Consider the following 57,671-nt stretch of genomic DNA (forward strand, 5'->3'; position numbering starts at 1 on the left):
TGCGATTAAGCTTTTGTTGGCGGAGAGCGAGGGAGTGGTTTAGCCACACAGACCCCAAACGCAACCCTAAACCTTCATGAATCGAACCCACCCAACCCTTCTGGCTCGAATCTTATCGTGATTTCTAGGAAAATAACAGTGCTAGATAGGCAGGAAATGCATATAAAACAAAAAAGCTTAATCTTGCGATTAAGCTTTTTTTGGCGGAGAGCGAGGGATTCGAACCCCCGAACCTGTGACAGTTAACAGTTTTCAAGACTGCCGCATTCGACCACTCTGCCAGCTCTCCGGCACAAAGGTAGAAATTCAACCCTTATTTCCAAAATATATTTCAAAAAAAATGCTCTAATAATAGTATTAAGGCATATTATTGGATTTAACCGTTCTCAAAACAAATATATAACCAAAAGGAAAACAAGCCTTTAAATAGTAATTAATGCTATACGAGGTTTACCCTATAGATCTGAAAAATAAATAAAACGCTAAAAAGAAATCCTTTTATAGCGCTACCCGATAAAATAAAAAATATTGACCAAAACCGCCCCTATTTTCACGTAATAATTAACGCCATATTCTTAAATAAATCTTCAGAATACTCTTTTCATAATTTACAGCTGTAAATATATTTCTTCATAACTACCTCCCCTTTTAAGTTGCAATTCTAGTAAAAGAGGTATCTAAAATATAGAGAATGCCAATGAGAAATTGGGATTGACAATACTACAACTATACATTGAAATTAGAGATAGAATAAAAGCCTTCGTAAGCTCTAATTTATGGTTGGTCCTAAAGAATACCAAACATAAATTAGAGATCAGTAATACAGCTTATTACCAATAAGCATTTAAACTTCTTTATTAGCTATTTTTTACTCATTGAAAATGGCAAATCACTGGCTTTAGTTCCCCTTATTTTATTAGGTTGATTGTCCATTACAAAATCAAGTACACCACCTTTAATCAATTCACTATGTTTCAAATAGTTTTTGGAATATACCTTACCATTCCATGAGAGTGATTTTATATATCTATTATCCAAATTATTATTAGACGAATTAATCTGCAATGTATTACCATTTTCTAAATGAAGAACTACTTTATCAAATAATGGTGATCCAATAATATATTCATCCGTTGCTGGAGTAACTGGATAAAAACCTAAAGCAGAAAAAACATACCATGCAGAAGTTTGACCATTATCTTCATCCCCGCAATATCCATCTGGATTTGGGGTATACATTTTATCCATTGTTTCACGAACCCAATACTGTGATTTCCATGGAGCACCAACAAAATTATACAAGTAAGTCATATGCTGGATAGGTTGATTACCATGTGCATATTGTCCCATATTCACAATTTGCATTTCACGGATTTCATGGATAGGAAATCCATAATAACTATCGTCAAATATTGGTGGCAACATAAATACAGAATCTAACTTAATTTCCATAGCCTTATGCCCGCCTAAAAGATTTGCTAATCCCTCAAAATCTTGAAAAACAGACCAACTGTAATGCCAGCTATTACCTTCTGTAAAAGCATCCCCCCATTTGAAAGGATTGAATGGTGATTGGAAACTACCATCTTCATTTTTACCGCGCATTAAACCTGTACTTTTATCAAATAATTTCTCATAATTATAAGCTCTATTTTTATAAAAGTCTTGATCAGCTTTGGATTTATTTAAGCCTTTGGCTAACTGATAAATAGCAAAATCATCATATGCATACTCTAAACTACGGGCTGCATTTTCATGAATTTTTACATCATATGGTACATAACCTAATTTGTTGTAATATTCAGCGCCATCTCTTCCTACAGCAGGAATAGGTCCAGCATTCATAGATCCTTTTTTTACTGCTTCATATAGTATTTCAATCTCTGGGCTACGAATTCCTTTGACCCAAGCATCAGCAACAACAGAGGCAGAATTATTACCGACCATTATACTACGATAGCCAGGGCTTGCCCACTCAGGTAACCAACCACCTTCTTTATATGCATTAGCAAGACCTTCTTGCATTTTAAGACTCATTTCTGGGTACATAAGATTTAGGAATGGAAACAAACTACGGAAAGTATCCCAAAATCCCGTATCCGTAAACATATAACCTGGCAATACTTGTCCATTATACGGAGAGTAGTGAATAGCTTTTCCTTCAGCATCATATTCATAAAAGATCCTAGGGAATAATAAAGAACGGTATAAACAAGAGTAAAAAGTACGTAACTGATCAATAGTTCCACCACTTACTTCGATTTTTCCCAATTCTTTGTTCCATACCTCTTCTCCTTTTTTCATAACTTGATCAAAGCTCTGATTTCCCACTTCCTTCAAATTTATTTCTGCTTGTTCAGCGGATATAAAAGAAGATGCTATTTTTACTAGTACCTGATCAGATTTATCTTTAATAGAAAAACCTACTATAGCTCCAACATGGTCTGCTTTAATCAAAAGGCGATCATCAGACAAAACGGAATCGGCGAATGTGGCTACATTTTTGAAATCTCTGTCAAAATGTAACACAAAATAATTTTTAAAATTTGCAGGCACGCCGCCTGAGTTTTTCGTTGAATAACCAATAATTTTTCGCTGACTAGGGATTACTTCTACATAGGACCCTTTATCAAAAGCATCAATAAGAACATAAGCATTATCCGTTTTAGGGAAAGTAAATCTAAAATATGCGGCTCTCTCTGTTGGAGTAACTTCTATTTTAGTGTCATAATCTGCTAGATATACAGCATAATAATTAGGTTTTGCAATTTCTGCCTTATGCGAAAAATAACTTGCACGCTTATCTTGGTCAAATGTGCGTTGGTCGACCATGGCCATCACACTGAACTGACCATAATCATTCATCCATGGTGATGGTTGATGAGTTTGCTTAATTCCTCTAATTTTTTCTGCGGTGTATGTATACATCCAACCGTCGCCCATTTTTCCTGTTTGTGGACTCCAAAAATTCATACCCCATGGTCTAGCGATAGCTGGATAAGTATTTCCACTGGACAAAAAATAAGTAGATTGTGTACCTACTAATGTACTTACATATTCTAAAGGTTTACCAACATCCGTAATACGCTGTGCTTGTAAATACGTAGTAATAAATAATAGTAGAGATGTAAAAAATATTTGTGGTCTCATAATTGGTTGTTTTATTGATGAATAAATATCAACAATAAAAATCAAAATACCAAAGCTAAATTATTTTAGCACATTAAAAAACCAATATTATTTTTCCTATAAAGTTTCTACTTTCCATTAAATGGTGAGCTTTGACAACATCCTCTATCGGTAATACTTGTTCTATATAAGTCCTATAAGAACCATCAGCTACCAAGGGCATTACATATTCTTTTATCTCATTAGCTACATTGGTTTTAAATGATTTCGATCTATTGCGCAATGTACTACCCGTAAGAAAAATACGTTTTTGCATTAATTTAAACAAATTCAGATTTACTTTAGCTCCATCCATGGCATTAATTTGAACCAATCGTCCTTCCTCTTGCAAAACATTTATATTTTTATTGAAGTATTCGCCACCAATACTATCCAAAACAACATGTATACCTTTGGATTTAAATACTTCTTCAAAGTCATCAGTATGGTAATTCACTGCCATCGTTGCACCAATATTCTCGACAAATTGTTTCTTTTTATCAGAGCCAACAGTCGTAAAAACCTCACACCCTAGCAAATTGGCCAATTGTATTGCTGTGATACCTATACCTCCAGCCCCACCATGCACTAAGAGTTTTTCATCTTTTTTCAATCCTCCCCTTTGGAAAACATTATGCCATACTGTAAATAATGTTTCAGGCATTCCTGCTGCTTCTTCAAAACTCAGATTATCCGGTATTGGGATACAACTACCTTCATCTACAGCGACGTACTCAGCATATCCTGCTCCTGCTACTAAAGCCATCACCGGCTGGCCAATCCGCAAGGTATTCACCCTATCGCCGACAGCATATACTATACCAGCGACTTCTAATCCTGGGATATCAGCATCTACTCCAGCTGGCGCGGGATAATTTCCTTTACGTTGAAAAATATCTGGACGATTGACACCTGCTGCTTTAACTTGTATCAATACTTCAGCATCACATATTGATGGTATATCTCTTTCTTGTATTTCTAATACTTCTGGTGCTCCAAAAGAGCTTATTACAACAGCTTTCATTAATCTTTCTTTGGTAATTTTTGTAATCTAATATTAAGAGATAGCATAAAATAACGGCCTAATCTATTATTTCGTGCTTCATAGACATCATTTCCAATATATTCAGAAATAATACCTGAATTTTTATTTTGGTCAAATAAATCATAACATTGAAGTTTAAGTAATGCCGCCTTATTTGGTAAGAATGAAAATTCAACAAAGCTATTCATTAATGTTTGGTTAACATTCAAAATATTATTTTTATAACCATCGTTGAACCGTTGCGACATTTCTAATCCAATGGAAAAATTATCATTTATATATCCTTTTGCCCCCCATCCCAAGAGTAAAGTTTTGATATCGATTGTTGTTTTATAAGGAATATCATATCGTGCTTGGTTCCATATATAGTTTGCATTGATAATAGTTTCTACATAATCACTCCAAGTATATTTCACTTGCATAGACTGATTAACGAGTAGCTGATTTGTCGTCCGTTTGCGGCCATCAATAAATGATAAATTATTATAATAATCTGTGGTACCCGTAAGGTCCAACTGAATATCTTCCGTGATGAATGGCGTATTGTATAAATAATACCATTTTACATCATAATATCCGGAAGTATTTTTAAAAGTAGTTTCTTGAATGATGCTATTTTCCAAGGTTCGTTTATCACTTACGATTTTGTTGAGGACAAAACTATAAGCAATATTTGTTTCAAAATATTGCATTCTAGAAGATTTAGATTTTCTAAAAGTTGAAGACAAACGATGTGCATATTCGGCTTTTAATGCAGGATTACCAATGATGATATATCTAGAACTCGTATTATCAATTACTGGAGCTATTTGATTAAAATAAGGCTGATTATTTTTCCCTCTATAATTCAATTGCCAATCTGATTCCTTAGAGAATTTATATATAACATTTGCCGAAGGAATAAGATTGACATTATCATAATTATAACTTATATCTTTTAGCGCTAAGTAACCACTCATAACGAGAGGCTGAATAGCAAAGCCAAAATTCATCTTAAACTTTTTATTAGGTTCATATTGATACGTCATACTACCCTTATGACTAGTATACCAATAATCATAATCAACAGATAATGAATCTATATAATTGTATTGATCTTTCCGTAATAAATCTTCTACCAAACGTAATGACTTGATGGAAGTAGTTTCAAATTCATAAGCAATTTCTAAAAGCGTATGATCACTAAATGGCTCAATATATGTTAAAGATGTCCTACTATTATTACTGTGATTACGTTGAAGAATATATTGATCTTGATTAAATTGATTATTCAACACAGAAGGGTTCGCTATATTATACTCTAAGTATTGTTCTTTAACAAAATCAGAACGATTATTATTCTTAGCGCTTAGCGTTAAATTTCCAATAAGTTTTCTTCCTTTTTTATTAAAAAACTTAGAATAAAAAAGGTCTAAATCACCATTAGGATTATTTTTACGCGTAGAATCCTGATAATTTCCTTCAGAAATACTATTGAAACTATTTAAAGAAAGGTCCTTATTCTGACCAGATATTTGATGATTTAAGGCAAGATTTCCATCAATACGAAATAGATCTTTATTTTTAAAATTCATATCGAATCCAAAACGAAGTTTATGGTTACGGTCCAACGTATTGAGGATATATTCTTCTTTTCTAAAAATTGTATTTCCTATATAACTAGAAGTAAGTTGAGAATTACCATCAGTAATATTATTTTGATACAAATAATTATAGGATACATTAGCATAAATCACTTTCGACAATTGATCAGAAATAGTTATTCCTATCGAACCTATATCATTTAATCCATCTATAGGGTCAGAAAGATTGCCTAATTCCATTGCACTTTTACTTCTATCTCCCCCAAAAGCAGTGCCTAAAGAAAATAAGTTAGCATTTGTATTATTAAAAGATCCTATAATAGATATTTCCTGCCCCTTATTAAACTTATTGAGACCAAAGCTTCCCAAATATCTATCATTGGTACCTGCCCCAGCGGTTAATTGGCCAAAATATATTTTTTTCTTATCCTCTTTTAGATTTATATTTAATATTTTTTCTTCATCTTCCATCAAAATACCAGTTTCTCCATTCTTTACCGTACTAGCATTCAATAATTGTATATTCTTTATAAAATCAGCAGGTAAATTTCGAGTAGCCGTAATTAAATCTCCACCAAAAAAATCCTTATTATCTACTCTGACTCTTTTTATCTGCCTTCCATTGTAGGTTACAGAACCATCTCTATAAACCTGAAAACCAGGCAACCCTTTTAATGCTTCTTCCAATAATGATCGTTTAGTAAAATCAAATGCTCCAAAATTAAATTGTACAGTATCCCCATTTATCACCATGGGCAATACACGAACAACGAGAGCACTAGGAAGTATTGTAGAGAATGATTTAAGGGTTATACTAGGCACTTTTAATTCTTTCTGCCCTTCAATAAGGTAATGCGAACTACTAGCTGTTCTGTAGCCCAGCATACTATATACTAAAAGGATATGATTACCTTTCACTTCCTTAAATGTGTACTCCCCATCGGCATTAGTGAATACACTAGAAGTGTCAGTATTAGCGATTAAACGGACATTTACGGATTTGATTGGTGCACCTAGACTATCTTGTAGGTAGCCAACAATTGTGCTTTGCGCATAGAGTTCTACACAAATCAATTGGCACAATATGGTTAAGAATATGATATATGCTTTTTGCACAAAAAAATAATTCTATTAATAAAATCACCCATGTTCAAGATACTAAATTTATAGTAACTAAGCAGTATCCGTATGAATCTTAAATATAACGGATAAAAAAAATATTTCGTATAAAAAAAGGGCTATTGCATAACAATAACCCTTTTTTTATATAATTTCTTTAACGACTATTCGCCATCAAATACAACTTTTACTAAGTGCTTATCAATTTCCCAACGACCTGTTCCGTCTTCACCAATAACGTCAAATAATTCTAAGATACGTCTAATCACAAATTCTTCTTCAACTTGCTCCGCTAAGAACCATTGTAAGAAATTGAATGTTACATAATCTTTAGCTTTCACACATTTGTCAGCGATATTATTAAACTGCTCTGTAACGAACATCTCTTGCTCTAAAGCTTGCTCAAATACACCACGGAATGATTCGAAATCATTAGGGATATTTGTTACCTCAGGAGAAATAGGCTTACCACCACGATTAGAGATATAATTGAATATTTTCAACATATGCTCTCTTTCTTCATCCGATTGTTTAGCGAAAAATTTTGAAGCATTATCTAAACCTTGATCATCACACCATGCAGACATAGCTAAATAAATAGCCGATGAATGTGCTTCTACTTTTACTTGCGTATTTAATATATTTTCAATCTCTTCTACTAAAGATGATTTTAATTTCAATAAATCTTTCATATCTACTTAATTTTAAGTTTAAAAAGTCAAAAGACATTAATATAATATCCCTTTCTCTTATACAAAGATAACACGAAAGAAAATAAATTGGTAAAAAAAGTGCAATACGAATTCAGTCTAAATTAGACTTTAAAACCTTAAGTTATTTAGAATCAGTACAATTAAAATCTAGAAGACCAATACTGCGCCGCGGCGGAGAAAAGATTTAATTTGACCATTTAACTCTAGCATAAATTTAGCTCCTGCTAATATTTCGCGAAGATTAAGGATATCTTCAATGGTCAACAGAAAACAACGATCTGTTCGAAAAGGCATTACAATTTCATAGTCCGAAGAACGAGAAGCATCGATTAGCATTTTTTCTACATCAATAGCATCAATATTCTTCTTGAAACTAAAAAAGTCACTTACACTAAAAGAGGTGGTTGAATCATTAAATTCCAACCAATAGCAGTTTTTTCTACTACATTGATAAACAGCGCCATTATCTGTTTTAAATACTTCTTCTACGTGTGCTAGTGGACAAATCATAATACCAAAAAAACTCGTTTATTTCTATTTGATAGTCAAAAGTAACAACTATTAAGAATTAATCCAAATAAAAAGCAGCTTATTTTATAAGCTGCTCATTTATTTGATATTATATTTTTACGTTAAAATTCATCATCTGTTGGTATCACTTCTTTATGATTACTCAAGGTGGCACGAACCTTAGTTTTGTACTTATTAATTTGTCTTCTTAAAGATTCTACAGATAAATCTGTCGCTTCTTCAAAAGTCTTCGCTTGCGACTTTGCAAACAACTGGCTCCCGGGGATATTTATTTTCAACTCAACAATCTTATTTGCTTCATCTTCTACATTTTCTAACCGTAAATAGCAAACACCTTCAATAATATTATCCAAAAATTGATCAAGTTTGGAAGTTTTCCTTTTGATAAAATCTACTAATTTTTGATCAGCATCGAACTTAATTGATTGCACAGTAATGTTCATTTTGTCCTCCTTTTTTAAGCTTTTGGATGAGCTTGTTTATAAATTGTTTTTAATCGCTCCGCTGAATTATGCGTATATACTTGCGTAGCAGCCAATCCAGCGTGGCCTAATAATTCCTTTATAGCGTTCAAATCAGCACCATTATCTAATAATATAGTCGCAAAGCTATGTCTCAGTATGTGTGGACTACGTTTTTTCTGTGTAGTAATCATAGTAAGATATTTATTCACTACTCTATATATTAATTTTGGATACGCTGCCTTTCCCTCTTTAGTAACGACTAAAGTATCGGAAATGTTTTGCCAGTCTTGCTTTTTTTTATTTTCTAAATATTTTTTCAGTTCTTCAATTAACGATTGATGTAAAGGCACAAATCTCATCTTGTTCCTTTTACCTAAGATAAGAAGTTTTTGATTATAAAAATCAATATCTCGCTCTTTTATTTGTAATAATTCTGCTAAACGTATTCCTGTACCAAAAAGTAATTCCATGATTAAAAAATCACGTAGATTTTCAAAACTCTCTTCTTGTTGATCCATATCATCAAGGAGTTTTTCTAACTTCAGTTTCTCTACGACCACGGGCAATTTCTTACCGACTTTCATAGACTGAATTAATCGCATAGGATTACTCGTAACATAATTTTCGCGAACCAAAAATTTGTAAAAAGACTTTAATGCTGATATCGCTCTATTTACAGAAGCAGGCTCTTTCCCCTTTTCGCGTAGGGTAGAAAAATAATAACGCATCAATTTATGGTCCACCTCTTCAAAGGGTACATTTTCTGCGGCAAGGAAGTTTTCAAAGCTTTGGATTTCCATGCTATATGCTTGAATAGTATGTGTCGAATACCTCTTTTCAAACTGCACAAAATTTAGAAAACTTGATTTAAACATAAGCCTTACCTTTATTTAATCAATTAACTGAAAAAACAGCATAGTTCCTAATTTTTAACAAATATTTAAGTATAAAAAAGGCTTGATTTTATGGATAAAATCAAGCCTTAAAGATTAAATATCTAATTATTAAAAAGATAGACCTACTCTAATATAAGGCAATATAGCTTCCTTACTGGCGCCAATTACCGCTTGGATAACAAAAAGGTCAGCCGGCATCACAAAGATACCACCACCAGTACCATTGTGCCATACATTAGATTTTTCGTTGGTCATCCATACACGGCCTACATCATAAAAACCAATTAGCCCTAGGCTTCCAGGAAATACATAAGACAAAGATTCAAACAGCTTAATACGTACATCAAAATTATTGTAAACTCCGGTCTTTCCTGTAAATCGACGAGAATTAAATCCCCTTAAACTATTTTCACCACCCAATTGCACATCTTGAAAAAAGTACGTACTACCAAACACCGCATCGACCCCAACCCTATTGGCAACCGTAATTCTATCTCCAAAGAAAGTCTTATAACCGCTGATTGAATTAGTAGCTTTTAGATACCCTTGACCGCGTCCACCGATTTCTTTACGCCATCCCCAATCCGTATTCAAATAAATACCCGATTGTGGCAGATCTTTTCTATTGCGACTATCATAGGTGACACCTACAGTTGCACCCGTAAAAAACTTTGTACCAAAGATAAACTCATTGGGATATTCCTGATGAAAATCTTCGGAAAAACGATCCTCATTAAAAGCTTCAGAACTGGTATAAAAATCTGTAGAAGAACCATAATAATATCTTAAGGATTTATTAACCTGCTTTTGCAAATAGATATCCGCTGAAGCCATATCGTATCTATTACGATAATATTCAATACCATATTCCTTATCATTGATGTCATCATCTTCCTTAATGAACTTAGTTTCATTACCATAACCAAAGAAATTACTCTGATTGCGGGGACCCAAAGAGTTAACATGTATCAATAGATCATTTTTGCCCCACAGCTGTCTATAAATCCCTTCATAATCAAACATAAATGACCTACGCCCAGTCAAGTAATAGCCCATAAATGAATGACTATATGCATAAGGTGATTTCCGGAAGCCTTGATTTTGGATTAAATAACCTACTCCTAATATTAATCCTCTGTCGATACCATAATTAACATCTACCAGAACCCCTTTTCTATCATATTCAAATTGATTATAATTATAGCTATTAACAGTAGAGTCATTACTTAGTCGGTACCGTACACCTTTCCCCAATTCTATATTATTACTATCAGGGCTTTTTTGATCATAGACATATAATTTATTATTACGATTAAAATCCGAAGATGCTAAATAAGTATCATATGCACTACCACCTATTAAACGGACTTTAATGGCAGATTTACCACTTCCGCTAACCTTATATTCATCCTCTCCGGAAATACCATAAATCCTTACTTCATTAGTTTCATTAGGGAAAAATTTTCTTTTATAGAGATTACGTCCTTTAGTACCATCTTTCTTTTTATTATGCACTTCCACCACGATAGTACCATCATCCTTATACGCAACATGGATAAACTCACGCTTTGCAGACAACGGCATATCGACATCCTTTGCTAGATATTTATAATACTCCTTTATCGTAGATTGTAAACTATCACGACGTATTTTTATATTTCGCTCTAAAACCGCAGCACTTAATTTTACGATAGTATCCGGCATTTGCAACATCGCTTGATGAATCAATGAATCGGTTAATGTATTTTGAAACTCCTGAGCTGTACGCTGCCAATCCTCGAGATTCAAATCATTAAGAAAAAAACGATCAAAGTGACGCGCATTAAAGTTCCATTGATCTACATTTCTTATTTTTGGCCCAAAAGGCTGTAAGTTAGCTTTTAGCCATTGATAAGATAATAAAATAGGTAATAAACCTGATGTTTTGTAATATACTTTATCCCTATCTCGCGGAATAGGCTCATATAATGTTTCTCCTTTATCCTTTATAGGATTCCAACGCCAATTGTCCTCGTGCCGATCCCAATCGCCAAGAACAAAATCCAATAATCGTGCTTTTAACGTGACTACTTGATCCAAATCGTCATCATTATCTTCCAAAGTTTTACGAATTACTTTGGCCGTATTGTCTGAATCTATACCAATGGGCATCCGAGGCTCCAACATGTATGCTCGATTATTAAATACGGGGCCAAATTCGCCAAAAACAGAATCTTCACCTACATAAACCAATCGTGGAGAAACATGTGGAATACCCAATGCTTCATTGAATGGAGGGACAGTAAGTGCACCAAAAGGATGTGCTATAGAAATTTGGTCTTGGACGATATCTTTAGCAAAAGTATTACGCAAACTTGGGGGTAAACTTCTTTCGGGAAATTTCTGAATAGATCGTAGTACCCATTCTCTACCACTAGCATCTTCTAAACGCAAGGATTGTGTTTGCATACCACCACCAAGCTTTATAACCTTGAAGCCACCCTGTTCTTTACTAAGATCTATAAGAGGCATCTTCACTGGAGTATTATATAATACACGGTAACTATCCCCAAAAAAGAAACGATGTAGCGGCCCTACTTGATCATAAGCTGGTGCAATCTTAGCCATAATACTGTCAGGTACAACCTGTGCATTAACCATGCTAAAGGAGTAACATAGAAAAATAATATATAGAAATCTCATTAGCTTCATTTTGGTTTTTAATAATAGTATTCTGCACGCATAGTATTATATACTCACTGTAACCCTAAAGGCCTTTAATTGTTCTACTCCCTGTAACTCTTCTAACAAAACTTCTTCAATTTCGTTTTGAATATAGTGCTCATTGGCTATTTCTTTTAGTATAGTACGTATATCTTCTTCTACACGATGAGATGAATAGACGATTGCAATTTTATTGGGTTGCACTAATCGTTCATTAGTATCTCTAATATGGGCCTTATCTATCCTTTTCTTGATGACCTCATACCTAATATTATAACCACCTTCCACATCAAAGCGTCTTTCATCCTGTCTAAAGCTAATATCTATGGGATTGGGGTGAATAAATACCAATTGTGTTGTAACCAGAGAAATGGGTAAATCATCCATCGCTTCATACGTTTTTTTTGCAATAGTGGCCATAGATATGATTTGCGCTTTGCGGATATAATGAAGGATAGAAGGATCAAATAACTTTGTCGGCGTGATCGACTGACCAATATACATATCATATTCTATACCATCGGTTCTAAATTTTTCGTAATAAGATGGGAATAAATCTTGGACAAAAGTATTTAGCAGATCTAATTCATTACTAATAATAGAATTTAACAGTGCTAGTGATTCTTCAAACTGCTGAGAAGTCCCATTAAAATCAGAACTATCACGAAGGTAATTTTGCTTATACTTTACGAGGATTAAATCATTTTCATCCAAACTATCTAAAAATGGGGCTACCTCCTCTTGAAAAAAAGATAATATATCTAACAGATAATGGTCCAATTTGCCCTCATCCAACCAGCTTTTGACCAAATTGAAACGTTTTGAAAAATTATGATCTACCTCTGACATTCCCGTGCTTTCCAATTGATCAACGATCAATTGAAGAATAGCCAAGCGTTGATAGCTATCCTTTTTATAGGCCATATTTCGCAATTTGGTGGAATTACGCACATCGATAGCACCATAAACAGGATATACTTTTTCAAACTTTATCGCCTTCAAGGTTATATCCTCATTCTTTAGAGAAACCTCTCTCAAATAATTAGCTGCTTCTTGATTAAATTTCCATTGTACGGCTTCCTGCAAAGAAGTATATTTATCTAAAATCACCTTATCCATTGAGCTCTTGAACGTAGTGACAAGGTCAATCGCAAGATTTACTATCAGCGGCAAAAAAGAGGCTACATTCATCACACTCTGCTTGTCTAAAACATTAGCCTCTGTAGTAAATAACTCCAAAAAACCGACCAACTTAGTTTTATTCTTTAAAGGAAAACAGACATATGATTTTATTCCCAATTGCAATAGATGATCAACAAATAATTCATCTGAAGAGTTAAAACTCTCTTCTAATCCAAAAGTTATAGTATGTGGCGACTGTAAATAATTATATATTTCATTGGTACATGAATCAGAATTACGATTTATAAGGTCGCCAAAGAATATGCTTTCCTTTGATAAATCTGACGCCAATATCGGAACGCCATTCAATTCTAACAAAGGGAAAAAAGAAGATTCTACCTTTGCAGAATTTGTTAATGTTTTTACAATATCTTTCAACTCCCCCCATATCATTTCCCTATTGAAGGAAGAAGCAGCAGATAATACATCAACATTAGTGAGCCTCGATATTATATTTTGAATTTTCACCGCGACATGTTCTGTCGTATTATCTATCAATTTTAAAATAGTAAATCCTTTGAACACAAAATTCTTTAAATCTACAGAGGCTAATAAGGGTACTATATCCTCAAAAGAATCTATTTCCTTCTCATGCAAGCAGGCAATATCAATCGGTGGCAATTGCCCAGATATGGGCTTGACTTCAATAAAAGAATAATCAATCTTTAATTGATAATATTTATGGACTTCACGATCTACAAGCTTATATAATTGTTTAAAATTCAAAACTGGCAGCTTATATAAGCGCTCTAATACCAAAAGATATAATAACTTATTAGAGAAATTGAAATCATGATAAAAAGAAGTATTTAAGGATTCATCGAACAACTCTAAATTAGCATCCAATAAGTTAAAAAATTTCTTTTGCCCATAGAAGACTTTACTCGGAATCGGAAAACCCATCCCCCAAACAATTTCATCTTTAATCAATACATTACTCGTCAAATAATATATATAACTGAATATTTCCTCATATTTACAAAGATTGTCTAAGGTAATATCACCTTCCATATCTTGAAGTGCAATAATTCGATCTAAGATTAACTTAGGAAATGTTTGTTCATAAGAATCTAAAGCCCCTATCTTTTGTTTCAAAAAAGATATTAGCCTGTCAAAAGACAATTCTTGAATAATACCTTCTTCGTTTATATTATTATTTACTTCAGCTGTTCGTAAAATCATATCATTCTGTATATAATACCTTTATCGTATTATTATTTCTTCTCTATCAACGTCTCATATGCTTTGACGGTATTGAGGCCATCAAATGTATAGTACGCTAATAAGATATTGCCATTGTCTAAATAGTCAAAAACACAAAATCCTTGCTTTTGATACTTAAATTTTAAGTTTTTATTGTTCACAATAAATGATGTCTTCGACCCCGAACCACTTACGATCTGTACCAAATCATCCTTGCTGATAAATTGTAAACCATGATCGTGACCAGCAGCATAGATTACATTCGGTTGATTGCCCCTAGCTTCAGATATATCGTGTACGAGCTCCTGATACTTTTTACTTGGATAGTCTTCCGCTGAACTATAGAATGTACTTCTTGCTAGAGGATATAAAGAGCCGACTACTGGCAATGGAATATATAATTTACTATTTAATTTACGCAAAGGGAATATATGTTGTCGCCAATCAAAAGCTAAACTATGCTCACCATAAGTAATCATCGGATGATGTGACAATACCAACACTGTTTTATCTTTATTATTTTCAAATAACTGTTTCAATTGAGCCACAAAAAGTGTTCTTTGATTCTGCAAATCTATATCTGACGAATGATACGGATACAGCCAATATTCGGAATCATATGCTATAATCACCAACGCGTCATTGACAGGTATACTTACGGGCCCAGGTTGACCAGCGGAGGGTATCAGCTTTAGATATTGATCATTTTGAGACTTCAAATAATCCCCCTGCGCAATTAATTTCGCTAATCCTCCAGGACGTGACACATTCCAATCATGATTTCCAGCAAGAAAATATACCGGTACATTTTCTTTACGAAAAGGCTCAAATTGAGCATTCAAACTGTTAATACCTTTCTCTTTTTCTATTCCTTCTAATCCCATCCCCGAAGGATAAATATTATCCCCAAGAAAAAACATCAATGTACTATCTTTTATTATGAGTTCAGCAGCTTTATGAATTACTGACGATTGCTTAGTATTTATTTCTCCTGCATCACCTATCAATATAATACGCTTAGCAATAGATTGTGCATTTGCTTCCCAAAAAAGGAAGCAAAATAGCAAATAGAAAAGATGTTTCATATTGTTTTATTTGACTTTATAAAGCATTCCAGCAGACTCTTTACCTTTTTCACTACTGATATAAAGGTTTTCTTTACTATCAAAAGCTATTCCCTCCGGTTGTTCATACATCTTTCGTGAAAAAGGAATTACCCCTTTAGGGTTAAAATCAGCATCCGTAACTAATACTAACTTATCAATTGATGATAATATGTACCATTCACCAGAAGAATTTCTTTTAGTAATAGCGGATGGGTTAAATACTTTAGGAAAATTTGGATATATTTCACGAACCTTTTCGGAATTAATAACAAACGAAGATCCTAAAGTTACAGTGCCTTTAGTATCATAATCCATAAAATAACCAGTAGATTGATTTTGCTTACGGTCTCCTTTACAACTTTTACAAAGGATAGCAAGGCGATGATTTACGGTATCGATCCCCAATGATTCATATTCACCCTTGTCTACCAAATTATTAAACACTTTAGCTTCGACTATTTGCTCCCCTTGATACGGAATAGGAAAACTATAGATATCACCATTACTTTTTAATATATAAAAATGAGTACCATCATTGGTGATCCCTTCGTAATCTCCATCGGGACCAAATGTAATTGAATCTACTAGTTTTTCAGTTTTCAAATTATAACTATATACGATCCCTTTTTCATCTTGAATACAATATACAACATCATCGTTTCCAGATAAAAATGAATGTCCTGATATCTCCTCCAATTGTGCTGGCAATACATAAGAATCACGCTTTTCAAAGTCAATATCATATGTTGAAGTGCTATCAAGATTTACCTTATTGTCCGAGGAAATACTCGACTGACACGCATTCAGGGTTAATATACTTAGCCCTATATACACGATATTTATCAAACCTATTACTTTCATTATTAGATATATAAAATAGAAAAAACAAATGCTAAAACAGAAATAATCAAACCAAACATAAAAATACCATATGCATAGCGCAACAATTTATATTTACGCCCTAATACTACGCCTTGTGAATATACATCTTTGGATAACATACCGTACAAAAACTCCCTATCTTCCATCACTTTACCCATACTATCTTTATATGTTTCTAATGGCATTTTATAAAAATTGCCAAAGAACAATAAGTTGACAGATTTATTTTCCACTTGTTCGTTTGTATAATAACCATTGGGTATTTTAGGGATAGTAGACAATATCGATAATACCATGACGATAACGACAACAGACATCAAAATAATAGTAGGCACAATAAGATGTGTATTCTTATCCAAACTACGCAGCAATACCGTCACGACTAAAGACAAGATTATAGAATTGACTGTAAGCAATAAATTTGCTTTATTATCGGCCATATCACTCAATCGTTGACTATTGGTCGAGGTGATCCTAAACATGGTCTCAATACCACGCTCAGGCTTCCTTACGGGTTTTATCTCTTCGATAACAGTATCTTTGTCTTTACCTTTATTCTGCTTTTTTACTAAAGTTTCAAAATTCTCATTCTTTCCAACCGTCAATTTTTCTTTAGCATAGGAGGTATGATATTGATGATTTTCAAATAATTTAATGGTATTATCACGCCAAATGGCTTTATCAATTTTTCCACCACTCACCTTTTCGGCTTCCTGCTGCATCAATTTATTACGTTCCAAAAACATAGGTGTTCCAAGATGATATAAATCAGCATCACAAATAATTTGCTCTAATAAATCTGTAGGATTCTGGGGCATCCTAGTGGCCAAGATACAACGTTGTATTTTATCTATTACCGAAATATCGATAGATTTTGTACTTAAAAAATCACGCGCCATTTGTGCTCCACGCTCCTCATGACTTTCAGAGCCACCTTTTGCATAACCAAGATCATGAAAATAGGCTGCAGTAACCAATACAAATCTATCTTCATTATTTAAGCCATAATGATAAGCCATCTCTTTGACCGCAGAAACAACAGAATTAGTATGTGACTCATTATGAAAACAATATTGCTTACACACCCCTTTTGAAAAAAAACTTAGCACATATTGCTCAATGTCATCAACTAACTGACTGAATTCCATATACATATTATTTACACACAAAAATATACAACAAAAATACCTTTTATAAGTTCAATATAATTTAATAAAAATAGGTTTTACAGAAAGTTGACGTACTTTTAAAAAATAAAAAAACTCGCTAATAATATATTAACGAGTTAAAAACAACGAAGAACGCTATTGACATTCTACTTTATATCGTAGATTAATTATCTTTTAAACTTGATTTAATCCCCTTTAAAGAGAAAGATAATACGATCTGCAAAATACCCAAAGATACCAAAGCACAGCCTATCCATACAGAAACTGCAATAGAAGTCAATACTGGATTCCATAAAAGTAAAAGAGAAAATAGAACACCTAATGCTCCTAAAAGCAATACTAAAAACCAATTACCAGAGCCTGATTTCTTCAAATCAATAGCTGAACTAATATACATCATAGAACGGAACAATAACCAAAAACCGATGTAAAATGTCAATAACATCATCGACAGATTAGGATGAACGGTCAATTGCACCCCTACAATAAAGGTAAGAATACCTAATGCAAAATACCAACCCCAATTGGCCAAATTATCTTTATTTAAAACAGCATATATAGCTTCCAAAATTCCAGACAACATAAAACCATAGCTGAAAAATATCGCTATTACGAGAAAGGTCTTCTCTGGTGTAACAAAAACCAAATATCCAAGAAATATGGATATAAGACCAAAAATTAACAATAAGTACCAATACTTCAATTTACTTTCTATTGTTTTTTCCATAACTAATTTAATTTTTCCTTTACTAATTTAAATGCGCACTAACAATTGTTATATTTCTTTGTTTTTTATTGGTATTGCTATTACAAAATAGTCTAATTTTAATAACTAATTCCATCTACATAAAGCAAATTAATGAAAATTTGTTTTTAAAAATTGAAAAAATATGCATCAACATACGTACGATATATCAGGAATGACATGCAATGGATGTAGATCTGTTGTAGAAAAAAAACTCAATGAAATAGCTGACCTGAAGGCGACTGTAAATTTAGAAAATGGAACTGCTCTGATTGCCAGCAACATCCCAATCGATATCACTATTCTTCAAGACAAAATAAAAGAATTAGGAGGCCAATATGCTATTCATGAACACGGATCAGCGCAGCATATAACACCTACCTTGGCCGATGTTGCGGACTCAGCATCGCAGCAGTACATATGTCCTATGTTTTGTGAAGGAAAGGATAAAATTTACCACGAGAAAGGAAGATGCCCCGATTGTAATATGTTTCTACAACCAATAGAAACAGTAGATTTCAATGCTAAACCCCACCATACTACTACAAGCCATCATGCAGACCATGCAGGCAAATACTACTGCCCGATGATGTGTGAAGGAGATAAAGTATATGATGATTTTGGCACCTGCCCGGTATGCGGCATGAATTTAGAAAAAATTCCTGAAACGACCCTAAAAATAGTTTTCTCCTGTCCTATGCACCCCCAAATACAAAGTGATAAGCCCGGTATTTGCTCTATCTGTGGAATGGATTTAGTAGCTAATCAAGAAACAGAAGATGAAGATGAAGTTTACTTAGACTGGAAGAAAAAGCTTATTATCAGTTTGATATTTACCGTTCCATTATTTATAATATCAATGGGTGATATGCTCCCAAACAAACCTATAAGTCAACTAATATCACCTCATATCAATGGCTGGTTACAATTGATATTAACGATACCCGTCGTATTTTATACGGGATGGACATTTTTTCAAAGAGGATGGACATCGTTCAAGACTTGGAATCTCAATATGTTTAGCTTAATTTCTTTGGGCGCTGCATCAGCATTTATATTTAGCCTTTTCGCCTTGATCTTTCCACAGTCAATCCCTAAGGAATTACTAGCCCATGGCCATCCCCCATTATATTTTGAATCTGTGGTCGTTATCATAACTTTAGTTATTGTGGGACAATTGATGGAAGCGAAAGCCCATTCAAAGACAAATTCAGCGATAAAAGCACTCATAAAACTTACACCAGCGGAGGCAATATGGATCAACGCTGATAAAGATGAACGGATAGCAGTCAGCGATATCCAAAAAGGATATTTACTGCGTGTACGTCCAGGGGATAAAGTACCAATCGATGGTATAATAACAGATGGTCAATCCGCTATTGATGAATCTATGCTTACAGGAGAATCTATTCCTGTGGAAAAGAAAATCGGTGACAAAGTAATTGGAGGAACATTGAATGGAAATCAATCTTTCATTATGCAAGCCGAAAAAATTGGTTCCGATACCCTATTAGCACAGATTATAAAACTTGTAAATGAAGCTACTCGTAGCCAAGCACCGATCAATAAGTTGACAGATAAAGTATCTAAAATATTTGTCCCTATCGTAATTATTATTGCATTACTAACTTTTATTATTTGGTCCTTATCGGAAAATGACAACAAATTAGTATTTGCTATCAGCAATGCGCTATCCGTGTTAATCGTTGCCTGCCCCTGTGCGCTTGGTCTGGCAACCCCCATGTCCGTGATGGTAAGTATTGGAAAAGGAGCTAAAAATGGGGTTTTAATCAAAAAAGCAGAAGCACTAGAGAATTTAAGTAAAATTGACATTTTAGTGCTCGACAAAACAGGAACACTAACAACAGGCAAACCTACGGTTACAGATTATGCCGCTACAGACAAATTTACCGCGAATGATATTTTACAGCTAGCGTCCTCCGTAAACAAACACAGCTCCCATCCATTAGCTCAGGCAATGGTAGACAAAGCGAAGGAATTAAATCTTACGCCAATTGATATCACCAACTTTGTAAATATTACAGGGAAAGGTGTTTCAGCTAATATTTTCCACATGAAGGCCTTATTAGGTAACGAAGCCCTACTGGCGGACAATGCTGTAAATATCCCCTTAAATATCAAAAATATAACACAAGATTTGGAATCGAAAGGTTCCAGTATTTCCTATCTCGCAATAGATAATGCATATGCTGGATACATCGCTGTAAAAGATGAAGTAAAGAAAGAAGCAAAATCTATAATAACGGAAATAAAGAATAAAGGTATTGAAGTATGGATGCTGACTGGAGATAATGAATTGACGGCTAAAGCTGTCGCTGCTTATGTCGGAATCGACCATTATAAAGCTAAAATGTTGCCACAAGATAAATATCAAGTCATTCAACAATTCCAGGCAAACAATAAACTTGTGGCTATGACAGGCGATGGTATCAACGATGCACCAGCATTGTCACTTGCTAATGTAGGGATAGCAATGGGCACAGGAACAGATGTTGCTATCCAAAGCGCAGATATAACCTTGCTAAATGGAGAGCTAACAGGAGTCTCAAAAGCAATCCAGCTTAGCAAAATGATGATGACAAATATTAAGGAGAATTTATCTTTTGCTTTTTTATATAATGTTATTGGCATACCCATAGCCGCGGGATTATTATACCCAACATTTGGTATTTTAATGTCGCCTATGTTGGCAGCAGTAGCCATGAGCTTAAGCTCAGTTTCTGTAATTTTAAATGCGTTAAGACTTAATTTAAAAAAATAAATAATATACCCAAAAAAACAGGCTTTGAAGTTACTCCTCAAGGCCTGTTTCTTAATTTTAGCATCTTAACAGTGAAAATACATTATCACTAAAACGATGAAGACGCCCCTCTCCATTTAAGAAATCTAAACTTATGATAAAAGAAAAACCAGCTACATTACCGCCTAATTTTTCTACTAATTTTGCTGCAGCAACAACAGTCCCTCCAGTTGCTAAAAGATCATCATGTATAAGTACATTTGTACCTTCTTCAAATGCGTCTTCATGAATTTCTATCGTCGCTTGACCGTATTCCAATTTATAAGACTCAGAAATTGTCTTAAAAGGTAATTTACCCTGTTTACGAATAGGAACAAAAGGAATCTTCATATAATTGGCCAACATAAGGCCAAATAAAAAACCTCTACTTTCAATACCTGCAATAACATCTATCTTGGTGTCTTTAAGACTATTTGCTATTTCTACAATGATTTCTGAACATAAATCAGGGTCTTTGAGAATAGGTGTAATATCTTTAAAAACAATTCCCGGTTGCGGAAAATCAACGATATCCCTAACGACAGCTTTTAATTTGTCTTCTAACATGTAATTAATCAATATTCTAAATAAAGTTCAATTTTACGCAAAAAATCACTATCTAAAGATTTGATTTTAGATAAATTTTCTAAATTATCAAAAAAACCATGCTGATTTCTATAATTTACAATAGCCTGTGCTTGTTCTCTATTTATATAAGGATGTCTAGCTAATTCATGCATAGTACAATGATTGACGGCCAATTTGTTGAAAATTGTATAATCATCAAGTATGAGGTATTCTATTATTTTATCAAATGTATCTGCCGTTAAGCCATATACTTCACGCAATTGATCAATAGCATAGAATCCACCTAATGCCTCCCTATATTTTACGATGCGCTTTGACAAAACAGATCCTATTCCCACCAAAGATTTCCATGCAGTAGTATCCGCTTTATTAATATTAATGGCAATATTCTTTTGAATAGAAGTTTTATAATTATTCACATTGCCAGTCGAAGCATTTAAATTCGCTGACTTAAAATTACCTTTATTTTCTATTTTAATATAGCTTTCAATTCTGGCATAATCACGCTCGGATATTACATAAATTTTAGCGACATCTTTTTTAGTATAGAAACGTCCTCCTTTGGCTTCATAATTTTTTATAACGTCTATTTGCTTATCCGAAAAACCCAACTTCGACCAAGATAAGCGATCCAAATTGTTAGGATCAAAGAAGAAATATGTGATCGCTCTATTATTATCAAATTTAGTTACATCAGAAGTATTCTTAGAGTGCTCAGCTTGGACATAATTTCCTTGAGCCGAAGGAGATGATTCAAAATACACTATATTATAATGCGTATAATCATTACTTCTTAAAGATTTAACAATAAATGGGATACTTAAAACTAAAAGAATAAAACCAGTAAATACGATAAATCCACGTTGTTCAATTTCATTGAAACCAAAATACTGAAAGAACTTTTTCATCATGGATTAACATTATATTACAAAACGTCAACATGCTACAGAATGTTTACTTAAATTTGCAAATAAAAAATAACATTCAAAAATGTACTTTATAAGCGCTCCTTTTTTCTTAAGATGGTATTATCCTCAAGTAACATGGAATAAACCGAGAACGGATAAAAAGATTTATCTTACTTTTGACGATGGCCCAATTCCAGAGATAACACCATGGATTTTAGAAACTTTAGCAGCATATAACGCCAAAGCTACCTTCTTTTGTGTTGGTGAAAATATAATAAAGTATCCTGAAATATTTGAAAATTTAAAGCGCCATGGGCACCAAATAGGGAATCATACCTACAGTCATTTAAAAGGATGGAATTGTTCGGACCAAGAGTATATAGCTAATGTATTCAAATGTAATGAGCTTACAAAAACTAAATTGTTCAGACCCCCATATGCACGTGCCAAGCAATCACAAATAGCACGATTAGCAAAGGATTATGATTTAATTTATTGGGATGTCCTTTCTGGAGATTTTGACCTGAAAATAACCCCAGAAAAATGTCTAAACAATGTATTAAAACATACAAAAAATGGCTCTATTATTGTGTTTCACGACAACATTAAAGCCATTCCTCGTGTACAGTATGCCTTACCAAAAGTATTAGCACATTATACTAAATTGGGTTATACATTTGAAGTATTATAGTCCCCTATTCTTCTTCCGAAGAGTCAGTTATAGTCACATTGTAAAGTTTTGCAGAGCTCACACTGAAAAAACCTAATGCACCATTAGAAATATTAGATTTGGGATTTGCTGGTGCTGCACTACCAGGGTTTATACTTTGTAAATCGCTCCAAAAATTATAAACATCAACGTTAATACATTCCCTAAGAATAGTAACATCATCTCCCAGCACAAACTTATCGGCATCACTTCTTTCAGTAATTTCATGCGTTACCAATAAACCATTATTAAACTTATCCGAAAATACAGCGGAAAATTTAAACGGCTTACCATTAACCGAATAGCTATATTTATAATAATTAGCCGTGTTGATAGGGTCTAAAAATTTGAACGTTACAGCGTAATACGTTTCATTAAAGACCTCATCTTTCAAAATCCCTAAAGAATCTACCTCTACATAAGGAACACGCGTAGTAGTAGATAAAAATTCTTTCCCATCAACATTAACGCTTAACGAATAATTACCATTCGTAATAGGCTTAAAATTAGAACTTGTATATAAGCCACTACCATTAGAAGTAAAAGCATGAGCTCTACCAGCAACATCTATTACTACTACTTGAGCATTATTAACAGGCTCATTAGGGATCGGTTCGTTAAAGTTAACTGTCTTAGATATTTTTATAGTTTGTGTACTATTTATATCATTCAAATTAGCTTCTATAACATATTTAGGATCTGCGCTATTCAAATCTAAGTCTATCACCTCCTCACAAGAAGTTAATGAACAAATAGATAATAGTACAACTATATAATTAAGTACTTTCATATTTAAAATTTAAAATTCCATGTAACTGAAGGAATAGCACCAAATAAAGCAAGTTTATAAGCCTCAGTAATATTTGGATTCTCCTTATTATCTCTAAAATCAATGATATAAGCGTTCTTTCTATTATAGACATTGTATATACCAAATGTCCAACTAGAGTTGAATCTCTTGTTTGTCTTATTGGGCTCATACGTAGCTGACAAATCCAACCTATGATAGTTTGGCATCCTCGAACCATTACGTTCCGTATAGTAATAAATAGTTTTACCGCCCAATTCGTATTTGCCACTAGGGAATGTAATAGCATTACCTGTATAATACACAAAATTAGCGCCTAGGGTCCAGCTTTTAGTTAAATTATACATGGCTACAACCGATATATCATGCGTTCTATCTTGCCTAGCCTTGAACCAAGCACCTTCATTTATCTCTTCAAATTGTCTTTCACTTTTCCCTAAAGTATAGCTAATCCAACCATTAAATTTACCTTGACGCTTGCGCAAGAATAATTCTAAGCCATATGATCTACCTTTACCATATAACAATTCACCTTCCAAATATTCATTAGCCTGTAGATCGGCACCATTTCTAATATCGATTTGATTACCCATCTTTTTATAATAGGTTTCTACAGAAAATTCATACTTATTATTGGCAAAGTTCCTAAAATAGCCTAAAGATACCTGATCCGCATATTGAGGTTTTATATTTACAGAACTCAACACATATTGATCTGTAGGCAATGATGAAGTAGTATTAGTCAACTGATGTAAGTTTTGAACGATCCTATTATAAGATGCCTTAATACTATTATCTTGATTAAGAATGAAAGACATCGATAGACGAGGCTCCACATTCAAATAATGCTTTATGACTTTTCCACTATTATATGTTTCACTGCTAATGGGCTGACCATCGCTGTCATACGTATAGAATGTACCAGGTCCTCTAACCATAAAATCGGTAAGCCTCACTCCATATATCATAGCCAACCAATCATTAGGTTTCCATTCGTGAGATGCATAACCTGCCAATTCTAAACCATATTTCTTTTCAATATCAATCGTATTTACACTAGCTCCCGGCGCAGCATTTAAGCTGGCAGGTGATATCCTCTGATTTAACACATTTAGACCAAAACGAAAGGTGCTTTTATTATTCGCATAGTATGAAAAATCTTGTTTAAAATTGAAGTTTTCAATTTTTGAGGCAATTTTAAAATCACTATTATCGTTGGAAACATTTACATTATACGTAAAATCACTGTATATTAGCGTAGTATTACTAAATAGTTTTTCATTAAATACATGATTCCAGCGTACTGTTGCTGTAGCATTTCCCCAATCAAAGCTAAATAAATCACCATAGCCCAATTCGTCTTTACCAAAATATCCAGATACATAAACGGTATTTTTATCATCAAAGCGATAATTGAATTTAGCATTCAAATCATAAAAATATAATTTACTTTTATTTACCGTCTCATCGGGAGATAATTTCAAAAACAAATCCGCATATGTACGACGACCACTCAGCATAAAGGAGCTCTTGTCCTTCACAATTGGTCCTTCTAATTTCAAACGTGAAGCAATTAAACCAACACCACCTTCTGCGGCAAATTTTTTGTTATTGCCATCCATCATTCTAATGTCCATGACCGAAGAAATACGGCCCCCATATTGCGATGGAATACCACCTTTATACAATTCGACATCTTTGATAGCATCAGAATTGAATGTTGAGAAGAAGCCTAATAAATGAGAAGCATTGTAAACAGTAGCTTCATCTAAAAGGATTAAGTTTTGATCTCCACCACCACCACGGACATAAAAATTTGAAGATCCTTCTCCACCTTTAGCTACACCAGGAAGCATTTGTATCGTTTTGAGAATATCTCTTTCACCGAATAATACAGGTACATTCTTTACTTCATCCATAGAAAAATTGAGAACCCCCATCTGTGGACTTGTTACATTATTATTTCTTTTCTTACCAGAAATAACCACTTCCTCCAAGACATTATCCAATGGTATCAATTCAAAGTTGAAGTTTTTTTGTACCAGTGGATCAACCACAATATCCAAGCCTTCATAACCTACAAAACTAATTTGTAAGTTAAAATTCGTTTCGGGTACTTTCAACGAGAAGAAACCATAACTATTTGTACTGGTAGCCGTTTTGGTATCTTTAACCTGAACAACAGCACCAATTAAAGCTTCGCCAGAAGCAGCGTCTCTTACATATCCACTAATATTCTGATTGGATTGCGCAAACGTATAACACACACAGGTGATTAAGACAAAAATTGTAGATAAAAAACGCATATAATAATTAAATATTAATTTCGAAAAAACATATCAAAGAAAGCCATTTGATATACGATAGATTGGGACCAATATTCCCAATTGTGCTTCCCAGGCAAATTCAAATAGGTATGAGGTATATTTAAATACAACAATTCATTATGTAACTTCGTATTTACACCGTAAAAAAAGTCATCATAGCCACAATCAATAAAAATCTGAAGAGAATTTGGAGTTAACAGATGTAGGTTATTCATAACCGTATGGCTTTCCCAGACTTCTCTATTAGCAGCATATGATCCTAATAGCCTCGTAATTTCCCAATTGTTAGGAAAAGATTTAATATCCACACCTCCTGAGGTACTGCCAACAGCACCATAAATATCTTGATGCTTCATAGCTAAATACAAAGCACCATGACCTCCCATACTCAATCCAGAGATCGCTCTTCCCCCTTTGGTCTTACATACTTCGAATTTTGATTCGATAGCAGCGATTAATTCTTGGGTAATGAATGTTTCATAGCGGGAATTTTTATCTTTCGGAGAATCCCAATACCAAGAGCCAAATCCACCATCAGGACATACAACCATATAATTGTAACGATCTACCAATGTTTTGATAAAAGGGACTTTATTCACCCAATTGGAGTAATCCCCGGAATAACCATGCAATAAATACAAAGTTGCCAACTTCGTATTTTTAGCATTTTCAGGCCGTATCACTACGGTTTTGATTTCTTTATTCATACTATTTGAAAAAACAAAAATCGTATCCACCGTTGCTGCAGAAGCAGAAAAACTAACAAAAGTATACAGCAAAAATGCCGTCAATATATTTTTCATAATCTAATAATTATAGCGATAAAGATAAGAATCTAAGCCGAGAGGGCGTTCAGAAATAGTATAAAAATAACGTCCCATGCTATCAAAACAGATAGCCTCCCCTTGAGGTTCTATTTCATAAGGGATTATTTTGAATGGCTTGGCCAAGGTTGTTAAAATAGGCTCTGAAAGCTCTCTCTGCCAGAGATATACATTGCTCAGATTTTTGATTAAGATAAAACGCCCATCTAAACTCATGTCTGCACTAGTTGTAAAAGTAAAAGGCAAAGTTAACTTGGGCTCCAAAATAATCAATTCAGAAGATCCTATTGCTGGCAATGGAAAAGAAAATACGGTTGCTCTAAAATCGCGCTTAGAAACAATATATACTTCCTGATTTTGCTGATCTACAAATATAGCTTCTGCATCCCTCCTTTTGTCGGCATATTTGATGGCGATCTTTGTTATTTCATCAGCAGCTATAGTAATCTCTTTAGTATTAAAATCAATCTTAGGCTCTGGAAACATATAGATATGCAATACCTCCCTATTTTTAGTATTATTACCAATATCAGCTACTAATAGATACGATTGACCATCTCTATTAACACGCGCTATATCTTCGCAATCAATAGCATCAACACCATCCAATTTGATAATAGTCTGCAAAGAGGCGGTAGAATCCATAAGATAAACCTGCGCCTTATCCCCACTGTCGTTATGAACCCAAAAATAACCATGCTCATACGAATACGGTGTAATTCCTGATATTTCGGTCAAGCCTGAACTAATTACTTTCCCTAACTTTTGCCCTTGGCCAAAGATGGTACATGGAAGTACCAATAGAAATAATATAGTAATATATCTATTAATCATTAGTATCATAGATTAAAGCGCCACTTACATTCCAGAAAGAGAAACTATCTCCTTCAGGTGCTCCCTGCGGGATATGCACTTTGATACTGTGCTTACCAGCCTTCAAGTCACCTAAATCGATATAGTTAGGATAAGTAATCGTGCCAGGGCACCAATTAGATCGACTTAAATCTGAAGATGATAATCCATTGGCAAAATTGCCCGATACGGGATTATACAACCTATAACTACCACAATCTACGCGCCAAGGAGTAAATCTATGCTTCATTACATTATCAATAAATATAGTATTTACTTTGGGCACAAATTCATCACCATTGCCCCAACCGCCATGCCCAGTGGTTATATATCGAAGCTTAGCATTTTTTATATCTTCTTTAAGTTCAAATTCAAAATCTAAACCTTGATCACTAGCAAATAAAGTAGGATAAGTTTGTCCTCCCATCTCCATCACATTGGTCGTATTGAATAAAGGCATAGTTTTTACTTTATGTGCATAGTTTGAATTGCCCGAATGAATCGTTAACTCTAGACTCACTTTATGTCCTCCTTTGTCGTAATTTCCGATATACACACCGATATAAACTTCCTGTCCCGACATAACATTCAAAAACTCGGACACATCTTGACGGTATATCGAACTATCTTGCCAAGTTTTACCTTTTAATTCCAATCGATTATTAAAATGACTAACACCAAAGGGAGTGAAAAAACGCATTAATTCATATATCGGAGAGTAGTTTTCCGTACGAACCATGCCTAAATATGACTTGCCATCGCCTACATCATAAGCAGGCAGCGTATTCATTCCATTTTTCATACCATCAAAGAAACTTATTTTTTGATCTTCAGCAATTAAAAAAATGGAACCTGTTCTATCATAAGCATCGCCGTTAGATTTTTCAACGAGCTCAATGAAAGCTTGACTATTAGCGGGCACTTCGGGGATTTTCACTTTTTTGACTATAACCGTTCCTTCAGCAAAGCGCAAGATAGAATCAGATTGTATACCCGGTTGGAAACAAATTTGCGCATCTTGAAAAATAGGAATTTGTACAAATTTACTTTTCCATAAAAGATCACTATACGTCAATTTATCGACATAAGCATGCGTATCGGGAAAAGTAATCCCTGTAGGCCAAGCATTTAATTTTTCAATTTTTGTTGCTACAATTCCGGAACTACCATTTCTTCGGTATTCTAATACCAATCCTAAATCTAAACCAATATCATTGGGTGCAGCATGAATAGGTAACGCTGTAGTATACCATATATCGATAGCATTAGAATTGATAGAAGTCACAGCTTTCTTGGCATCATATCCCAATATTACTTTTGAATCTATCTTTGGTTCTAATGTATAAGAAGTCCATGCTTTGTTATCAATCATCTTAACTTTATTATTTGTCGCAAAAGATGCTTGTCGAATAATAGATTTTGAGGGATTATCTAAAAATGATTCTTCAAAGGGATATTTACCATGACCATACACTATACTTTGCTTAGTAACGATAGATTTATTTCTATCAGCAATCACTATAATAGGATCTTGCTTACTAATTACATCATTATTAAAATAATTATAGGTAATCTTATAAATATCTTGTGCGGAAGCACAAAATATAAAAAGATGAGTTATGATCAATAAATATATTCGTTTCATCAGTAATTTCTAAAGGTTATAACACTTCAATAATAGTATTGTTTGCGATAGGATGAGCCGTACAGATAAGGCATCTTCCATTTTCGACTTCCCTATCGGTCAATACTTCATTATAATCCATACGTACTTCCCCATTGACGACTTGAGAAATACAGGTACTACACATACCTGATTTGCACGAATAAGGTAATCTAATTTTATGCTCAAGTCCGACTTCTAATATGGTTTTAGTTGGAGGAATAGTGAGATTATAGTCCATTTTATTATACCTTAATACAATATCATACGATGTATAATCTTGAGGGATATCTTCTTTTTCATCGTCATCCTCCTCTTCTTCAGGGAAATAAAAAGTTTCTTTCCGAATAGATTCTTCCGAAAAACCCATCCCTAAAAGCGTAAAACGGCATAAATCCATGTAAAATAAAGGGCCGCAGGTATAAAATATAGGATTTGAGGATACCTTTAAATTTTCATTAACAAGTTCAATCAAGTAATCTCTGTTTAAACGAGCCTTTAGTAGGTTTTTAACATTAGACCAAATAAATTCTATTTTTAAGCGATCAGGATATTTATTTTGCCATTCGATAAGCTCATCATAGAAAAGTGTTTGCTCTTTGGAACTATTACTATAAATTAATATAACTTTACTTTCTAACTCTTTGGTTAAAACAGATTTCAATATAGAGAATAATGGCGTCACACCTACACCAGCAGCAAAAAGAAAAACGGTATTTTTCTGTAATGCATCGATATTATAAGTAAATATACCCAAAGGCTCCATTACCTCTATCACATCTCCGATTGCTAGTTTATGGTGTAAAAATCGGGAGATCTCACCATTTTCAACTCTTTTTACGGTAATCTCGTAGGGTTCATCTAGATCAGGGGAACTACTGAAGGAGTAAGATCTACGAACCTCACGACCCTCAAAATTAAACACTAATGTCAAAAATTGTCCTGGCTTATATTTAGGATACATACCGCTCAAATCTTGAAATCTGATCGATATATTATTATTAGGACGATCTATAATATCGGTTACTCTAAATTTAAACATATCCTAAAGATAAAACCTTAATCCTGAGTATTCAAATAATAATAGTCATTCAACAAAAATCCCGGCTTTTGGCCGGGATTTTTAAATATTTAGACGTAAAGATTACAATTTACGTTTTACTTCAACTTGTTCGTAAGCTTCGACAATATCACCTACTTGTATATCATTGAATTTATCAATATTCAAACCACACTCGTAACCATGCGTAACTTCTTTAACATCATCTTTGAAACGTTTCAATGATGCTAATCTACCTGTATGAATTACTACACCATCGCGAATGATACGGATATCATTTTGACGAGTGATCTTACCAGTAGTAACCATACATCCTGCGATAGTACCTACTTTAGTAATTTTGAATGTCTCACGAATTTCAACTTCGGCAACGATTTTCTCTTCAAATTTCGGTGCTAACATACCCTCCATCGCTGATTTCAACTCGTCAATCGCATCATAGATAATAGAGTACAAACGAACATCAATTTGTTCTGCCTCTGCTAATTTACGTGCATTTTGTGTTGGACGAACTTGGAAACCAATAATGATTGCATCAGATGCTGAAGCTAATAATACGTCAGACTCTGAAATCGCACCCACTGATTTGTGAATAATATTCACTTGAATTTCGTCTGTAGACAATTTCAATAATGAATCCGATAATGCTTCGATAGAACCATCCACATCACCTTTCACAATTACATTCAACTCTTTGAAGTTACCGATTGCTAAACGACGACCGATCTCATCTAATGTGATATGCTTAGTAGCACGCATTCCTTGCTCACGTTGTAATTGTAAACGCTTGTTCGCTACCAAACGAGCTTCAGATTCCGACTCCATTACATATAGTTTATCACCTGCTGTTGGGGCACCTGACATACCTAAGATCTGTACTGGAATAGATGGACCTGCTTCTTTCACACGCTCACCACGTTCATTAGTTAAAGCTTTCACTTTACCAGAGTGCGAACCTGCTAAGATTGCATCCCCTACACGTAATGTACCACTTTGTACTAATACTGTAGTAACAATACCACGACCTTTATCTAATGCTGACTCAATTACAGAACCTACAGCACGTTTTTTAGGATCGGCTTTAAGCTCTAATAACTCAGCTTCTAATAATATCTTCTCTAATAATAAATCAACATTCTCACCCGTCTTAGCAGATATTTCTTGAGCTTGGTATTTACCACCCCATTCTTCCACTAAGATGTTCATTGCTGATAATTGCTCTCTTACTCTATCTGCATTAGCACCAGGCTTATCTACTTTGGTAAATGCAAATACTATTGGTGAACCCGCTGCTTGCGCATGGTTAATAGCTTCTTTCGTTTGAGGCATCACAGCATCATCGGCAGCAATTACAATAATAACAATATCCGTTACCTTAGCACCACGCGCACGCATCGCCGTAAAGGCTTCGTGACCTGGTGTATCTAAGAATGTAATCTTACGACCATCATCCAATTTTACAGCGTATGCACCGATATGTTGAGTAATACCACCCGCTTCACCTTTTGTTACGTTAGCTTTACGAATATAATCAAGTAAAGACGTTTTACCGTGATCGACGTGACCCATTACCGTTACAATTGGCGCACGAGAGATTAAGTTTTCTTCGTTGTCTGGTTCTTCTAGCTCAGCCGTTTCTTCATCCTCAGGTTTAATAAACTCTACTTTATAACCGAACTCATCCGCTACAATAGTTAAAGTTTCTGCATCAAGACGTTGGTTGATAGACACAAACATGCCTAGAGACATACAAGTACCAATAATCTGCGTTACAGGAACATCCATCAAGTTAGCTAATTCGTTTGCAGTTACAAATTCTGTAACCTTCAACACTTTAGCCATCAACTCTTTTTCCATTGCTGCTTCTTCCGCTGACAAAGCTACATCATCACGCTTTTGACGGCGTAATTTTGCACGTTGCGCAAATTTACCAGATTTACCAGCACCACTCAAACGCGCTAAAGTAGCTTTAATTTGGTCTTGGATTTGTTTTTCTGATAATTCCTCCTTAGGCACAGGCGTTCTTACGCCACCTTTATTCCTAGGGTCAAATTTACCACGAGCACCTGGCGCAGTATTACTTCCAGCACGCGGATTGTTACCTTGGTAACCCGTTCTAGGTTGACCTGGAGTACCCGGCGTATGTGTTCCACCGCGCGGATTGTTACCTTGGTAACCCGTTCTTGGTTGACCTGCTGTACCTTGTTGATTATTTTGATCATTAGGGGACACAGGAGTACCAGGCTTATTCGTACGCTTACGCTTACGTTTATTATCTTGATTAGCGTTCGATGATGACGCTACTGGTTTTTCTTTTGGTTTAAAAGTAGGTAATTCAATTTTACCAATTACTTTCGGGCCTTCTAATTTTTCTGAACGTGCACGAATCACTTCGTCAGGTCCTTTTACCACAGGTTTATCTGCTGGTTTTTGTTCTTCTTTCTTAGGTTGTTCCACTTTTAACTCAGTTTTTTTAACCTCTTGAACGATTTTCTCTTCTTTTACTACCGGAGCTTCTACCTTAGTTATAACTTTAGGTTCCTCATTCTTAGGTTCTTCTTTTTTAGGCTGTTCCTTAATAGGTTCCTCCTTTTTAGGTTCTTCTTTCTTAGGTTCTTCCTTCTTAACTTCAACCACAGGAACTACCTTAGGTTCAGGTTTAGGCTCAGGCTTAACTTCTTCCTTCTTCATCTCTTGCTTAGGAGCAAGCACTTCGGGCTTCGCTTCAGGTGCTTTTGTAGGTATCTCTTCGACTTTTTTAGCTTTACCTTTATTGAAGGTATTTAAATCTATTTTACCTACCACTTTTAGATGGCCTGTGTTTGCGGACTCCTCCACTATAGGTTTTTCAGCTACTGCTTCAACCTTTTCTGGTGTCAATGGAACGTTCTTAATTAAGATTTCATCGTTTTCAACGATTTTTTGATTTTTAGATGTTTCTTGACTTTGAGGTAAACCTGCATTACCTCCTACCGGCGATTCCTCACGACGGATTTTGCCAATTACAATTTGCTTGGCTTCATCTTTTGCGATTTTATCCCCTTGAAATTCACGCGAAAGAACATTGTACATATCTGCAGACAATTTCGTTGTTGGCTTCGATTCAACATCAAAACCTTTCTTTCCTAAAAATTCGACTGCAGTCCCAATTCCAATATTGAGTTCTTTTGCTGCTTTGAGTAAGTTTATGCTTTTACCTTCTGTCATTTAATATTAACCTCTAAAAATTCTAGTATTACAAAAATATGTTTTTTTTACACGCAATTAACAAATATTTACATTTTAATAAATTTTTGTTTAAAAATACCAAGTTTATTCAAACTCAGTCTGCAAAATGCGTACGACTTCTTTGATCGTATCTTCTTCTAAATCAGTACGACGAACTAACTCTTCGTGAGTCAAGGCTAGTACTGACTTAGCACTATCTAAACCTACGCGTTTTAGTTCTTCAATGATCCAGCTATCGATTTCATCTGAGAATTCTTCGATATCGACGTCCTCATCGATTTCATCATTTTCACGGTACACATCGATTTCGTACCCTGTTAATTTACCTGCCAATTTGATATTATGACCACCGCGACCGATCGCCAATGATACTTGATCAGGTTTTAAATAAACCGCTGCTGTTTTGTTATCATCATCAATTTTGATAGATGAAATACGAGCAGGGCTCAATGCACGTGTTATATATAATGAGTTGTTTGTTGTAAAGTTGATTACATCAATATTCTCATTACGCAATTCACGTACGATACCATGAATACGTGATCCTTTCATACCCACACAAGCACCTACAGGGTCAATACGATCATCGTAAGACTCTACAGCTACTTTAGCACGTTCTCCTGGTTCACGTACAATTTTCTTGATCGTAATTAAACCATCAAAAATTTCCGGCACTTCTAATTCAAACAAACGTTGCAAGAATTCCGGAGCAGTACGCGAAATAATAATCTTAGGATTACTATTCATCATATCTACCTTAGAAACAACGGCACGAATATTATCGCCTTTTTTGAAATAATCAGCAGGAATTTGCTCCGTTTTAGGTAAGATCAACTCATTACCATCTTCATCTAAAACTAAGATTTCTTTTTTCCAGATTTGATATACTTCGCCAATTACTAATTCGCCTTCACGATCTTTATATTTCTTAAAAACTTCATCTTTCTCTAACTCCAATACTTTAGATACTAAAGTCTGACGAGCAGCTAAGATTGCACGACGTCCAAAACTTTCTAAGGTAATTTGTTCAATGAAATCATCTCCCACTTCTAGATCCGGATCATGCTTGTGCGCTTCTTCTAATTCGATTTCTAAATCGTCATCTTCCGAAAAACCATCAGCCATCACTACACGTGTTCTCCACATTTCTAAATCCCCGTTGTCTGGATTTACGATTACGTCCACATTTTCATCTGTTCCAAAACGTTTACGAATCATACTACGGAATACTTCTTCAAGTACCGTAATTACCGTCGGACGGTCAATATTTTTAAACTCTTTAAACTCCTGAAAAGAGTCAATCAAATTAATATTGCTGCTCATTTTATTTAAATGAAATTAACACCTTTGTTTCTTGTATTTGATTCAAAGGAAAAATGGCCTCTTTCAATTCAGCTTTCTTTCCTTTTTCTTTCACTTTTTCTTCTATTGTAACGGCTTCACTAGTAATTGCTACTAATTTACCTTCACGTTTTGTACCATCTTCTAACTTAATACGGATATCACGACCAATATTTTTTTCGTATTGACGCACCAATACTAATGGACTATCCACTCCTGGAGAAGAAACTTCTAATCTATATGCATTTTCGATTACATTTTCTTCTTCCAAATGAAAACCAACATGTCTACTCACAGCGACACAATCAGCAATCGGTATACCGCTATCTCCATCTAACAAGATCTCTAGCACACCACTTTTAAGCATACGTATGCTTACAATAAACAAATCGGGACGATCTGCAATTTTTTCCTCTACTAATTCTTTAACGCGATTTTCAACCTGCATATTTCTCAAACATTGAATTAAAAAAAGGGGGCAATACATGCCCCCTTCCTTTCAGATAATGCAAATATAACAATTATTTTCAATAAAATAAACCATGTTATATTATTTTTTTGTATCAACTACAGAATTTATAGTTTTTTGCATTTGCGCCATCATTGCCGTTAAGGACTCTATAGACGATTCGTTTGTAGGCTCTGGAAATTCAGTAGAGATATATGCTTTTGCTTTCCATACTTCAAGAATATCTTCTGTTGGCACCCAAAATGGTTCATAAATCTTATTATCAGACAATAATTTCAAGCCTTTATCGTCTTTAAACTTGAGACCTACACGTTTGTACACTACGCCATTTTCTTTGGACACAACGACATACGTTTCGCCCGCTTTTATATTATTCCAATCTTCGACATACTCCCCAATGACTGTAGATCCGCTTGCCAAAGGCAGCATGGAATCCCCAATAATTTCGAAAGCTCTATAAGTACCTTGATTAAACATAGGAAGCGAGAACTTTGGCAACTCCTTTACGTATTCCGGATCACCATAGCCACTCAAATAGCCAGCAGTAGCTTTAACAGGCACTAACTCAATATTCTCTTTATTATCATGATCCACAGTGACACTCAACACCCGTAAATTGGAAGCATTACTTTTTGAAATTGGCTTCCAGTTTTCATCTATTACATCATTAGCCAATTCGTCCATTGACAAATCATAATATTTTGCTATTTTTTTTAGCAATTCATACTTAGGCTCTGCCCTATCTTCTTCATACGCCCCTACTGAAGCGCGCTTAATCTCCATTAAATCAGCAAATTGCTGTTGTGTTAATCCATTCTTTTTACGTAAGAATTTAAGATTAGATGAAATATTTGACATAAATATTTTTAAAAAAAGTTTTTGAATACTAAAATTATTAGTATTATTGTACCAATAAAATTAGTAAAGAATACAATAATAACCAAATATATTAGTAATCATGCAAAGACATTTTATTTTCATCACTTCGGATAGCAACAGAATCTATTTAGAAGCTGGCTATTGTCAGGATATTTGTCTACAATTATTTGAATTGCAGCAGGCAAGCTCTTTATTTATGGCTAAAGCACCTAAATTCAACAGGATAGTTTACGTAGAGGAGTTTAGCAATCCCGAATCAGCACAGCGACGAAAAGTTGAAATCAATAGCTATACAAAAATGCAAAAAGAGAGATTAATTCGTAAGAATAATCCCAATTGGTTAGGGATAACAAATACAGAAGTTAATAGTAATAAAAAAGTCGTTGTTTTTGCCTAAGCTTAAACAACGACTTTTTCAACTTGAAAAACAAATATTAAAACTCTTTAACTATAGGACTACCATCCTGGCGTAAAGTTTAATCCGAATGTTCCGAAATCTATTCTAGATTTTATAAATGGTACCGCATAATAAGGTTCCAAAATCATCGCTCCAAAAAGATTTATTCGTAGCGACACACCTGCACTAAATACCGGCACTCTATAATTTGGATCATAACGGTATATTGGTAGTCCCGATTGATCAAGCACAGGAGCGCCATTAGCATCCAACTGTGGAATCAACGGTTTGTCACTTATACTACCCACAATCTTGCTCCCTCTACTCCATGCTAAACCCGCATCAAAGAATAAATTTAGATCTGTGAATAAAAAGCTAGACTTGATGGCTGCTAATTTTTCGGGACCTGTAAAAGGTAAACGGACTTCAAAATTCCCGATAACAGAGCGAGAGCCCATCAAATCATCAAAAGATAAGCCACCTACTTTAGCAGGATTCAAATTATCAAATCCACGTATAAAAAAAGGATAACCAATATACGTACCTCTTAAACGATCTTCATCCTTGCCCGATCGAATATAACTATAAGCTCTTGCCGCCAAAGTGAAAGGTTTTAGTCTGATATACTTACGTACATCAACAGTATAGTTGGTAAAGCTCAAATCACCAAATACCTGACCTACACCGACTCTATATTTATACCCCTGTAACGGCGCCGTCATTCCAAAAGTAGATTTATCACCTACAAAAGCAGCACTAATTTGCTCGGTCAACATTGGGTCCAAATTACCAAAATTCAACCTTGCTGCTTCTTCATTGGTTATTTTTTGACGATCACCATAGCCATAATAATAGCTTCTACGCCATTTGTCCACACGATAACCATATCGTGCTAATGCAGCACCGACCTCAAAACGGGAATAACGATTGAATGGATAAGCAACAAATGCATCTATCTGGCTTTCAAATTGTCTAATATAATAATCGTTGAGCGATAGCTCAGGACCATTTCCAAAATCCTCTAAAGCATATTCCCTAAAACCATATATATAAGGAATATGAGACACTGAGCCACCCCAACTAAGTCGACCGCTCGTATTGATATACGCGACTTGACCACCAAAGTCATATATTTCACCATTGACATTCAGAACGGCCTGTATCTGATTGTACCCCAAAATATCAGAAAAAATCCCATAAACACCTCCTGACAATCCAGCACCATAGCGTGACCCTACAGAAACACCGACGCCGGTATTAGCGATATAATCCAACTTAAACTGTGGTCTATAAGGTACTGTTTTAATATCTACTTTTTCGATGCGCTCAAAGACATCAAAATTTGCTAAGTTTCTATTCACTATATCTACACCTCTACCCACAAATGGAGGTAATAATGCAGGTCTAAAGTCTACATATTGAGCATCAACTGTTACAGGTTCAAATTCTTCAATTTTTGCTTTATAAACAGTATATGCATTCCCTTTATAATAAGAGTAAACAATATCATTGGTATTGGAAATACTCATAGCGGGAGAAAATTCCGTAATCCCTGAAATCCCGGTAAAATAATCCGTCATCTTCATCACGTTACCTGAGGCAATATCCAGCTGATACATATTACGAAAGCCATCACCATTAGAAAGAAAGTACAACTCCTTGCCGGATGTCGAAAACAAGGGATTCAAATTATTGGCCCCCGGAAAGACATTAATATTCTTAATTTCCAATGAAGTAAGGTCAATAATCGCTAGATTCATAGGTATATCTACTGAACGGCCCTGACCTTTCAATGCTAATCTATCTGTACTAAAAACGATATGTTTTCCATCTTTTGCATAACTAGGCTGAAAATCAGAATAATAATCATCTGTCAATTGCCTTAATTCTTTGGTCTGTAGATTGAAGGTATACAAATCAGAATAACCATTCTTAAGTCCTGAGAAAGCCACAGACTGCCCATCTGGAGCCCAGGTAATATTACCAAACTCTATTAAATCACCCATTGCTTCTACAAACAATGTTTTACCAGACTCTACATCAACAGCCATTAACTTATTCTTACCGTCACTAAATACAGAAAAGGCAAACTTTTTGCTATCAGGCGAAAAAGAACCTGCGGACTCAATAAAACTAAATTCATCAATATCACCATTCGTCAATTTAGAGCCTAATTTGCGTATCATCTTTCCGGTAACGGCATCCGCCAAAAACATATCAATACTAAAAAGATCTTGCTCAGAAAGATAGACTACATACTTGCCATCTGGCGAAATACTAGGAGAGACATTCATCCGTCCGCCATTGGTACTATTTATAAGCGAAAAACCTACAGGTCTAGAAACGGTATCTTTACCTAAGCTTTTATAGGCATTTTCAATACTATTCTTCCACAGCGTAGATATTGTTTGAGCATCATATCCAAAAACTTTCTTTATAGCGAGCTCATAACCATGCTTAGCTGTTTCCGCAAATAGTGGCATAATAACAGTATCTCCATAAGTCGAACCTATATAAGACCAAAATGCTTGACCATATCGATAAGGGAAATATTTATACGACTCTTGTGTCATTTGCTTTAACGAAGGAATGTCTTTCCGAGCATAAGCGTCACGCATCCACATGGCGGTAAAAGCATCTTTCTTTCCTATAGAAAAATATTCAGCCATCCCCTCAATCATCCATAATGGAATATTCCCAATATTTTCCAGTCGGGTGGAATCCCGCCCTTCCATAATGACACGATACTGAAAAGCATGTACCATCTCATGCCCGAGTACATGACGCGTCTGTTGATTGATTTGCATGATAGGCATTACGATACGCTGTTTGAATGCTTCTGTCACTCCACCAGTCCCCACGCCAATCTCCCCGCTGATAGCAGTAGTTTGTTGAAATTCGGGATGATTATTATAAAATATAATTGGATTTTTGCGCGCAAAGGTATCTTGAAAAACTTGCTGATGAAGTTCATACCAAACCTCGGATTCTTTTGCTAACCAGTGCATCATACTATCATTTTTCAGATAGTAGTATAAATTAAAGTGCGGTATATCATAGACTTTAAAATCTAACTTCTTATACCTCATTTTATTCTGCCCAAAATATTGCGCAGAAACACTATGACTAAAAGTCAAAATGATAGAACACGCCAAAATAGCTCTTGCAAAAAATTGCCAAGCATTTCTTTTCATAATTTAAGACTTAAATTAATATATTACTTCTAATATAATTAGTAAAGACTATTTTAGGTTTATAAATAGCCTTTACTTATTTTCAACTTGGTATTACCTCTTCTTCAGTCACGGTTTCGACTTCTTCTGGCACAAGAAAATCTTCCATAGGCTCCTCATCAACAGCCGTTGAATCCACCACTTGTGGTACATAACGAGGACTTTCGCACTTATATTTTTTATTGATAGTAACAGATGGCTCCGGGAATTTTCCTAAAGTAACTCCTAACTCAGGATGCTTATACATCTCTTCCATAAACAATGCATAGATCGGCAATGCTGTTTTTGACCCTTCTCCAGTGGCAGAGTTTTTAAAATGAATACTCTGTTCATCACAACCTACCCAAACACCTGCTACCAAATCTTTTGTTACACCCATATACCAAGCATCGACATAATCAGATGAAGTACCTGTCTTGCCACCTATCTCATTCCCTTGTTTGAAGAGATCCCATTCCCATAATGCCTGCGAAGTACCTCTTGGTTCTTCAACCGTACCCCTTAACATATACGTCATTAGCCATGCATTTTCGGGGGTAATCACTTGTTTTTCTTCCGTTGTAAATTCGGCGATTATATGACCGTCAGCATCCACTATTTTAGATACTAGAATAGGTTCGATTCGCTTTCCAGCATTCATAAATGTAGCATATGCACGAACCATCTCATATACAGACACATCATTAGACCCCAAACCAACCGAAGGAACAGATTCCAATTTACTATCGATACCACACTTATGTGCTATTTCAACAACTTTATCCCAGCCTACCGCCTCAGTAACTTGTGCCGTAATTGTATTTAAAGAGCGTGCCATGGCCCATCTAAGGGACATATTTTGATGTGAGACTGACCAATCCGCATTTTTAGGCTCCCATACTTCACTGACGCCATTTTTGTTATTAAACTCAATACGCACAGGCTTGTCTTCAAATTGATCACATGGTGACATCCCAGATTCCAAGGCTGCCATATAAGCAAAAGGCTTAAAGGTAGAGCCCGCTTGTCTTTTAGATTGATTGACATGGTCAAACTTATAGAATTGATGGTTGATACCACCTACCCATACTTTTATTTTACCATCATAAGGATTCATGGCCATCATACCAGTATTCAGCATCATGATGTAATGCTTTAAGGAATCCATCGTAGAATAGTTGACTTCCTCCATTCCACGCCAAGTGAAAACCTCCATTTTCTTTTTCTCACGTAATACGGAAAATACATCTTCTTCGTTATTGTTGTATTCCTTCATCAGCGCAGTATAAATAGGTAATTTACGGGCTTGATTTTCTAAGAACTCAGGAATTACATTGCCTTCTTTATCACGCCAAGGTTCCTCATTGGCCCATGCATTATTTAAGCGACGTTGCAATTCAGTCATTTTTTGCGCTACGACCATTTCCGCAATTTTTTGCATGCGCGAATCGATAGTAGTATATATCTTAAGACCAGCCGTATTGATATCTATTTCATTATCTTGGCTCCATTTGTCTAACCATCTTTCTACTGCATTGCGTAAATAAGAATCATTGGCATCGATATTATCTTGAAAACTAAGATCCAACACCAAAGAATCTTTAGACAGACTAAGCTCTTCTGCCTTACTTATATAACCCGATTTTTCCAATTGAGACAATACCGTATTACGACGCTTTATGGCATTCTTAGGATTACGAATGGGATTATAGATGGTTGTTCCTTTTAACATCCCCACCAATAGCGCACTTTCATTGATACTGAGCTTGCTGGGAAGTTTATTAAAATAGCGCAAGGAGGCCATTTTGATACCGTATGCATTATTACTAAATGAGACAGTATTTAGATACATGGTTAATATTTGGTCTTTAGAATATTTGGTTTCCAATTTATAGGCGGTCATCCACTCTTTATATTTATTGACCAATAATCTTACCCCAGGTATTTTACTCAAATAACCCTGAGAATTAGCGTATCGTGTTTTAAAAAGATTCTTTGCTAATTGTTGCGTGATAGTACTAGCTCCCCTTGGGTCACCTTTGATAGTAGATACAGCCCCCGAAACTAAGCCCATAAAATCAACACCTCTGTGTTTGTAAAATCTAATATCCTCTGTGGCTATTAGGGCGTCAATAACATGTTTGGAAATACTATCGAATGCAACAGGATCACGATCCTCTTCAAAATACCGACCAATCAACACAGAATCAGCGGTATACAATTCTGATGCTACATTTAATGTAGGCATTACGATATCACTTTCTGTTGGAGAATAACCAAACAATCCTAAAAAATTAAGCTGAACAGCACAGGTAAGTATTATTATAGAATAAGCAGATATAATTATATATCTTAAAAAACTATTCTTAACGCGTCTAAACATAAAGTAAAGATGAATAAAATGTTTTAAATAACTAAATGCAACAACAAATTAAAAAGGCAAAACCTTAAAAAATTAACAGATTTTAACAAAAAAGAATAACTGGTTGGAAATATGTAATAAAAGTGCTAATATTAACAAATATGATACCTTAATTTTACTATGTTAAAACATACACATAATATAAGTTAAAATTAAATGTTTATTTTTACAAGTAGATTGAACTTATAACATGTTAAAGCAAACCTTACAACAAAAATTATTACAAAAGCTATCTCCACAACAAATTCAATTCATCAAGCTGCTTCAAGTCCCTACGGCCTCATTAGATGCTCGTATTAAAGAAGAGCTTGAGGAGAATCCTGCATTGGAAGATGGTAGCTTAGCTAACATGAGTGAGCCAATTGAAGATTATCCGGATAAAGATCCTGATGAATATGATAATCGTGAAGACTCCTATGATGAAGAATTTAGTGTAGAAGAATATATCCAAGATGACGATTCTAAGGATTACGGAAACAATTATGCTAATGATGATGAAGATGAAAATAAGGAAATTCCTATTGCCGTCCAATCATCTTTTTTTGAGAATCTACAAAATCAACTTGATCTACTAGCACTATCTGATAAACAATATGTAATCGGCAACCAGTTAATAGGCAGCTTAGATGATGATGGTTACCTCAGACGTCCTATATTATCATTAATTGATGACCTAGCTTTCTCTCAGAATATCATTGCTGAAGAGGAAGAGGTTTATGAAACACTAGGTATTATCCAAGAGTTTGATCCCCCTGGAGTTGGTGCTCGTGACCTACAGGAGTGTTTATTGTTACAATTAAAACGAAAAGACCAAAATAACAGTATTGTAATTCAAGCCATTGAAATTGTAAAAAACTATTTGGATGAATTTACAAAAAAACATTATGATAAAATTGAAAAGCAGTTAAATATAACTTCGGATCAGTTAAAGCATATCATTAATGAAATATTAAAGTTAAATCCTAAACCCGGTGATACAGCTACAGCATCGGGCAAACAATTGCATATCATTCCTGATTTTCACATCTCGAACAATGACGGTGTTTTACATTTAAAATTAAATGGTAGAAATGCACCCGAATTACGCGTTTCTCGCTCCTATCAAGAAATGTTTGAACATTATGAAAAGGCAGAGAAAAGCGATAAAAAAATGAAAGAAGCTGTTCAATTTGTTAAACAAAAGTTGGATTCAGCAAAATGGTTTATTGATTCTATAAAACAGCGCCAACAGACATTGCTAAAAACAATGAATGCAATCATGCGTTTTCAATACGACTACTTTTTGACCGGCGACGACCGCATGCTAAAACCCATGATTCTTAAGGATATAGCAGAAGAAATAGAAATGGACATATCAATCGTTTCACGCGTAGCAAATTCAAAATATGTACAGACTGAATTTGGCACTTTCCTACTTAAATCCTTTTTTTCTGAAGCTATTCAGACGGATTCTGGTGAAGAAGTTTCTAATAAAGAGGTAAAGAAAATATTAGAGGAATGTATTTCAAATGAGAATAAAAGGAAACCGCTAGCGGATGAGAAATTGACAGAAATACTTAAGGAAAAAGGTTATTCTATAGCAAGACGCACAGTAGCAAAATATCGTGAAGCAATGAATATTCCAGTAGCACGATTAAGAAAAGAGCTATAATATCATTCCTTAATACTTTAGCAGAACGCTATTTAAAAGAAAAATTAAACCTTAAAAGAGCTAAGTTTTATAAAACTTAGCTCTTTTAAGGTTTAACAAAAAGCTTACTTATTTTATACATAGTGCGATTCAGTATTGTTCTATGTAAATTATCCTTCTACAAAAGACTAAACTAATATCTATTTTTTAGGTTTAGAAAAAAAATCTAATGCCCGATCGAGGTTAATGTCTTATTATGTGCGGAATAAACCGACTTTTGTCTGTAGTAATAGGCATATCGGATTCACGAAAGGATATACCACATGATTCCTGTCCTATCACCCAACTTCCTATTATAGAGAAACCACTATCTTCCCTATGCAAATTAGCCAATTCTTGGTACACATATCCTTCTTCCCCATATTCACCCTCTGTGGCATATATCATCTGTGTATCATAATACATCTCTACATTAGCACCTTCACGTGAGAGAATCGGTTTCTTTACATAATTTTTTAAATGGCTAGGCTTATCAAAGTAAGAAGCTAACAAATTAGGATGATTGGGGAACAATTCCCACAGAATAGGCAGAATAGCTTTATTAGAAAGTAGCATCTTCCAAGAAGGCTCTATCCACTGTGCTTCTAAAGCATCATTTACAATTTGTGTAGCAAATTCTTCACGAACCATCCACTCCCAAGGATATAGTTTAAATATACTTTGAATATTTTCACCCTCAAGATCCACAAAACATCTTCCGTCCCAACCAATATCATCGATATAAATCAACTTGGTTTCTATACCTGCTTGAATAGCCGTATCTCTTAAATATTCGACATTCGTCAAATCTTCCAGGGTTTCTTTTCCACAAGAAAAATGAAGAATCTCACCTTTCAAATAAGGCTTCAACTCAGTCCAACTCTGAATCAGTTGCTCATGAATACTATTGAACTGATTTGTTAGCTCTGGGAAATAATGATTTTTCCAATACCACTGTACAATGCCTGTTTCAAAAAGTGAAGTAGGCGTATCCGCATTAAACTCCAACATTTTCAACTCCTTTGTGGTATTATCAAAAGCGAAATCAAAACGGCCGTATATGGAAGGGTTGTCATTCTCCCAAGACCGTTCGATATGATGTATCATAAAAGCAGGAATATGAAACTTAGCATACAACTGATTTTTAATCACATACTCTACCGCATCTAAACACATAGACCAAAGCTCATTGGTGGCTTTATAAATCTGATCTGCCTCTTGATTTGATATCTCATAGTAGTAATCGTCAATCCAATATGGGATACCGTCCATGGTATGATAACCATAGCCTATAGATGATAGACGCGCCTCCCAATTGGGGTCGATACGCAATTTATTAATTCGCATTATGAACCATATGAAGATCTAGGAGTTGACGAAACAGCACTTTTGCCAAATCCACCACGTTGTGCATTAAATGCGGAAGCCTTAGCTGCATTTTTACCTACTACAGACTGTGTGTTTAAGCTATTATTGGCATAGCCTAATGACCCACCCATATGTCTGAACGCCATAAACCATAGTAATGAAGAGCCCATTCCCATTCCTCCACTACCATTTCCCTGACTATAATTATTTGTTACTTCGGTATATTGCGCTGTTGAGTCAGCACGCATAAATACACGCTGTTTATCAGCTGTATTTGACTGTTGTTTTGGCTGCGCACAAGAAGCCAAAACAGAAGTAATCAAAACCAATTGTATATTTCTAGCTGTTGTTTTTCTCATTATTGTACAGTTACGAATATAGGCACCTTACTCAAATTTTTACTGCTATCTACAGCGTCCCAAGTTTTGGGAGCAATCGCCGTTTTAAGGGTATCGTTTTTAGAAGCTATCTGTTCTCCATTGTACCAAATATGCTGTGTCGTAATATGCAACACAGAATCTCCTGCCGTAATAGTTTTTAAAGTAACTTCGCGGGCAGATTTTTTATCTAATTCTTCTAGTGGTTGTTCCTTAGTCTTTTGACTACAGGAAGCTAAAGAAAGCATAGAAAGTAAAACGAATAAATATTTCATATAATTTTTTAATCCTCTATTACAAAGATAACATCTTCTAGATTATTAACTAATCTAATCCTACAATATACTATAATTAAGTAGGAATATTAAAATTGATGTCACAAGATCACGAATCCAACTTGAAATACAATCACCAAGATCTATCCCCAATATTTGGGGAGCTATAGTTGTCCCATATTTCAAAAATGCATATATTTAATGTCAATTCAATCTAAAAACTAATTATGGTACTAGAAGTAGCAATTTTAACAATTATCCAGGGCCAACAGGCCAATTTTGAGCGTGATTACCAAACAGCATGTCAATATATTTCGGCAAGTAAGGGATATATCAAACATAGTTTGCAAAAATGTGTAGAAAAAGACAATCAATATATTCTATTGGTGGAATGGGAAACCTTAGAAGACCATACCATCACCTTCAAGGAATCTAGCTTATTTAAAGAATGGGAAAAATTATTACACCATTATTACGATCCTTTTCCGACAGTAGAGCATTATATCAACTTATAATCTATTAAACAAAGAAACCACCTAGCGCGTGGTTTCTTTGTTTAATGGTAATTTTTTAGTGCTATTTTGTATATTTGTTATGCTATAGTATTTCAATACTACTATACATAATAATTAAAAACAGTGTTTAATCAGCCTAGCCATTGATTGACGCATTTTATAACAGAAAAAAAGATGTACACAAAAGAAAAAGCAACTGTAACAAGTTTTACGGTAGATCATACTATCCTTAAACAAGGTATATATGCCAAATCAGCTAAGACAAACAATAGTAATGTCGATGCCTATACGACCTACGATATTCGTATGATTCGCCCTAACTCTCCTGAAAGAATGCTTTCTCCAGAAGTGATGCATACTTTGGAACACTGTTTTGCTACAGAAATCAGAACTATCTTGGGCGATGAAGTAATCTACGTGGGGCCCATGGGCTGTTGTACGGGGTTCTATGTTGTACTAGCAGGAACAGAAAGAACAGCTCAATCAGTTCAAGAACTGATGAAAGAAGTATTGGAAATAGTTTTAGAAGAAGGCTACGAAGTGCCATTCCAAAACCCTATCAGCTGTGGTAACTACACATTTATGGATTTTGAAAACTCAAAAAAAGCGTGTCAAAACTACTTGAATTTGATCAATGCTGGCGAATTGGAATTTGAATACCCTTATATCCAAGAAAACTAAATGATTCTAAATAAAGGAATAAAAACTATCATATTGGTAGCCAACAAGAATGAGTTGTCATTCACTACAGACGACAGTTCTATTGCATTATATGAAATCGGCGTAGGAAAAGTAAATGCTACAGTATCCCTCGCTATATTGCACCAAGAAATCAGTGCACTTGGTATCACACCTATCTTACTAAATGTAGGCACAGTAGGCTCTACTAGATTTCCTATTGAACATGTGCTTTATCCAGAAAATTTTGCACAAGGTGATGCTTATACAGATGGCTTCTTCTTGGAAAACACTACTTTTTTGAGTGGAAAGGGAACTTTAAAATCTGTTGATATTTCAGATTTTGATTATTCACAAGCTATCCTTACCTCGGATAGGTTTATAAATGTAAATACGGCATTTTATAAAGATATAGAACATCTAAATCCAGAAGCTTTTGATATGGAAGCCTATGCTTTAGCATACTTTTGCTATCTGCACAAACTGCCATTTTATGCTATCAAAATAGTATCTGACAATTGTGATGGCACTGTAAAAGATTGGGAGAGTATATTGAGTAGAATCTCTGGAAAATTAGGCAATATTCTAACTGAATTCCTGAGCAATTTGGAACAATAAGAATATAATACATAAGGCTTTTCAGTTCATCGAAAAGCCTTATGTATTTATTTTCACTAGTATACAGTACTTTAAAAACAGCCTTTATTAAAATATAAGCTAGGATTTTTCAAGATTACAAATAAAGTATAGCGCCTGTAAAAAATAATCCATATTATTAATACCTATTGAGATAGACGCTAAAAATAGCGATTAATTTATTTTCTTTAATGTCATCAGAAAACCCACATGATGACTCCCAGTACTATCTTCAGGATCTGCATCTTCCATTTTACGAAGTAATATTAATTTGTCATTCTCAAATTTATAAACCAATTCATCATCCTCCGCATCCCCATTTATATTTATTAAAGATAATACAGAATCTTGTTTATTAATTTTAAAATCCCATGCGAATTCATTTTTCAAATTAGTTATCGAGACTAAAGAATCCGATTGAAAACTATAAACATAAGCATCATCTGTTGGTATTTGCTCCAACTCGAATGTCTCTGTCCTTTTATTATCTTTCTCAAAAAAACGTTGTTCAGTTTCCACTAACCACTTCCCTTCCAGCAGATTGATTGAGGAATGCCCCACATCTACTGTGGATTCAGCCTTATGGCTTGAATTGCAAGAAACACATAAAAATAAAACTGAAGTAGCTAAGATGAATATTTTTTTCATTGGTAATAGATTTAGATTAACCAAATATAAAGTATTTATTATTTTTTATTCCATCCTCCTTTATCAAATAATACTATTATAACCTACCTAGTATTTAAAAATGTCATCCAACCAGTATAATATGTAAGCTAAAATTTACAATAAAATAATCTAAAATTAAAAATAATTCTTTTCAGTATAATTAAATATACATTTGCGAAACTGAATTTATATAAATCAATACTGCTCAGAAAATGTGCCGTATTAAATCTTTTTTAAAATATATCATTATGATAAGAATTACTACTTTATTATTATTAGTACTTTTCACAAAAGTGTCCTTTGCTCAAGATAGCTTAGTGACCACAGCAAAACAAAAAGATATTGAGTTTACCCTAAGCCTAAGATCAAATCAACTGTGGAGAGGGAATATCACAACAGACCAACCCGTGGTAATAAGCCAGGTAGAATTCGCGATAAATAAATCTAGAACATTAAAAATGGGAATATGGGGGGGATCTGCTATCTCTAACAATGCCAACGGGACACAATACAAAGAGATAGATTATTTCATTCATTACGAAAAAAATGGAATAAGCATAAAACTATGGGATTTTTTTACGTCAACAAATATCGTAGCCGAACGAGCATCTGACAATATTTTCAACTACTCTAAAAGTAGAACAGCCCATTTACTTAATTTAGCTATGAGCTACCAATTGCAAAATAACTTCCCTTTAATATTTGAAACAGATATCCTAGTATATGGTGGTGCCAATGCACGTGAAGTACTACTAAATAACAATGGCGATTATTTAAGAAACAAGTATTCTACTTATGTAGGATTGATATACCCATCCAAACTCAATGACGAATATAGCTTAGATGCATTTATAGGATTTGGTTTTGCTTTCAACCCGGGGGATCCTAACAAAGGAGAAACAACATTTCTATTTGGGAATGGGAAGAACAAATTTGACATCGTAAATCTTGGTTTTACAATCACGCGTGATGTCAATATTCTTAATAAAGTCAACATTCCAGTTTCGATGACTACTTTATGGAACCCATCTAACCAATTTGCTCGAGTACAAATTGCCGCAAAGATATTTTAATAGTTATAAAAACTATGTTTTATAATAATGGATTAAGTATTGACCTTAATCCATTATTATACGATAAAAAGAACCTTTTAAGCCCACTCCCAGACACTATGATACTGATCTATACCAGTTACATAGTCTAAGAAACCTTTATAAAAATTATGCTGACCAATCGTACTACTATCCCCAATTACGATTAATTTTTTCTTAGCACGTGTCATAGCCACATTCATACGACGTATATCCGATAGAAAGCCTATTTGCTGATTACTATTGGCTCTTGTTAGCGATATATAAATGATATCTTTCTCTTGCCCCTGAAAACTATCTATCGTATGCACCTGAATAAAATTGCCAATTGTTTTTAATAATTCATCGTTAGCTACTAAATCTTTTAAAATAGCAGATTGCTGACGATAAGGAGCAATAACGCCAATAGTAGGGAAATTTTTTATATCATATTTTCGCAACAGCTCCTGCGCATTTGCCAATAGGTGTCGATACAAAAATAAGGCTTCCTCTTTATTAGAAATTGCGGTATCTTCGATTGTTTCTTCATAGCCTGCTCCCGCAGTATCTATAAATACGACAGGCTCCATATCGTCCTTAAGCGTCCAATCGGCGACAGCGGTAGCGGCCTCCAATCTTCCATCATATAGTATTTGTGAAGGATACTCCATTATCTGCTTATTCATACGATACTGAACATTCAATAATGAAACAGCATCTGGAAAACGATGGACTAATTTTTCAAAGAGTGTTTTATAAAACCCTTCATTGACCTTTGTTGTAGATTTTACTGTTGGCGGCAACTGACAATGATCACCTGCCAAAATAACGCGATCAGCCTTCAAGATAGGAACCCAACAGGCAGGCTCTAATGCTTGTGCTGCTTCATCTATAATCACAGTATGATATTGTCGTTCCCGAATACTGTAATGATTGGCACCGACCAAAGTCGCTGCTATGACTTCGACTTTATTCAAGACGTCATCTATTATATAATCCTGAATCTTATCTATTTCTTTACGCAATTTTCGGGCTTCATCGAATAATGCTTTACGTTGATCTCTTTCTGACTTACCAAAATTACGCTTATATTTATGCGCCATATCCGTATATGCACGAACTTGCTTCTCTAAATTTTTACGCTCTTTATTTGCTATATGCTTATCTATTTTAGCATCTAAAGTCAACTCTTGTAGATGATCTGACACACGAACAGGATTACCAATACGCAAAACCGAAACCCCCAGTTCGTCGAGCTTTTCAGCTAATATATCTACCGCAGTATTACTAGGCGTGACCACCAAAATCTGTCGTTTATCCTTTTTCAAAAGCGCCTGAATACCAGCTATCAAGGTAGTAGTCTTTCCAGTCCCCGGAGGACCATGCAATATGGTCAAGGGATTATCAGCCAACATAGAAGCTACTGCCTTATTCTGGCTCTCATTCAAATTAGGGCTTTGGTACATACCAGCCTCCAATACTTTAGGATGCCATGATTCATTGCCTAGCAATTGGCGTACAATATTATCATCTACTATATCTAAAGATTTTCTTTTTGCTTCGTCCAAGGCGGCAAACATTTCTTTATAAGCATGTTCGTCAAACAGAAGATCAACCCCCAGCTTACCTCTCCTACTCCAATCTGGCAATTCGTCTACGCGAACAGATATACGCATTACATCACGACTGACAAAAGCTATAATCCCTTCCAACCGATCCTCATTGGGGTCATGATTTGAAAATAATGCCACAGGCATTCCAAAGCGAAACTTATGACCTTCATCTTGAAAATTAGTTTTTTGAATGGTAATAGTCAAATAGTCGCCTCTCCCCAATTCGGTATTGACAATAGCTATCGGAAACCAACTAACTCCCTGTACTCTACGCTCCTGCAATGAACTACGTAAAAGTAAATTTTCATGTTGTAAATAATCGTATTGCTTTTCCTCTTTTAAAAGAGTAATCTGTTCATCAAAGTAACTCATCGTACAAAGTAAAGCAATTTATTGAAATATTTAGAAACATTAAAGGCGACATAAAGCCGCCTTTAAACACAAAACATACTATACACAATTATAATTCTTCATCATGTTGAGTAGCATCTAAACCTGATATTTCTTCTTCTTCACTAACACGTAAAGGCGTTATTAAGTCCGTAATTTTCAATAAAATGAAGGAACCTCCAAAGACAAAAATAGAAACCCCTACTAACGCAATTAGGTGTGCAATAAACAAGCCTGTTTCTCCATAAAACAACCCATTTACAGTGACATCAGAATTGACACCACTGTAGGCAAATACTGCGGTCAGCAACATACCTACCATCCCACCTACACCATGGCAAGGAAATACATCTAATGTATCATCAATACCTGTTTTATTTCTCCATATTACGAACAAGTTACTTACAACAGCAGCTACAACTCCCATAATAAAAGAATGTGGAATGGTAACAAAACCTGCTCCAGGTGTGATAGCTACCAAACCTACAACAGCACCTATACATGCCCCCATTGCTGAAGGCTTTCTTCCGCGCAGGATATCAAAAAACATCCATGTCATAGCTGCAGCAGCAGAAGCTGTCGTGGTCGTCCCAAAGGCATATGCTGCCAACTCATTTGCACCACCCGCAGAACCTGCATTAAAACCGAACCAACCGAACCATAATAATCCTGTTCCTAAGATAACATAACTGATACGTGCTGGACTGTGACTTGGATTTTTTCGTTTACCTAAATATAGTGCTGATGCCAAAGCAGCCCAGCCTGCAGACATATGTACTACCGTACCACCTGCAAAATCCAAAACTCCCATTTTGGCAAGAATCCCATCCGGATGCCAAGTTGAATGGGCTAAAGGGGCATAAATTAGAATTACAAAAAGCGTTAGAAATATTAAGTAAGCATTGAATTTAATACGTTCAGCAAATCCACCCGTAATCAATGCAGGAGTAAGTACGGCAAATTTTAATTGAAACATAGCGAACAATACTAATGGAATTGTCGGCATACCCGGCCAGGAATTGTTCCCGAGCGTACCTTTCATCATATAAAATGTAGTAGGATTACCTATTATACCTCCTATATCCTCGCCAAAAACTAAACTAAAACCAAAAACTATCCAAACAATAGTTACTAAACCCATACAGACGAAACTTTGTAACATCGTAGATATTACATTTTTCTTATGTACCATACCTCCATAAAAGAAGGCTAAGCCTGGCGTCATCAACAATACCAAGGCTGCAGATGCTAGTAACCAAGCTGTATCTCCAGTATCCAAATGCACACCTGTCACTGTAGTTACTTCAGTAGTTGGCAAGATAAAAGACAGCACGACAACTACAATTATAATAATAAAAGGGATATATTTTTTCATTTTTCTGATAATTTAAGTTAATAACCATGTTTTCAAAACACGTTGATTCTCAAAACCTTACCAAGGTTAACGAAAAAATTCATTAAAACACAATAAAATTTAAAATTTTACACAAAAACAGTATTTAAAGTGAATATTAATCAATAAATACAGCTACAAAATATAAAAATTATAAAATTTTAATTGTTTTATTAAAAATTTGGAAGTAAATTATAACTGAACTAACACAAAAAAACACAAAAACAAACACAATGAAGACTTTCAACAACACAAAAACTAAATTTTATGAGAAAAAAAACAAACTTAACCGTTTTTTTAAGCGCAATTGCATCACTAAGCATTGCACAAGAGACAAAACCACTTGAAATAAATGGATATGCTGACGTATATTACAAATATGACTTTGCAAATCGCGAAAATATAAATACATACTTTGGCAATGACCACAATTCTATATCTATTGGAATGATAGGTTTAGGATTAAAGAAAACCACAGGCAGAGCCTCTTTTGTTGGAGAACTTTCATTTGGACCACGTGGACAATACCTCACCATTCCTACAGGTGACTATAACGACAACAGCAATACTTTCCATATCCAAAATTTATATATAGGGTATGATTTTACTAAAAAATTCAATATGACAGCGGGTTATATGGGTACTTTTATAGGTTATGAAGTCATAGCACCATCTTTAAATTTTCATTATTCTACCTCCTATCTATTTGGCGCGGGCCCCTTTCAAAATGCAGGTATCAAAGGTACCTATAACTTCACTGAAAAAATTTCATTGATGCTTGGTTTGTTCAATGACTGGAACACCTATCAAGATATAAACGGGGTTTCACATTTTGGCGGACAATTAGCTGTCCAACCGATAGAAGGATTAAGTGCTTATTTTAATTTCCTTTCAGGCACCTCAGCAGGAGGACGTGACGAATATACATCAGGTACCATCTATGATTTAGTAGCGAGTTATGAAATCACGGATAAATTTAGCTTAGGCCTAAATGCTGCAGATTACACTTTCAAATCCGATACGGGCGGTGGCTATAGCGGTGTTGCACTGTACCCCCAATACAGCATCTCCGAAAACGTAGCCTTAGGGCTACGTGGTGAATACTTTAATGTTAAGAAAACCGACATAATCCCCTCAGAATCTACTTCTTCTTTTACATTATCGGCTAATATCAAGCACGAAGGTCTAACATTAATTCCCGAAATAAGATTAGACAACAATCAAAATCCCATTTTTTTGACTAAAAATTCCGACCCTAGCAAAAAAGCTTCACAATTCTCTCTATCATTAGTTTATAGCTTCTAAAGAATAATTCCACAAAAAAGGGTAACTGAAATTCAATTACCCTTTTTTAACTATTACTTTTTCAATTGTTCGATTTCGCTTTTCAGTTTTTCAATTTCCAACTGTTGCTCCTGAACAGCAGAAACCAACAAGGGAATGATACTTTTATAATCTATATCTTCATAAGATATCGTTTTGGTTGTATTCTTAGATACAGCAACAACACGGGACTCCTGATTTACAATTTCTGGAATTGATTCCTTTACTTGGTTAAGGTTAATCCCAAACTGCTTCCCTTTTGGCAAATCCAAACCTTTGAACTGCGCCACATTATAGTCAAATATAATAGGCTCTAGATTAGCTAATAATTCTCGACCATTACTAATCTCTTTGATATTCAACCTCAACTCTGGATCTTGTATTTTTTGTGCATTGACAATCCCACAATATCCAATAAGACCTAATAATATAAATACTTTTTTCATCACACTAACTAATAATCATAAGGTCACAAGATAGAAAACATTGATTTTAAAGACAATAGTAAAACCGAAATTCTAAAAAATTGACATAAATCAGATTTATTTAAGAATAGTATACAACGGGCCTAAAATTGTATTTTTGCAAGATGTATAAATCTCCTATTGTCATCATTGGTGCTGGACCTGCTGGATTAATGGCTGCACAACATCTTGCCGAAAATGGTTTTGAAGTACACATTTATGAGCAGAATAAAGCCGCAGCACGCAAATTTTTAGTAGCTGGACATGGAGGTTTTAATCTCACCCATAATGAGTCAATAACAGATTTCATAACACGCTATGATAAATCAGAATTGTCTCCTATAATAAAAGATTTTGACAATCAGGACACCGTACAATGGCTTCATGATCTAGGTATTGATACTTATGTAGGTTCTTCAGGAAAAATATTTCCTATAAAAACAATTAAACCAATACATGTATTACAAGCATGGTTAGATAAACTAAATAGCTTAGGCGTAACAATACATTACGAACATACATTTCAAGACTTTGTAGAAGATACAGTATTCTTGAAACACAAGGAAGATATAGTTGCAATAAAATACTATAAGTTGATACTAGCTCTCGGTGGGGGTTCATGGCAGAAGACAGGATCTAATGCACAATGGATTCCTATTCTAAAGAGCAAAAATATCCATATAAAACCATTAGAAGCTGCCAATTCAGGATACAATACCAAGGCGTCATTCGTAGATATTGAAGGACAAATAGTAAAGAATATTGAGATACGTTTCAACGAGATTCGCAAAAAAGGAGAAGTGGTATTTACAACGTATGGAATCGAAGGAAGCCCGCTATATTATTTAAATAGATTCACTCGAGCTACAGCATTTCCATTTACTATTTATATCGATTTAAAGCCTAACAATAGTGAGCAACAAGTGCAAAAAGAAATAGCGAGCACTAAAAATATCACTAAAGCACTTAAAGAAAAGTTAAAATTAAATAATGCTACAATTCAATTGCTCAAAAAACTACCAAAAGAAGCGTACACAAATCCCAATTTACTAGCACAGTATATAAAAAATTACCCTATCGAAGTCACTAGTTTTCGTCCTATAGATGAAGTAATTTCGACTGCTGGGGGAATATTATTTGAAGAGTTAAACCCTTCACTCAACCTACGCAAATACCCAAATATATATTGCCTCGGCGAAATGGTAGATTGGGAAGCTCCAACGGGAGGATATTTGCTCCAAGCATGCTTTAGTATGGGCCAATTTGCGGCAAAACATATAGTTAAAAGTCAAATTATTACAGAATAATACATTTTATCTTATTTCAATAATCAATCAATTTGTTGTAAAAATAAATACCAAACATTCTCTCAACGCTGTTGTTATTAAACAATACAAAAAACGCACTGTTTTTTTACATTAATAAATCAGCATAGTATGAACAGAATAATACTTTTAATAAACGCTGTCGCTCTATTTTTTATCATTCAATTTGCGAATGCACAATCTATAAAAGATTCTATTGAAATAAATGTAAATCCATATGCAAGCTTTCGTGGAAACTTAACAGCTTATAAAAATGAAATAGAACTACAGGATAATGTGTCAAGATTAGGAATAAATGGAAGTATAAAAAAAGGTAAAATATCATTTCTTGCTGCCGCAGAAGTCCATCTAAATCTTTTCCAAGGCCAAGGTACTTTTAATGTCGACAACAATAGAAATGCTGATTTCTTAGAGATACAAACAATAGATAACCAACAAACTATCACCAATAGGTTGGGATATATAGGGATAGATATGGAGAAATATGGAACTTTTACATTTGGTAAACAATGGAGTGTATATTACGATGTTTCATCCTACACAAATCAATTTACGGTATTTGGAGGCCGCGCATCTGCTACCTATATCGGCGGCACCGATGGTGGTGAAAATGGTACCGGTCGTGTCAACCAAGCAGCGATATATAGAAATAAATTTGGTCCCTTCTACTTGGGAGCACAGGTTCAACTTTTAGGATTCAACAATAACAAGTTTGTTGATGGCTACGGATTTTCGGGACAATTGGACATCACTAAGGAGCTGACTTTAGGAGCTGCATACAACAAAGCCTTAGTAAGTGATAGCTTGATATCAAGTGGCAAAATATTAGGCCTACACGGCCAACCAAGTTATTTTACAACAGCAATAAGATATCAAGACAACAAATTTACATTAAGTATACTTGGAGCAA

General features: G+C 34.6%; 45 protein-coding genes and 1 tRNA gene (1 of these 46 running past the window's edge). 11 read left to right on the top strand and 35 right to left on the bottom strand.

What is annotated here, in order from left to right; translation table 11 throughout:
* Positions 1-201: 201 nt before the first annotated feature.
* The 14 genes from IP023_RS07770 to IP023_RS07835 all read right to left on the bottom strand — a co-directional run bounded on the left by IP023_RS07770 (position 202) and on the right by IP023_RS07835 (position 18,491).
* Positions 202-289: transfer RNA gene (locus IP023_RS07770), tRNA-Ser, on the bottom strand.
* 572 nt (positions 290-861) lie between these two features.
* Positions 862-3,150, bottom strand: coding sequence for a GH92 family glycosyl hydrolase (locus IP023_RS07775; protein WP_241789699.1), 2,289 nt, complete (start codon positions 3,148-3,150; stop codon positions 862-864).
* Positions 3,151-3,223: 73 nt separating this feature from the next.
* Positions 3,224-4,192, bottom strand: a complete 969-nt coding sequence (locus tag IP023_RS07780) for an NAD(P)H-quinone oxidoreductase (RefSeq protein WP_241789700.1) — start codon at positions 4,190-4,192, stop codon at positions 3,224-3,226.
* Positions 4,192-6,912 carry an outer membrane beta-barrel protein gene (locus IP023_RS07785; RefSeq protein ID WP_241789701.1) on the bottom strand — a complete coding sequence of 907 codons (2,721 nt, stop codon included), beginning with the start codon at positions 6,910-6,912 and terminating at the stop codon, positions 4,192-4,194. Before IP023_RS07785 ends, IP023_RS07780 begins: the two co-directional genes overlap by 1 nt.
* 167 nt (positions 6,913-7,079) lie before the next feature.
* A complete protein-coding gene (locus IP023_RS07790; protein WP_241789702.1) occupies positions 7,080-7,607 on the bottom strand; it encodes a ferritin in 528 nt (175 codons plus the stop codon).
* Positions 7,608-7,775: 168 nt separating this feature from the next.
* On the bottom strand, positions 7,776-8,138 hold the full coding sequence (locus IP023_RS07795) for a DUF6686 family protein (protein ID WP_241789703.1): 363 nt from the start codon (positions 8,136-8,138) through the stop codon (positions 7,776-7,778).
* Positions 8,139-8,260: 122 nt separating this feature from the next.
* On the bottom strand, positions 8,261-8,602 hold the full coding sequence (gene hpf, locus IP023_RS07800; protein WP_241789704.1) for a ribosome hibernation-promoting factor, HPF/YfiA family: 342 nt from the start codon (positions 8,600-8,602) through the stop codon (positions 8,261-8,263).
* 14 nt (positions 8,603-8,616) lie between these two features.
* Positions 8,617-9,498, bottom strand: a complete 882-nt coding sequence (locus tag IP023_RS07805; RefSeq protein WP_241789705.1) for a tyrosine-type recombinase/integrase — start codon at positions 9,496-9,498, stop codon at positions 8,617-8,619.
* A 129-nt stretch (positions 9,499-9,627) separates the two neighbouring features.
* Positions 9,628-12,126, bottom strand: coding sequence for a BamA/TamA family outer membrane protein (locus IP023_RS07810; protein WP_241789706.1), 2,499 nt, complete (start codon positions 12,124-12,126; stop codon positions 9,628-9,630).
* 120 nt (positions 12,127-12,246) lie between these two features.
* Positions 12,247-14,586, bottom strand: coding sequence for a hypothetical protein (locus tag IP023_RS07815; RefSeq protein ID WP_241789707.1), 2,340 nt, complete (start codon positions 14,584-14,586; stop codon positions 12,247-12,249).
* 32 nt (positions 14,587-14,618) lie between these two features.
* The gene (locus IP023_RS07820) at positions 14,619-15,692 is read right to left on the bottom strand and encodes a metallophosphoesterase (protein WP_241789708.1); all 1,074 of its coding nucleotides are present in this window, start codon (positions 15,690-15,692) and stop codon (positions 14,619-14,621) included.
* A 6-nt stretch (positions 15,693-15,698) separates the two neighbouring features.
* Positions 15,699-16,574 (bottom strand): SdiA-regulated domain-containing protein, encoded by an 876-nt coding sequence (locus tag IP023_RS07825; RefSeq protein ID WP_241789709.1) that lies wholly within the window; start codon positions 16,572-16,574, stop codon positions 15,699-15,701.
* Positions 16,575-16,576: 2 nt separating this feature from the next.
* Positions 16,577-17,743 carry a Pycsar system effector family protein gene (locus IP023_RS07830; RefSeq protein ID WP_241789710.1) on the bottom strand — a complete coding sequence of 389 codons (1,167 nt, stop codon included), beginning with the start codon at positions 17,741-17,743 and terminating at the stop codon, positions 16,577-16,579.
* A gap of 184 nt (positions 17,744-17,927) precedes the next feature.
* Entirely contained in the window at positions 17,928-18,491 is a 564-nt protein-coding gene (locus tag IP023_RS07835; protein WP_241789711.1) for an HdeD family acid-resistance protein, read from the bottom strand.
* A gap of 163 nt (positions 18,492-18,654) precedes the next feature.
* Between IP023_RS07835 and IP023_RS07840 the strand changes: the two genes are divergently transcribed.
* The gene (locus IP023_RS07840; RefSeq protein ID WP_241789712.1) at positions 18,655-21,291 is read left to right on the top strand and encodes a heavy metal translocating P-type ATPase; all 2,637 of its coding nucleotides are present in this window, start codon (positions 18,655-18,657) and stop codon (positions 21,289-21,291) included.
* Between the two features lie 57 nt (positions 21,292-21,348).
* Here the strand turns inward: IP023_RS07840 and IP023_RS07845 are convergent, their stop codons facing one another.
* Complete coding sequence (locus IP023_RS07845) at positions 21,349-21,876, bottom strand: adenine phosphoribosyltransferase (protein ID WP_241789713.1); 528 nt, start codon at positions 21,874-21,876, stop codon at positions 21,349-21,351.
* Positions 21,877-21,884: 8 nt separating this feature from the next.
* Positions 21,885-22,808 carry a ComEA family DNA-binding protein gene (locus IP023_RS07850; protein ID WP_241789714.1) on the bottom strand — a complete coding sequence of 308 codons (924 nt, stop codon included), beginning with the start codon at positions 22,806-22,808 and terminating at the stop codon, positions 21,885-21,887.
* 79 nt (positions 22,809-22,887) lie between these two features.
* Between IP023_RS07850 and IP023_RS07855 the strand changes: the two genes are divergently transcribed.
* Positions 22,888-23,496, top strand: a complete 609-nt coding sequence (locus IP023_RS07855) for a polysaccharide deacetylase family protein (RefSeq protein WP_241789715.1) — start codon at positions 22,888-22,890, stop codon at positions 23,494-23,496.
* Between the two features lie 4 nt (positions 23,497-23,500).
* Here IP023_RS07855 and IP023_RS07860 read toward each other — a convergent pair whose 3' ends face one another.
* The 10 genes from IP023_RS07860 to IP023_RS07905 form a co-directional block, all read right to left on the bottom strand.
* The gene (locus IP023_RS07860; protein ID WP_241789716.1) at positions 23,501-24,304 is read right to left on the bottom strand and encodes a DUF4249 domain-containing protein; all 804 of its coding nucleotides are present in this window, start codon (positions 24,302-24,304) and stop codon (positions 23,501-23,503) included.
* Positions 24,305-24,306: 2 nt separating this feature from the next.
* Positions 24,307-26,628, bottom strand: coding sequence for a TonB-dependent receptor (locus tag IP023_RS07865; protein ID WP_241789717.1), 2,322 nt, complete (start codon positions 26,626-26,628; stop codon positions 24,307-24,309).
* Between the two features lie 14 nt (positions 26,629-26,642).
* Entirely contained in the window at positions 26,643-27,452 is an 810-nt protein-coding gene (locus IP023_RS07870) for an alpha/beta hydrolase (RefSeq protein ID WP_241789718.1), read from the bottom strand.
* A 3-nt stretch (positions 27,453-27,455) separates the two neighbouring features.
* Positions 27,456-28,307 (bottom strand): hypothetical protein, encoded by an 852-nt coding sequence (locus tag IP023_RS07875; RefSeq protein ID WP_241789719.1) that lies wholly within the window; start codon positions 28,305-28,307, stop codon positions 27,456-27,458.
* Positions 28,300-29,970 (bottom strand): PNGase F N-terminal domain-containing protein, encoded by a 1,671-nt coding sequence (locus tag IP023_RS07880; RefSeq protein ID WP_241789720.1) that lies wholly within the window; start codon positions 29,968-29,970, stop codon positions 28,300-28,302. Before IP023_RS07880 ends, IP023_RS07875 begins: the two co-directional genes overlap by 8 nt.
* A 16-nt stretch (positions 29,971-29,986) precedes the next feature.
* Positions 29,987-31,030, bottom strand: coding sequence for a ferredoxin--NADP reductase (locus IP023_RS07885; RefSeq protein ID WP_241789721.1), 1,044 nt, complete (start codon positions 31,028-31,030; stop codon positions 29,987-29,989).
* A gap of 102 nt (positions 31,031-31,132) precedes the next feature.
* Complete coding sequence (gene infB / locus IP023_RS07890) at positions 31,133-34,255, bottom strand: translation initiation factor IF-2 (protein WP_241789722.1); 3,123 nt, start codon at positions 34,253-34,255, stop codon at positions 31,133-31,135.
* A gap of 105 nt (positions 34,256-34,360) precedes the next feature.
* Positions 34,361-35,599: a transcription termination factor NusA gene (gene nusA / locus IP023_RS07895; protein ID WP_241789723.1), complete on the bottom strand. Its 1,239-nt coding sequence runs from the start codon at positions 35,597-35,599 to the stop codon at positions 34,361-34,363.
* Position 35,600: 1 nt separating this feature from the next.
* Positions 35,601-36,065 carry a ribosome assembly cofactor RimP gene (gene rimP / locus IP023_RS07900; RefSeq protein WP_241789724.1) on the bottom strand — a complete coding sequence of 155 codons (465 nt, stop codon included), beginning with the start codon at positions 36,063-36,065 and terminating at the stop codon, positions 35,601-35,603.
* A gap of 102 nt (positions 36,066-36,167) precedes the next feature.
* A complete protein-coding gene (locus IP023_RS07905) occupies positions 36,168-36,944 on the bottom strand; it encodes an XRE family transcriptional regulator (protein ID WP_241789725.1) in 777 nt (258 codons plus the stop codon).
* A gap of 100 nt (positions 36,945-37,044) precedes the next feature.
* On the opposite strand from IP023_RS07905, the gene IP023_RS07910 reads away from it, so the two are divergent.
* A complete protein-coding gene (locus tag IP023_RS07910) occupies positions 37,045-37,362 on the top strand; it encodes a GIY-YIG nuclease family protein (protein ID WP_241789726.1) in 318 nt (105 codons plus the stop codon).
* A gap of 59 nt (positions 37,363-37,421) precedes the next feature.
* Here IP023_RS07910 and IP023_RS07915 read toward each other — a convergent pair whose 3' ends face one another.
* Complete coding sequence (locus IP023_RS07915) at positions 37,422-40,556, bottom strand: basic secretory protein-like protein (RefSeq protein ID WP_241789727.1); 3,135 nt, start codon at positions 40,554-40,556, stop codon at positions 37,422-37,424.
* A gap of 82 nt (positions 40,557-40,638) precedes the next feature.
* Positions 40,639-42,957 carry a penicillin-binding protein 1A gene (locus IP023_RS07920; protein ID WP_241789728.1) on the bottom strand — a complete coding sequence of 773 codons (2,319 nt, stop codon included), beginning with the start codon at positions 42,955-42,957 and terminating at the stop codon, positions 40,639-40,641.
* Between the two features lie 229 nt (positions 42,958-43,186).
* On the opposite strand from IP023_RS07920, the gene rpoN reads away from it, so the two are divergent.
* A complete protein-coding gene (gene rpoN, locus IP023_RS07925) occupies positions 43,187-44,647 on the top strand; it encodes an RNA polymerase factor sigma-54 (RefSeq protein WP_241789729.1) in 1,461 nt (486 codons plus the stop codon).
* Positions 44,648-44,869: 222 nt separating this feature from the next.
* Here rpoN and IP023_RS07930 read toward each other — a convergent pair whose 3' ends face one another.
* From IP023_RS07930 to IP023_RS07940, 3 genes are read right to left on the bottom strand one after another with little or no spacing between them, the layout of a single operon-like run.
* Positions 44,870-46,012, bottom strand: coding sequence for a glutathionylspermidine synthase family protein (locus tag IP023_RS07930; RefSeq protein ID WP_241789730.1), 1,143 nt, complete (start codon positions 46,010-46,012; stop codon positions 44,870-44,872).
* Positions 46,012-46,392 (bottom strand): hypothetical protein, encoded by a 381-nt coding sequence (locus tag IP023_RS07935; protein ID WP_241789731.1) that lies wholly within the window; start codon positions 46,390-46,392, stop codon positions 46,012-46,014. Before IP023_RS07935 ends, IP023_RS07930 begins: the two co-directional genes overlap by 1 nt.
* Positions 46,392-46,685, bottom strand: a complete 294-nt coding sequence (locus IP023_RS07940; protein ID WP_241789732.1) for a hypothetical protein — start codon at positions 46,683-46,685, stop codon at positions 46,392-46,394. The genes IP023_RS07935 and IP023_RS07940 overlap by 1 nt, the downstream gene beginning before the upstream one ends.
* 227 nt (positions 46,686-46,912) lie before the next feature.
* Here IP023_RS07940 and IP023_RS07945 point away from each other — a divergent pair, with 227 nt between their 5' ends.
* From IP023_RS07945 to IP023_RS07955, 3 genes are all read left to right on the top strand, one after another.
* Positions 46,913-47,200, top strand: a complete 288-nt coding sequence (locus IP023_RS07945; RefSeq protein ID WP_241789733.1) for an antibiotic biosynthesis monooxygenase family protein — start codon at positions 46,913-46,915, stop codon at positions 47,198-47,200.
* 174 nt (positions 47,201-47,374) lie between these two features.
* Positions 47,375-47,881: an S-ribosylhomocysteine lyase gene (locus tag IP023_RS07950; protein WP_241789734.1), complete on the top strand. Its 507-nt coding sequence runs from the start codon at positions 47,375-47,377 to the stop codon at positions 47,879-47,881.
* Entirely contained in the window at positions 47,882-48,496 is a 615-nt protein-coding gene (locus tag IP023_RS07955) for a 5'-methylthioadenosine/S-adenosylhomocysteine nucleosidase family protein (RefSeq protein ID WP_241789735.1), read from the top strand.
* A gap of 192 nt (positions 48,497-48,688) precedes the next feature.
* Here the strand turns inward: IP023_RS07955 and IP023_RS07960 are convergent, their stop codons facing one another.
* The gene (locus IP023_RS07960) at positions 48,689-49,162 is read right to left on the bottom strand and encodes a hypothetical protein (protein WP_241789736.1); all 474 of its coding nucleotides are present in this window, start codon (positions 49,160-49,162) and stop codon (positions 48,689-48,691) included.
* A 269-nt stretch (positions 49,163-49,431) separates the two neighbouring features.
* Here IP023_RS07960 and IP023_RS07965 point away from each other — a divergent pair, with 269 nt between their 5' ends.
* Positions 49,432-50,256: a hypothetical protein gene (locus tag IP023_RS07965; protein WP_241789737.1), complete on the top strand. Its 825-nt coding sequence runs from the start codon at positions 49,432-49,434 to the stop codon at positions 50,254-50,256.
* Positions 50,257-50,333: 77 nt separating this feature from the next.
* Here IP023_RS07965 and IP023_RS07970 read toward each other — a convergent pair whose 3' ends face one another.
* Entirely contained in the window at positions 50,334-52,238 is a 1,905-nt protein-coding gene (locus tag IP023_RS07970; protein WP_241789738.1) for an AAA domain-containing protein, read from the bottom strand.
* A gap of 88 nt (positions 52,239-52,326) precedes the next feature.
* On the bottom strand, positions 52,327-53,631 hold the full coding sequence (locus IP023_RS07975) for an ammonium transporter (protein WP_241789739.1): 1,305 nt from the start codon (positions 53,629-53,631) through the stop codon (positions 52,327-52,329).
* A 285-nt stretch (positions 53,632-53,916) separates the two neighbouring features.
* Between IP023_RS07975 and IP023_RS07980 the strand changes: the two genes are divergently transcribed.
* Positions 53,917-54,954 carry a porin gene (locus IP023_RS07980; protein WP_241789740.1) on the top strand — a complete coding sequence of 346 codons (1,038 nt, stop codon included), beginning with the start codon at positions 53,917-53,919 and terminating at the stop codon, positions 54,952-54,954.
* A 53-nt stretch (positions 54,955-55,007) separates the two neighbouring features.
* On the opposite strand, the gene IP023_RS07985 is transcribed toward IP023_RS07980, so the two are convergent.
* Positions 55,008-55,418, bottom strand: coding sequence for a tail fiber domain-containing protein (locus tag IP023_RS07985; RefSeq protein WP_241789741.1), 411 nt, complete (start codon positions 55,416-55,418; stop codon positions 55,008-55,010).
* A 143-nt stretch (positions 55,419-55,561) separates the two neighbouring features.
* Here IP023_RS07985 and IP023_RS07990 point away from each other — a divergent pair, with 143 nt between their 5' ends.
* Together IP023_RS07990 and IP023_RS07995 are read left to right on the top strand one after the other, a co-directional pair.
* Entirely contained in the window at positions 55,562-56,743 is a 1,182-nt protein-coding gene (locus tag IP023_RS07990; RefSeq protein ID WP_241789742.1) for a BaiN/RdsA family NAD(P)/FAD-dependent oxidoreductase, read from the top strand.
* A 129-nt stretch (positions 56,744-56,872) separates the two neighbouring features.
* Positions 56,873-57,671 carry the 5' portion of a porin gene (locus IP023_RS07995; RefSeq protein ID WP_241789743.1) on the top strand. It continues 395 nt past the right edge of the window, so 799 of the gene's 1,194 nt are visible here — the first part of the coding sequence; it begins with the start codon at positions 56,873-56,875; its stop codon lies beyond the right edge, outside the window.

This window comes from Sphingobacterium rhinopitheci (assembly GCF_022627575.1).
In the GTDB taxonomy this organism is placed as follows: Bacteria; Bacteroidota; Bacteroidia; order Sphingobacteriales; family Sphingobacteriaceae; genus Sphingobacterium; species Sphingobacterium rhinopitheci.

Bases quoted from the DNA above. Each gene is read 5' to 3' on its own strand.
- IP023_RS07775 (WP_241789699.1), bottom strand. From the start codon at position 3,150: ATGAGACCACAAATATTTTTTACATCTCTACTATTATTTATTACTACG.
- IP023_RS07780 (WP_241789700.1), bottom strand. From the start codon at position 4,192: ATGAAAGCTGTTGTAATAAGCTCTTTTGGAGCACCAGAAGTATTAGAA.
- IP023_RS07790 (WP_241789702.1), bottom strand. From the start codon at position 7,607: ATGAAAGATTTATTGAAATTAAAATCATCTTTAGTAGAAGAGATTGAA.
- IP023_RS07795 (WP_241789703.1), bottom strand. From the start codon at position 8,138: ATGATTTGTCCACTAGCACACGTAGAAGAAGTATTTAAAACAGATAAT.
- hpf (WP_241789704.1), bottom strand. From the start codon at position 8,602: ATGAACATTACTGTGCAATCAATTAAGTTCGATGCTGATCAAAAATTA.
- IP023_RS07805 (WP_241789705.1), bottom strand. From the start codon at position 9,498: ATGTTTAAATCAAGTTTTCTAAATTTTGTGCAGTTTGAAAAGAGGTAT.
- IP023_RS07810 (WP_241789706.1), bottom strand. From the start codon at position 12,126: ATGGCTAAGATTGCACCAGCTTATGATCAAGTAGGGCCGCTACATCGT.
- IP023_RS07815 (WP_241789707.1), bottom strand. From the start codon at position 14,586: ATGATTTTACGAACAGCTGAAGTAAATAATAATATAAACGAAGAAGGT.
- IP023_RS07820 (WP_241789708.1), bottom strand. From the start codon at position 15,692: ATGAAACATCTTTTCTATTTGCTATTTTGCTTCCTTTTTTGGGAAGCA.
- IP023_RS07825 (WP_241789709.1), bottom strand. From the start codon at position 16,574: ATGAAAGTAATAGGTTTGATAAATATCGTGTATATAGGGCTAAGTATA.
- IP023_RS07830 (WP_241789710.1), bottom strand. From the start codon at position 17,743: ATGGAATTCAGTCAGTTAGTTGATGACATTGAGCAATATGTGCTAAGT.
- IP023_RS07835 (WP_241789711.1), bottom strand. From the start codon at position 18,491: ATGGAAAAAACAATAGAAAGTAAATTGAAGTATTGGTACTTATTGTTA.
- IP023_RS07840 (WP_241789712.1), top strand. From the start codon at position 18,655: ATGCATCAACATACGTACGATATATCAGGAATGACATGCAATGGATGT.
- IP023_RS07845 (WP_241789713.1), bottom strand. From the start codon at position 21,876: ATGTTAGAAGACAAATTAAAAGCTGTCGTTAGGGATATCGTTGATTTT.
- IP023_RS07850 (WP_241789714.1), bottom strand. From the start codon at position 22,808: ATGATGAAAAAGTTCTTTCAGTATTTTGGTTTCAATGAAATTGAACAA.
- IP023_RS07855 (WP_241789715.1), top strand. From the start codon at position 22,888: ATGTACTTTATAAGCGCTCCTTTTTTCTTAAGATGGTATTATCCTCAA.
- IP023_RS07860 (WP_241789716.1), bottom strand. From the start codon at position 24,304: ATGAAAGTACTTAATTATATAGTTGTACTATTATCTATTTGTTCATTA.
- IP023_RS07865 (WP_241789717.1), bottom strand. From the start codon at position 26,628: ATGCGTTTTTTATCTACAATTTTTGTCTTAATCACCTGTGTGTGTTAT.
- IP023_RS07870 (WP_241789718.1), bottom strand. From the start codon at position 27,452: ATGAAAAATATATTGACGGCATTTTTGCTGTATACTTTTGTTAGTTTT.
- IP023_RS07875 (WP_241789719.1), bottom strand. From the start codon at position 28,307: ATGATTAATAGATATATTACTATATTATTTCTATTGGTACTTCCATGT.
- IP023_RS07880 (WP_241789720.1), bottom strand. From the start codon at position 29,970: ATGAAACGAATATATTTATTGATCATAACTCATCTTTTTATATTTTGT.
- IP023_RS07885 (WP_241789721.1), bottom strand. From the start codon at position 31,030: ATGTTTAAATTTAGAGTAACCGATATTATAGATCGTCCTAATAATAAT.
- infB (WP_241789722.1), bottom strand. From the start codon at position 34,255: ATGACAGAAGGTAAAAGCATAAACTTACTCAAAGCAGCAAAAGAACTC.
- nusA (WP_241789723.1), bottom strand. From the start codon at position 35,599: ATGAGCAGCAATATTAATTTGATTGACTCTTTTCAGGAGTTTAAAGAG.
- rimP (WP_241789724.1), bottom strand. From the start codon at position 36,065: ATGCAGGTTGAAAATCGCGTTAAAGAATTAGTAGAGGAAAAAATTGCA.
- IP023_RS07905 (WP_241789725.1), bottom strand. From the start codon at position 36,944: ATGTCAAATATTTCATCTAATCTTAAATTCTTACGTAAAAAGAATGGA.
- IP023_RS07910 (WP_241789726.1), top strand. From the start codon at position 37,045: ATGCAAAGACATTTTATTTTCATCACTTCGGATAGCAACAGAATCTAT.
- IP023_RS07915 (WP_241789727.1), bottom strand. From the start codon at position 40,556: ATGAAAAGAAATGCTTGGCAATTTTTTGCAAGAGCTATTTTGGCGTGT.
- IP023_RS07920 (WP_241789728.1), bottom strand. From the start codon at position 42,957: ATGTTTAGACGCGTTAAGAATAGTTTTTTAAGATATATAATTATATCT.
- rpoN (WP_241789729.1), top strand. From the start codon at position 43,187: ATGTTAAAGCAAACCTTACAACAAAAATTATTACAAAAGCTATCTCCA.
- IP023_RS07930 (WP_241789730.1), bottom strand. From the start codon at position 46,012: ATGCGAATTAATAAATTGCGTATCGACCCCAATTGGGAGGCGCGTCTA.
- IP023_RS07935 (WP_241789731.1), bottom strand. From the start codon at position 46,392: ATGAGAAAAACAACAGCTAGAAATATACAATTGGTTTTGATTACTTCT.
- IP023_RS07940 (WP_241789732.1), bottom strand. From the start codon at position 46,685: ATGAAATATTTATTCGTTTTACTTTCTATGCTTTCTTTAGCTTCCTGT.
- IP023_RS07945 (WP_241789733.1), top strand. From the start codon at position 46,913: ATGGTACTAGAAGTAGCAATTTTAACAATTATCCAGGGCCAACAGGCC.
- IP023_RS07950 (WP_241789734.1), top strand. From the start codon at position 47,375: ATGTACACAAAAGAAAAAGCAACTGTAACAAGTTTTACGGTAGATCAT.
- IP023_RS07955 (WP_241789735.1), top strand. From the start codon at position 47,882: ATGATTCTAAATAAAGGAATAAAAACTATCATATTGGTAGCCAACAAG.
- IP023_RS07960 (WP_241789736.1), bottom strand. From the start codon at position 49,162: ATGAAAAAAATATTCATCTTAGCTACTTCAGTTTTATTTTTATGTGTT.
- IP023_RS07965 (WP_241789737.1), top strand. From the start codon at position 49,432: ATGATAAGAATTACTACTTTATTATTATTAGTACTTTTCACAAAAGTG.
- IP023_RS07970 (WP_241789738.1), bottom strand. From the start codon at position 52,238: ATGAGTTACTTTGATGAACAGATTACTCTTTTAAAAGAGGAAAAGCAA.
- IP023_RS07975 (WP_241789739.1), bottom strand. From the start codon at position 53,631: ATGAAAAAATATATCCCTTTTATTATTATAATTGTAGTTGTCGTGCTG.
- IP023_RS07980 (WP_241789740.1), top strand. From the start codon at position 53,917: ATGAGAAAAAAAACAAACTTAACCGTTTTTTTAAGCGCAATTGCATCA.
- IP023_RS07985 (WP_241789741.1), bottom strand. From the start codon at position 55,418: ATGAAAAAAGTATTTATATTATTAGGTCTTATTGGATATTGTGGGATT.
- IP023_RS07990 (WP_241789742.1), top strand. From the start codon at position 55,562: ATGTATAAATCTCCTATTGTCATCATTGGTGCTGGACCTGCTGGATTA.